Below are 57671 nucleotides of genomic sequence, written 5' to 3' on the forward strand. Positions count from 1 at the left end.
CCGCGCTGCTCGAAATCATACCGCTTAAAATATTTGCAGTTTTTCGTATATTTCCGCATAAGAATATAATGGGATTTGCAATAAAGTCCGCCAAAAAAAGAACGATGATTATAGATGCATAGAAAAACACGGCCGAAATTGAAAACACAAAGACCTTTGCCTGAAAATAAGGGCGGTCTAGAATTTCTTTAAGATATGTAACAACTGAAAAGCCTACAAGTCTCTGGCCCTCCTTTCTGGTGAAGGTTACAGGATAGATATAAAGGCAGGTTCCCTTCTCGTCCTTGTAAATAGGTGTGCTTACCGTAGCTTCATTTTTGAAGTGTTTTATATAAAGGGCTGCATCCTCAGGACTTATGCTTTTTTCTTCTTCCGGAATTAGCCTTACCTGCCCTGCGGCTGTGGTATAAGAAAATACATCAAAAAAGGGCAGCTCTGTAGACTCATCGATTTCTTCAAGAAAAATATGCTGTTTATTGCTTGTGGTTATTATATCGACCCTTTGAAAAGGGAAGGGCGAAGACAGATTGGTCTTTCGTATTCCTTCGAGGAAGGCGCTGATTTTAGCATGAAGCCCATCCGAAAAGCTGTATATGGCCGCAACCTGTTCGGCTTGATTTTTTCCTGTTGTGTTGACATTTTGGGTTAGAAGCATATTATAGTTTCTTAAATCCGTGTAAATAAAGGTTGAAAGAATCACCAATATGGTAAAAAGAATAACTATTGTAATTTTTATTTTTATATGAGACCTTTTTTTTCTGTTTTTAAAGCGGTTTATGTATTGTTTTAATAGCTTGTCTACAGAAAGCGCCTCTTCCTTTATGGGTTCGGAATTAGTTTTTAAGGACTTTTCTTTTTGTTTTTTTAATTTTTCGGCTATTCGCTTGTTTAAAAGCTCTTTTTTCTCTTCCTCTTCTTTTAGCAGGCGCTTATACTCCATATATGATCCATTTTGTCTTTTTATGGAAATTATGCCGTGTGCTATCAAGAAGGCATGAAAGACAAGGGCCGTAAAAAAGGCAAAATATGTAAGAGAACTTAGAGAATAAAACCACCTGGGGGTGTTTGCAAATAAATTCATGCCGGAAACCGAGGCTGCAAGATAAAGGCTTATAGGCACTAAGGCCGAAAAATAAACAACCTTTGAGGATATTTTTATTTGAAAAATAGATATAAAGATTACTATAAATGCTATAGGCAATAAAAACAGCAAGAGACTGCTTACATAAAAAGAGTTTAAACCTCTTTGTACAAAGTCCGAAAACAAAACCGTCATAGGGTAAAGATTTACCGCCTTTTGAGAGGTATTAAACAAGTCCATTTTAGTCATACTAAAAGGCAAAATCATAAGTTCTGCAAGAATTATAAGAGATGCTATTTTTACCGTATTAGGATGAATATAAATCTTTTTTATCCATCTAAGGATATTATCTAAAGCCTTTATCATAGATAATAGTTTACATACTAAAAGGTTTTTGTCAATAGAATGGTTTAGGGGAAGAAAACCCCTTTTTCGGAGAAAGGTGTTTTACCTCGAAACTTCGTTGGTTGTACCCTCCCCTATGCCCGGTGAAAAATGTACATCCTTGTACATTTTTCACCTTAGAGTTTGCATCAAGCGCAAACTCTCGAAGTGCAAACAACGGACATCCTGTCCGCTCGCGCTGCTTAGGGCTCTGCCCTAAGGACCCGGTTTTTTACAAAGTTTTAGGACGGCTCTTTAGTTGAGATTAAAAGCAAGGGATACTTTAAAAAGCTGATAATCTATGATATAATACAATAGGTGAGGGAAACGGTTATGAGTACTTCAAACAGAAAATACAAAGATTCGATTTTTGTAGACCTTTTTGCAGAAGATGAAAAAGCAAAAGAAAATTTTTTATCTCTTTATAACGCCTTGCATGGTACTTCACTTAAAGATACGGAACAGCTGAAAAATGTCAGGCTTGATCAGGTTTTATATATGTCATTTTATAATGATGTGTCTTACCTTGTAGATAATAAAATCATAGTCCTTGCAGAGCATCAGTCTACTATCAATCCTAATATGCCTTTGCGCTGCCTTGAATATGTAAGCCGCCTTTATGAAACCCTCTTTGAATCAAAAGAAAAATACAGCCGTAAACTCCTATATATTCCAACACCTGAATTCTATGTATTTTATAATGGAGAAGAAGATTATCCTTCCGATAAAACACTGAAACTATCTGATGCTTTTATCGAAAAAGCAACAGAGCCTAATCTTGAGTTGACCGTTAAGGTAATAAACATAAACCGGAACAATAGACATCCTGTATTGGAAAACTGTAAAACGATGAAAGAATACAGTATATTTGTAGAAACGGTAAGGAAATGGAAAGAGATAAATCCGAAAAACGGTTTTGAAAAGGCTGTTGAAGAATGTATACAAAACAATATTTTGCGTGAATATTTAAAACGCAAGACCAAGGAGGTATTAAACATGTTATTAGCTGAATATGATTATGAAACCGATATAGCCGTACAACGCGCCGAAGAAAGAGAAATAGCCTTTGCTGAGGGTATTGAGCGAGGTATCGAACAAGGCATTGAGCGCGGATTTGCAGACGGTTCTTACCAAAAAGCCCTTGAAACGGCAAAAAACTTAACAGAAATGGGTTTTGCCATAGAAGCTATCGCAAAAGCTACAGGTTTAAATATTGAAGAAGTAGAAGCCCTATAAGAATCAGCCTTTTTGAAAATAGGCGGAGCAGATTCAAGGAAGCTAGTAAAAATAAAGCGGAGGCGTATCGGGTATACGTCGAGCTCATTTTACGTAGCGACACAGGAGATGCCCGTTTATTTTCAAAAGAGGGGGTAATAAATATGTTAGTAGCAGAATATGATTATGATACGGATATAGCAGTACAAAGAGAAGAAGCAAGCAGAATCGCCTTTGCTGAAGGAACCGGCCTTTCTATCGAAGAAATCGAAAAGTTATAATTTAAGGGGAAGGGAAAAACCTACGGCTTATTTAACAAAATGTTAATTCTTTTTTTTAAATTTTACTCTTAGATTCAAATAACCTCTACAATAATTATGAAAGGAAAAAAAATTTTCTTCTTTCAAATAATTTATGAGAGGTAAAAGTGGAAAAACTTTTTAACATTACCCTCCGCAACGACTATGCTTTTAAGAGAGTGTTCGGAGTGGACGAAAACAAGGATATCCTGCAAGATTTATTGGAGTGCATTTTAGACATTCCGCCTGAGACCATCGCCGGCTTGGAACTCTTGGATAAGGAGTTTCATAAGGAGCTTTTAAGTGAAAAGTTAGGTATCTTGGATATAAAACTAAGATTAAAAGACGGAACTTTTATTGATATTGAGATTCAAAACAGATGGCATTTTGATTTTCCTGAAAGAACCTTGTATTATTGGTCTAAGATGTACAATGAAGGTGTAAAACAAGGTCAAGACTATACAAAACTTCCAAAGTGTATTACAATAAACTTGATAGGGAAAGGCTTTAATAAAAATAAGCGTCTGCACAATCGATATTTTATTCTTGAACAAGAGACAAAAGAGCCTTTAGTTTCAAAACTTGAGATTCATATACTGAACCTTGAAAAGGCCAGACTATTAAAAGAATCTCAATGTAAAGATAATAAAACGAAGCGCTTATTAAACTGGCTGAAATTTATCGAAACCGATGACAGGGAGGTAAGAAAAATGTTGGCAGAAACTTCTAAAGTAATGGCAAAAGCAAATGATAAAATTATAGTAATGGAAATGAGCCCGAAAGAAAAATGGCTATACGACTCCCGCATGAAATATGAAAACGACAGGGCATCATGTATAAGTGAAGGCTATCAGCAGGGGCTTGAAGAAGGTTCTTACCAAACAAAGCTTGAAACGGCCTCGATATTTAAAAAGCTCGGTATAGATATTGAAAAAATAGCTGAAGGAACCGGCCTTTCTATCGAAGAAATCGAAAAGTTATAATTTAAGAGGAAGGGGAAAACCCCCGTTCGCCGAGCTTCCGTTATGTTTATACAAATTATTTAAAAAACAGCCGCAAAATAAAAAAAATCGTAAAAAACCGAAAAAATTTATAGAAAAACATGAAAATTTCATAAAAAAATCATAATTTTTTTGTATTTTGTGTAACTTTTTTGTCTTTTTGCTTGACACTAAAAATTGACTATGGTATAATCGACTCAAACAAATAACAAGGAGGAATTTTTTATGAAAAAAATTCTGTCAATTTTGATGATTTTGGTACTCGTGGGCGGAGTTGCTTTTGCCCAGGTAGAGCCTGAAGTAAGAGGTAGTGCTACTTTAAGCTGGGGTATTGATTTTGGTGCCGGTTCTGAAACCGATTATACTAAAGGCGGTGCTGACAATCATGCCGTTGCTACCCATGGTTTTTATAACACTCACAATTTCCAGGTTAGGCTTCCTTTCTTCAAGCGACAAGATTTTGCAGGTGGAAGTGCTAGCAAAGAAGCTGATGTTTATGCAGATGTTTCTTTTAAAGCTACTCCGGTAGCAACGGGCTGGACAGAAAGTGGAAAAGCAGTGTCTGTAAAGGCTATTTTACATTTCTATGGTGCCTATATGACCGTTTATGGCAAGCCCGATTTCAAAGCCAATAAAGCATTAGGCTGGGACCCGATAAATGCTGACGATGGTGATCAAGGTAAGGGCTGGTTCAATCCTGCTTTTACCGGCTGGGGAACAAAGATTGGTTATAAAAAAGCCGATCTTATGGGACTTGATGTAGGTCTTAAACTCGGATCAAACGGAAGCTGGCACCAGAAAGCTTCGGATGGAAAAGACGGAAAACGCAGAGAAAAAGACAGTAAATATGCTTTCGGTTTGGATTTTGCAATGCAGCCTGTTGAAAAGTACCTCGGTGTAGAAGCAACTATAAACGCCACTCTCGGAAAGTTTTTTGATAAAACTCCCTTGGAAGGTCCCGGTGACTATGGTTACAATGCCGGTAATTCTCCTGATAACATAGGCGGAAAAGATAAAAAATCCGGTATGGTAAACTTCGGTGTTGCATTTAAATCGGAACCCATCGAGGAGATGACTGTAAAACTAGGCTTTGACGGCGTTACAGGTGTAACTTATACGGACAATAAAGGTAAACTTCAAGAAACACTTGGTTGGGATGCAGGTTTAAGCGTAGGTTATAAATGGGTAGATGTCGCACTGTATCTTTGCGGAACAGGTACTACATATCAAGGTTATGATGCTGCCGATAATGATCCTACAAAATGGAAGAATTATGGTGCCAATATGGCCGCGCACCTCGGATTTGTTTCCGATGAAGAAGCAAAGAAAGGTACCGGTTTTGTTGACGGTTTAGCTTTCCATGTTACTGTTAATGCCTATGACCTTTTGGCAAAGCGAAATACTGAGGATATCAATGAAACTATCAGAAAAGCTTATATTGCCTTGCTTCCTAAATACGATGACATAAAAAAAGCATATGATACAGCATTCGCTGCTTGGCTGTCTGCTAACCCTGGTGGCACTGAAGGTGGCTTTATAGCAACCAATCCTCCGGAATATGTTCAGCTTCAACTGGCAAATAAAGCAAAACAATTAATAAGGACAAAGTACGCTTCCATTCCTATTGGTCTTAATTTAGGTGTTTCCTATAAGCGCAACCTTACTGACTCAATGTGGGTACAGCCTTATGCTGAGTTCTATGCAGAAACCAATCATTTTGAACAGCATCCCGATACTTATGCCAGTGATCCTGACAAGATGATTGATAAGCTATATTTAGGTATGGCTTATAAACTCGGTGTAAAATTCCAACCCATAGAAAAAGTTTTAGTTACAGCTGCTTGGAACCAAGGTGAGGTTAATGCTGATACATATGAAGGCGGTTTCACAAATCAATACATGATTAAGACTCCTTTAAATCATAAGATGCACAACGGTACCTTTGTATTAAGCCTCAAGCTTATCTACTAATCTATACGTAGTGTAATTTTAAAACCCGCCGCAAGGCGGGTTTTTTTGTGTCCTAAAATAATTATCCAAACATTGAATAATCACCTCTTTTTATGTTATAATCCTTTTAAGGAGGCTTAATATGGATTTTGATTTTTCACGAAAGATACCGATAGGCGTACAAAGTTTTGAGGTGATGCGCAACGATAAATTTCTCTATGTCGATAAAACACCCTTTTTGTTTAAACTTGCACACTCCAACCGCGTATACTTTTTAAGCCGTCCCCGCCGATTTGGAAAAAGCCTTTTTCTCTCGACTCTTAAAAACTACTTTTTAGGCCAAAAAGAGCTTTTTAAGGGCTTGTACCTCGAAAAAGCCGAAGAAAAGCGAGCCGAAATCGAAAAAAACGAAGCATGGGTGGAATATCCTGTTTTCTACTTGGATTTTAATGTGGGCCGATATGACTTGGATGGTGCTCTTGCAGAAAGTTTAGATTATTTTTTAAGAAAGCAAGAAAAAATCTACGGGCTAAAAAATGAAGGTGTTTCTTTCGGAAAACGTTTTCAGTCACTCATAGAAACTGCTTACAATAAAACCGGCAAGCAGGTGGTTATTCTAGTTGACGAATATGATAAGCCCCTTTTACAGACCATGGGTGTAAACGAAGCTTTAAATGAAGAGTACCGAAACACCCTCAAAGCCTTTTATTCTGTAATAAAAACTTGCGACCAATATATCCGCTTTGCTTTTTTAACGGGAGTAACGAAGTTCAGTAAAGTAAGTATCTTCAGTGATTTAAATAATCTGCAAGATATAAGTATGCTGAATGACTATGCCGAAATATGCGGCTTGACTCAAGGAGAGGTAGAAAAAACCTTTAAGCCTGAAATAGAAAAGTTAGCAAAGAACACCAAAAATAGTTATGATAAAATGCTTGAAGAACTAAAAAAGCGTTATGACGGCTATAAATTCAGTGTTTTAGGAGAATCGGTCTATAACCCCTTTAGCATATTAAATACTCTTAATTCAGGTGAATTAAAAAACTACTGGTTTTCCACAGGCACACCAACTTTTTTGGTAAACTATCTAAAAGATGCTCATTACAATATTCCCGACTTAGACGGGAAAGTAGAGCTTGATGAGTCCATGCTGAATGAATATAGGGCCGATACAAAAAATCCCATACCTATACTTTTTCAATCGGGTTATCTGACGATAAAAGAATACATAGAAGAAGTTAATATGTATAGGTTGGGCTTTCCGAATGATGAAGTGCGGTACGGCTTTTTAAAGAATCTATTCCCGTCATATTCTTCGCTTAGACCTGATGAAACAGGCGTTTCGATATGGAAGTTTGTAGAAGATATCAGGGCCGGAAATGTGGATGATTTTATGGAAAGGATGCAGGCGATAATAGTCGGGGTTCCTTATGATAACCTTCCAAAAGATAAACTTAAATTGAGGGAGCAAAACTACCAGACAGCCGTGTATTTAATCTTTAAGTTGATGGGGCAATTTGTGCAAACTGAAATACACTGTGCAAAAGGCAGAGCTGACTGTATAGTGCATACTAAAGATTCAATATACATCTTTGAGTTTAAGTTGATGAGTGCAGGCACAGCCGCTGATGCAATAGCCCAGATAAAAGAGAAGGGTTATGCTTCTCAATTTAAGGCAGAGGGCAAAAAGATAATTCTGATAGGTTCGAGCTTTGATGAAGAGGAGCGGACTATCGGGGAATGGAAGACGGAAGAGGTTTAGGAGGCTTAAAATGGATTTTGATTTTTCGAGAAAGATACCCATTGGTGTACAAAGTTTTGAAAAGATGAGGAATGATAAATATTTATATGTAGATAAAACTAAATATGTGTATAATCTAGTGTGTACTTCCTCTCCATACTTTTTAAGCCGTCCCCGCCGCTTCGGAAAAAGTCTTTTTCTTTCAACGCTCAAAGCCTACTTTTTAGGGCAAAAAGAACTTTTTAAGGGCTTGTACCTCGAAAAAGCCGAAGAAAAACGAGCCGAAATCGAAAAAAACGAAGCATGGGTTGAATACCCTGTTTTGTATATGGATTTTAATATAGGCAGATATGATGAGCCTCATTCTTTAAAAAGTCATTTGAACATTATACTAAGCCAATTTGAAGAAATCTATGGAGCCAATAAACAAGAAGAAGAACCGGCTCAACGCTTTGCAGGTATAGTACAGCGTGCTTATGAAAAAACCGGCAAGCAGGTAGTTATTCTAGTTGATGAATATGATAAGCCCCTTTTGCAGACGATGGGCGTAAACGAAGCCTTAAACGAAGAATTCCGCAATACCCTTAAAGCCTTTTATTCTGTAACTAAAACCTGCGACCAATATATCCGCTTTGCTTTTTTAACAGGTGTAACAAAATTCAGTAAGGTAAGTATATTCAGCGATTTAAATAATTTAAAAGATATAAGTATGCTGAATGACTATGCCGAAATATGCGGCTTGACTCAAGGAGAGATAGAAAAAACCTTTAAGCCTGAAATAGAAAAGTTAGCAAAGAACACCAAAAATAGTTATGATAAAATGCTTGAAGAACTAAAAAAGCGTTATGACGGCTATAAATTCAGTGTTTTAGGAGAATCGGTCTATAATCCCTTCAGCATATTAAGTACTCTTGACTCCGGTGAATTAAAAAATTATTGGTTTTCCACAGGCACACCGACCTTCTTGGTAAATTATCTAAAAGATGCCTATTACAATATTCCCGATTTAGACGGAAAGGTAGAGCTTGATGAGTCCATGCTGAATGAATATAGGGCCGATACAAAAAATCCCATACCTATACTTTTTCAATCGGGTTATCTGACGATAAAAGAATACATAGAAGAAGTTAATATGTATAGGTTGGGCTTTCCGAATGATGAAGTGCGGTACGGCTTTTTAAAGAATCTATTCCCGTCATATTCTTCGCTTAGACCTGATGAAACAGGCGTTTCGATATGGAAGTTTGTAGAAGATATCAGGGCCGGAAATGTGGATGATTTTATGGAAAGGATGCAGGCGATAATAGTCGGGGTTCCTTATGATAACCTTCCAAAAGATAAACTTAAATTGAGGGAGCAAAACTATCAGACTGCCGTTTACCTAATCTTTAAGTTGATGGGGCAATTCGTGCAAACTGAAATTCATTGTGCAAAAGGCAGAGCCGATTGTATAGTGCATACTAAAGATTCCATATACATCTTTGAGTTTAAGTTGATGAGTGCAGGCACGGCAGAAGATGCAATAGCCCAGATAAAAGAGAAGGGTTATGCCGCTCAATTTAAGGCAGAGAGCAAAAGAATAATTCTGATAGGTTCGAGCTTTGATGAAGAAGAAAGAACTATCGGCGACTGGAAGACGGAAGAGGTTTAGGAGGCTTAAAATGGATTTTGATTTTTCGAGAAAAATACCCATCGGGGTACAAAGTTTTGAGGTAATGCGTAACGATAAATTTCTCTACGTTGATAAAACACCTTTTTTGTTTAAACTTGCACACTCCAACCGTGTATACTTTTTGAGCCGTCCGCGCCGCTTCGGTAAAAGCCTCTTTCTCTCAACCTTGAGGTCTTACTTTTTAGGCCAAAAAGAATTATTTACAGGCCTGTACATCGAAAAGGCCGAAGAAAAAAGAGCCGAAATTGAAAAGACCGATGCTTGGATAGAATATCCTGTACTTTATTTGGACTTTAATACAAAATATTATAAGAATGAAGAAGCTCTTCTAACTATTATAAATTTACACTTAGATGACTGGGAAAAACTTTATAGTATCACAAAAACATCCGGAAGTATTGAAGATAGATTTAAATCTATAGTTACAACCTTATATGAAAAAACGGGCCGCCAAGTCGTCATCCTCGTGGACGAATACGACAAGCCCCTTTTACAAACCATGGGCATAAACGAAGCCTTAAACGAAGAATACCGCAATACCCTCAAAGCCTTTTATTCCGTAATAAAAACCTGCGACCAGTACATACGCTTTGCCTTTTTGACGGGTGTAACAAAATTCAGCAAAATAAGCATTTTCAGCGATTTAAACAATTTGCAGGATATAAGTATGCTGAATGACTATGCCGAAATATGCGGATTAACTCAAAGCGAAATAGAAAACACCTTTAAACCCGAAATAGAAAGATTAGCAAATAACACTAAAAACTCTTATGACAAAATGCTTGAAGAATTAAAAAAGCGCTATGACGGTTATAAGTTCAGTGTTTTAGGAGAGTCGGTTTATAATCCTTTCAGCATATTAAATACTCTTAATTCCGGTCAATTAAAGGATTACTGGTTCTCAACAGGTACACCTACCTTTTTGGTAAACTACCTAAAAGATGCTTATTACAATATACCCAAGCTGGACGGAAAAGTTGAGCTTGATGAGTCAGGTATAGAGCTATATAGGGCAGATGCAAAAAATCCCCTACCCATACTTTTTCAATCGGGATATTTAACGATAAAAGAATACATAGAAGAATCTAACCTTTACCGCTTAGGCTTTCCTAATGATGAGGTGAGGTTCGGCTTTTTAAAAAATCTTTTACCTGCCTACTCCTCTCTTGGGCCTGACGAAACAGGTGTTTCGGTATGGGAGTTTGTAGAGGATGTAAGGGCAGGGAATGTAGACGGGTTTATGGAGCGGATGCAGGCTATAATAGCAGGCGTTCCTTACGATAACTTGCCTAAAGATAAGCTCAAACTAAGGGAGCAAAACTATCAGACGGCAGTCTACCTAATCTTTAAGCTTATGGGACAATTTGTACAGACTGAAATCCACTGTGCAAAGGGCATGGCTGACTGCATTGTGCATACCAGAGACACAATCTACATCTTTGAGTTTAAGCTGATGAGTGTAGGCACCGCCGAAGATGCGATCGCACAAATAAAAGAGAAGGGCTATGCCGCACAATTTAAGGGAGAGGGTAAAAAGATTATCCTGATAGGTTCAAGCTTTGATGAAGAAGAAAGAACTATCGGGGAATGGAAGACGGAAAGCTTATAATAACAAAAAAACCGCCCTAAGAATCTTGAACTTAGGACGGCTTTTTTATCGGTTTAAAGTAAAAAACTTATTTTGTCTTTAAATAATCGTTGATTGCAGCGGCGGCTTTTCGGCCTTCACCCATTGCGAGGATTACGGTAGCGGCACCGAGAACGATATCGCCTCCGGCCCAAACGCCTTCAATCGATGTTTTTTGGTTTTCATCGACAACGATATTGCCTTTTTTGGTAACTTCCAACCCATGACTTGTTTGAGCCATTAGGGGGTTGGAATCGTTTCCGAGAGCAACGATTACGGCATCTACCTTTATTTGGTGCTCTGTGCCGGGTTTTGCCACAGGCTTTCTTCTTCCGGACTCATCGGGTTCGCCCAACTCATAGTCTAAAACTTCGATTGCACAAACCTTTCCTTCTTCATCGCCGATGATTTTTGTGGGGTTTTGAAGGAAGCAGAACTCTACGCCTTCTTCCTCGGCGTGGGCTACTTCTTCGATTCGGGCAGGCATTTCGGCACGGGTTCGGCGGTAAATACAGTAAACTTTTTTACAGCCAAGACGGTAGCCCATTCTTGCAGCATCCATAGCAACATTTCCGCCGCCGATTACGGCTAAGGTCTCAGCCTGATAAAGAGGAGTATCGGAATGAGTTGCATCATAGGCCTTCATAAGGTTGGCACGCGTCAAATACTCGTTTGCACTAAAAACACCGATGAGGTTTTCGCCTTCAATTCCCATAAACTTAGGCAAGCCCGCACCTGTTCCGATAAAGGCGGCATCATATCCGTCTTCTTTTAAAAGCTGCTCAAGGGTTTCGGTTCTTCCTACCAAGAAGTTTGTTTTAAACTCAACTCCCATTTTTTCGAGGTTTTCAACTTCCTTTGCAACGATTTCTTTCGGCAAGCGGAATTCGGGAATGCCGTAAACCATAACGCCTCCTGTTTTGTGGAAGGCTTCAAAGACTGTTACTGTGTGACCTTCTCGGCGTACATCGGCTGCAACGGTAAGACCTGCAGGGCCTGAGCCGATAATGGCAACCTTTTTTCCCGTTTCGGGAGCAACCTCGGGCACGGTAATCTTATTATTGTTTCTTTCCCAGTCGGCAACAAAGCGCTCAAGACGGCCGATTGCTACAGCCTGTTCAGGGGACTTGAGCATCTTGCCTATTGTACAAAAGGCTTGGCACTGCTTTTCTTGGGGACAAACGCGTCCGCATATTGCAGGAAGGAGGTTTGTTGTCTTTATAATATCGACGGCTTTTTTATAATCGCCTTTTTGAATTTCAGAAATAAATTCCGGAATAGGAACACCTACGGGGCAGCCTTTAACGCAGGGCTTGTTTTTGCAGTTTAAGCATCTTTCCGCCTCAATGCGGGCCTGTTCATCGGTGTAGCCCATGGCAACCTCATTCATTAACGAGGCTCTTTCATGAGGATCGAGGGCCGGCATTTCCTGAATAGGAATCTGAGTTCTTTCTTTGGGGCTTAGAGTCTTATCTTTTAAGTCTGCCCAGAGTTTTTTAGCTTGTTCTGAAAGCTTCTCATGTGTTATGTGTTTATGACATGTTTGATTTGTATTTTCCATATTTGTTCCGCTCCTTAATTAAAAATACCGGACTTGCACTTATGCCTATCCTGATCTTCGCGTCCGCGGAAGGCCTTCATTCTCATCATCATATTATCGAAGTCGACCTTGTGGGCATCGAATTCGGGTCCGTCAACACATACGAACTTGATTTGATTGTCTACGGTTACACGGCAGCCGCCGCACATTCCTGTTCCGTCAATCATGATTGTGTTAAGCGAAACCGTTGTTTTTATTCCGAAGGGACGGGTGGTTTCGGCACAGAATTTCATCATTATGGGCGGTCCGATAGCAAAAACCTCATCGGGAGGAGTTTGACTTTCACAGATTTCTTTTAAGGGAGCTGTTACCAAAGCCTTTCTTCCATAGGACCCATCATCGGTTGTAATGATGAGCTCATCAGCTATAGCTTTCATTTCATCTTCAAAAACAATTAGATCCTTGTTTCTCGCTCCGATGATAACTATGAGTTTGTTTCCTGCTTCTTTAAAAGCTTTTGCAATCGGATACATAGGTGCAACACCTATACCGCCGCAAACGCAGGCTACCGTTCCGCACTTAGTGATGTGCGAGGGGCGTCCAAGAGGGCCTAGGATAGCAGCAATAGAATCGCCTACGTTTTTATCGCAAAGTTTGATGGTTGTAGCTCCTACAGCCTGAATAACGAGGGCAATCCAGCCTTCTTCGGCATTTGCATCGGCAATGGTGAGGGGGACTCTTTCTCCGAAATTGGTATCTATTTGAACGATTACAAACTGTCCCGGATGTCTGTTTTTTGCAATTTCCGGTGCTTCAACGCGCAAATAAAAAACCTCAGGCGAATATTGCCGTTTCTCAAGTATTTTGTGCATAATCATACTCCTTAAGGTTTATAATCTATAAAAAAATAATGATTTAAGATGTTAGACAAGTCTTCAAATCAATGATAACCTTAACGGGTAATTATATCAAAATTCAAAAAATCTTGCAACAGGCAAAAATTAAAAACTGGACAAGGGGCTTTTTTTGTGATATTATCTTTACTAAAGGGATACTTATGAAAAAATCTAAGATATTATGTTTGTTTATGTTTTTTGTTGTTTTAGGAGTACTGACGGCCGAAAAATCCTCTAAAAAATTATACGTGAATATAAAAGAAACCTGGATAAAATCGGATGCAGGTTTTTTTGCTAAAAATGTTGTACGGGTTAGGTATGGGGATCAGGTATATCTTTTAGAAGAAAAAGGAAAATGGATGAGAGTTTCTCCGGTTTCAAATCCGAACCTTGTAGGCTGGCTGCCTAAGGCAAATCTTACAAAGAAAAAAATAGTCGGCTCTTTTGATAAAAGAACTTCGGCAGAAGCAAAGGAGTTGGCTCTTGCAGGAAAGGGCTTAACTGAAGGCTCCGGCTCGGAGTTTTTGTCTTCGGGTAAAAAAAATTATGCAGCGGTTGACAGTGTTGAAGGCATAAAGGTGAATCCAAAGGATTTACAGTTTTTTATCAAAGAAGGCTTATTGAAGGATGGTGAATAATGAAAAAGAAATTAGGCTTATGTTTGGTTATAATTTTGATACCGGTAATTGTTCTATCTTGTGCCCTATTGGAAAGTTTTGATGATCCTCTTGCCTTTACAAAAAATGTTGTTGATGCTGCCGCTCCTATTGTTGAAGCCTCAAAGCCTATTCAAAATGAGGAAGAATATTATATAGGCAGGGAAGTAGCTGCCATTATTTTAAGCAATTATAGACTTTACCGTAATAAGCAGCTGGAAAACTATTTGAACTTGATTTGTATGACTTTGGTACTAAATTCTGATGTGCCTGAATCTTATAACGGCTATCATGTTGCGATATTGGATACGGATGAAATAAACGCCTTCGCAACACCCGGAGGACATGTGCTGGTGACAAAAGGTCTGTTGGCTTGTACGGATTCCGAGGATGCCCTTGCAGGTGTTATAGCTCATGAACTTGGTCACATTCAGTTAAAGCATGGTATAGGAGCCATTAAAACAAATAGACTTACCGGGGCAGCTATAGAAAGCACGGGGACAATGCTTCTTGGAGAAAAAAATAAAGAAGCTATTAAATTCTTAGAAGATGCATCAAAAGAAATCGTAACGACCTTGATAAATTCCGGTTATTCTAAAACTCAAGAATACGATGCAGACCGTTTTGCCGTCAGGCTAATGGCAAAAGCAGGATATGATCCCAATGCCATGACCGAAATGCTTAAAATTATGGGCGAGAAACAAAAGAACGATCATCGAGGTTTCGGCAAAACTCACCCTTCAGCCGATTCGCGTATAAAATATGTAGAAATGGAAGCAAAAAAACTTGCCGGCAACTATAACCGTTCCGCGAGACTCAAGCGCTATAAAAGAAACAAACTAAAATAGGGAAAAAGTCTATGAAGAAAATACGAAGGCTGTTTTTTATTTCCGTTCCGATTTTTGTCATATTGATGCTTTTTACCTATTTAGGAATTTTTAGCCGGGCAGAACACTTTTTTTATGATGATAGAATGAACAAGACTGCTTCTTATTTTTCTTCTTCCGATGAGATTGTTTTGGTTTTGGTAGATCAAAAAAGTTTAAACTATGCCGCATCCGAACGAGGCTGGAAGTGGCCGTGGCCTCGTGAAGCTTATGCCGAGATAACGGATTTTTTTTCAAGCGGAGGAGCGAAGTCTGTAGCTTTCGATATGCTCTTTACTGAGCCTTCTTCCTATGGGGAAGCCGATGATAAAAAATTTGCAGACTCTTCAAGAGAAAGCGGCATAGTTATTCAAACCGTTTTTTTTGATAGGATCCAAGGTAACACTCAACACTGGCCTGATAGTGCTCCTAAGCCTGAACCGATAGACGAGGCTTTCTTAAGTAAAAAGATATTAGACCCTGCTAAGGAATTACCCGGTATTTTTCCTATAGACAAAATTGCTTCATCCGCCAAACGTATAGGAAATGTAAACAGCCTTCCCGATTCCGACGGAACTATTAGACGGGCCCGCCTATTCTATTCATGGAAAGATTATAAAATTCCTACCTTGGGAATTGCTTCTTATTTTTTAGGCGGGAATGAAGATGAGGGCCTTCCTGCAGAGCTTAATCTCCGCTTTACAAAAAGTATTGATGATTATTTGCCTTATAGTGCAGGCGATATTTTAAAGGCTCAAGCCGACATAAGGGCAGGCAGGGAAAGCGAGCTCCATCCTGAAGATTTTGAAGACATGTATGTGTTTTTCGGACTTTATGCTCCGGGTCTTTTCGATATTTGTCAGACTCCCGTTTCCGCTTCTTATCCCGGGGTCGGCATTCACATAACTCTTTTAGATAATATTCTTTCGGGTAATAGGATTGTAAAAACCGGCTTTTTGATTAATGCCTTGATTATTTTAATTTGTATTATTCTTTCAGGTTTGCCTGAAATTTTTTCTGAAAAGATAAAATCAAGGGCTGTGTCTTTAACGGTGAATGCTGCAAGTTTTGTGTGCTTAGTTATTTTTTATATTTTTATTTCTTATCTTTTATTCCGTTTCGGGATTTCCGTTCCTACAGCCTCTGTGCTTGCCGGAATGGTTTTGTCCTTTGTAAGCTCTCTTGCAGTTAGTTATATCGTTGAAGGCAAACAGAGGCGTTACTTAAAAAATGCCTTTAAGCAATATCTAAGTCCTGCCGTTATCGAACAGCTGATTGCCGATCCGTCTCAATTAAAATTAGGCGGTGAACGTAAAGAAATATCCATCTTTTTTTCGGACTTGCAAGGTTTTACTTCAATCTCGGAAAGTTTAAGTCCTGAGGCCCTTACCGAACTTTTGAACGATTATCTTTCGGACATGAGTAAAATTATTTTGGACTCGGGCGGAACAATCGACAAGTATGAAGGCGATGCTATTATCGCTTTTTGGAATGCACCTGCAAGGGTGGAGCATCATGCCCGTTCTGCCTTAGAAGCGGCTTGGGCTTGTCAAAAAAAACTTGAAGAAAGGCGTGCCGAGTTTGAAAAGAGGGCTGAAGGAAGGCCCTTTAAAATGCGCATAGGGCTTAATACGGGCTTTGCCATTGTGGGCAACATGGGCTCGGTAAGCCGCTTCGATTATACGATGTTGGGGGACTCAGTAAACTTGGCAGCCCGCTTGGAAGGCTTAAACAAGCAATTCGGTACTTACACAATGTGTGCGGAGGCAGCAAAAAAACAGGCCGAAGAAAGCGGCGCAGGTTTAAAATTTAGAGAGCTTGCCCGTGCGGCAGTTGTGGGAAAATCCGAACCCGTAGTCGTTTATGAAATCATGGACGAAAAAACTTATAACGAAAAAAAAGCCTTGCTTGATTCTTTTGACAAAGGATTAAAAGAATTCTATGCCGGAAACTTTAAAGAAGCCTTAAATATTTTTGCTCAAAATGAAGAATCCGATCCTCCTTCAAAACACTATGCAGAAAAATGTAAACTCCTTATTTCACAAAAGCCTGAAGGCGAGTGGCGGGGTATTTGGAAAGCCGATACTAAATAAATTTTTAAATAACAAAATTTTAAACATGGAGGCATTTTATGCAAAACAACAAATTAAAACTAATCTTTATCTTAATATTAACGGCTTTTTTATTTTCGTGTTCTAAAGAAGTTAAAGAACCTGCGGAAGAAAAAAAGTCTGTAGAGACAAAAGTTGAATCATCTGCAAAAATAGAGCTGAAACAAAACAAATTCTTATTAAAGCCTGAGTATAATACACATGTAAAGAGTCCTGAACAACTCAAAGAAGAAGAAAAATACAAAAAAAGTAAAGCATACGAAGAAAAACTTGATCAGATTGAGAGAGAGCTTTATAGAAAAGAGGATGCTATTATAGTGCAATTTCCTGTAGATGCAACTGATGCAGACCTTGAACAGAAGAAAGCGAGAACAAGAGAATATGATGATGAAAAAAAAGTCTATAATTATGTGATTTTTGAAGAAGCAATAAAAGAAGATGATGTTTATTACTGCAAACAGAAGGTAAAAACTCAAAACGGCGGAATGCTGGATTATAATTTACAAATTAAAAAGCCGAGGTTCAGAAAGTACTATGCTGTTTTAGGAATTGAACTTATGAGTTCTATCAATATAGGTAATATAGATGAAAAAATAATAGAGGAACAAGTACATGAAGAAATATACGATTTAAAAACTGATGAAAAAAAAGACGTAATGATAAAACTATTTGAAGATTACGAAAACACACAATATCCCTTATATAGAAAAGTTATAAATTTATCTACAGAAGCGGTGGGATATAAACAGTATGATATGCGAATACTAGACTATGTAAAGGGGAACTTTACAAACTCAGGGTATGATGAATATTTTATTATGTTTTATGAAGATGACCCGGATCCGGAAATGGGTGATCAATATATAGAAAGAGCGAGATGTTTTTTAGTTTCTGAAGGCAAGATAATTAAAGACTATTACATAACTTTTCCTGGCGGTGCTTTTTTTTGGGGTGATTACACACATCTTGATCTTAAAAAATTTGATAATTTCGGTTTTCAATTTTCACAAGGAAGGATTGCCGATTTTAATCAAAACGGAATAAATGAAATATATCTTTCTGCTTTATTTAATATAGAACCAGGTAATGTATTAGTTGTGGAATTTAATGGAAATGAATTTATAACTAATTATATATCTATTGATACCTACGATATAGGGTCTATTGATTGGAATAAAAAAATGATAACAGTGAATGCTAAATCGAGAGCTGTTAAGGGTTTTAACGGATGGCAAGAAGAAATAGACACCTTTGTTTGGAATGAAGAATTAAAAGAATATATTCTTTTTAAAAGGATATATGAATATAAAAGATACTAATGAAAAATTTATTTGTATATTATTATAATTTGAATTTACTAACCGGAGGACAAAATTGAAAACAAACAAATTAATCTTTATACTAATTTTCGAACTTTTTTTATTCTCATGCAATCGAGAAAACATAGTTGAAACAAAAACTGAGTTGCCCAAGTCTGAAAAAATGCCTGAGCAAATTATCAAAGAAGAAAAGGAAAACAAAATTAAAATTCATCAAGAAAAAATTGATGAACTTATAGAAGAAATATATAATAAAAGCGAATTAATTTGGCCTCACAATACTGATAATATATTTTCTACTAGGAAATCTGATGATAATTTTTTTGATAAAAATGGAATTATTAATATAACATTCGATGAGAAAAAAAAAGAGGGAGAGATATATTATAAGAAAAACGGTAAAAAAACACTTGAATATAAAATAACTTATAAAGAAAATCAAACAGATAATGCTTATTATGTTTCAGAAATTGAACTTATAAGTCAAGTTAATATCGGTAAGATAGATAAAGAAATAATAGAAAAGCAAGTCAATGGAACACTAACAAACCTTTACGGTTATAGAGGTATAGCTGATTATTTTGTAGAATATGAGGCTGAAAATCATCCCTTAGAAAATGATGATTTGTGGTCTACCATCTTATTTTGTGCGGAAGGTAACTTTACGGATTCCGGCAGCGATGAGTATTTGGTTCTATTCCATATCGAAGACGGCGATGCTTCGACTTTTAGCACTTATATAAACAAAGTAAAAATATTTATAGTGCCTAAGCATAAGATAGTTAAAGAATATATTTTACCTGTTAAAGATATTTATTTTTCTCCTGACTTTGAAGTAGAGAATTTCGGGTTTGATATTGGCTTACATTATCCCCGCTCTTGCTGCCGAATTGCCGACTTTAATCAAAACGGAATAAACGAAATATATTTTTTCTGTGAGTATGGCTATTATGATGAGAATAATAAATATAGAGATCATAATTTTTTATTATTTGTGGAATTTCATAAAGATGGGTTTAAAACTAATTATGTTTGCCCGGATAGTTATAATCTGAGTTCTGTAGATTGGGAACAAAAAAGAATATATATGAAATCAAATAATTATGAAAATGAAAATACAGATTCAGATAAATTTGATTCGGTATTTTCTTGGGATGAAGATTTACAAAAATACGTACTTTTGAAAAAAACATATAAATTGTGGAGGAGACCATGACGCAAAACAACAAATTAAAACTAATCTTTATCTTAATATTAACGGCTTTTTTATTTTCGTGTTCTAAAGAAGTTAAAAAACCTGATGAAGAAAAAAGCGTAGCTGAAAGTAAACCGGTAGAAAATAAAATTGAAGAACAGAAATCAGAACCTCCTACACCTGAAAAGACAGCTGAACAACTTGAAGCGGAAGAAAAATACAAAAAAAGTAAAGAATATGAAGAAAAACTTAAGCAGCTTGGAGCCGAACTGGATAAGAAAGAAGACATCCTAAGATATAAATGTCCGGTATTTATGAGTATTGATAATCTGGCACAGAAAAAGGCTCCGGCTCTTTATAGTCATGTAGATAATTTTGACTTTATTCATTTTTATGAGGTAAAAAAAGATGGGGATTTTTGCTATTGTAAATATAAAGCTCCTACTCAAAACGGCGGAATTCTCGATTATCAGGTTACCTATAAGTGGTACAACCTTAAACAGATTTATCTTCCCCTTTCTTATGATCTTTTAAGTGAGAACAACATGGGAAAAATAAGTGAAGAGTTTATAGAAAACCAAACGCACGGTTCTTTATATAGTATGGAAAACGATGAAAAAAAACATGAAATGATAAAACTATTTGAAGATTACGAAAACACACAATATCCTTTATTTAGAAAGGTTGTCCATACCGATTGGGACACGGGAGTCAAAACTAAGGGATATAAACAGTATGATATGAGAATACTCGACTATGTAAAGGGAAACTTTACAAACTCAGGGTATGATGAATATTTTGTTATGTTTTATGAAGATGACCCGGATCCGGAAATGGGTGATCAATATATAAAAAGGGTGAGATGTTTTTTAGTTTCTGAAGGCAAGATAATCAATGATTATTATATTAGTAATTCAGGCGGTCGTTTTTACCCTGCGCTTACGCATGACAAACTTCCTGAAGTGAAAGATTTCGGGTATAAATTTTCACAAGGGTGGATAGCCGACCTTAATCAAAACGGAATAAATGAAATATATCTTGCCGCTTTATTTAATATAGAGGGCGGTGAAGTATTAATGATTGAATTTTCTGACAAGTCTTTTGTTACCGGTTATGTATATGATGCTAGGTATGATATTGAAAATGCTATAGTATTTATTGATTGGTATAAAAAAATGATAACAGCTGAATCAAGTGAATGGATAGATGATTATCAATGGAGCGATACTTTAAAAGAATTTATTTTATTAAAAAGAAAATATAGGAGGGATTAAGAAATGAAAAAAATTATTAAATTGATGGATGAAGATTTATTACTGGTAAGAGGCGGAACGGATAAGAAAAAATATAATTCTGTGGGTGAAATTATAAGAAGAACTAATTTGAAATATGCACAGGATGTTGTGCGTGAAGCGGCAATTTATCGTCCTCATGCAAAAGGAAACTTTGACTATGAAGGTGCAGCAGAAGATGTAACTTGGTGTAACCAATCAAGTTATGACGTAATGGAAGCTACCGGTGTCCATATGGAAGCTTTTTATGGAGAACCGGATGGGTATCAAGGAACAAAAGGACAAAGAGGAGCAGGATATTGGGTTAATGCAAATACAGCCTGTAAAAATGGTGAAAATTATATTGCTAACCATGCAAAAGAACAAGCCGATGCCAGAATGAAAGAAATAGGCTTTAAACCTATCACAATAGATGAAGAATTTAAAAAAACGCATACAGCAGATGAACTATATCTTGCAGAACAAAATAATCACACATATAAATGTAGATAATGTTCTTTTAGGAAGAATAACAGCCGGTGATTATATTGAACAGAAAAAAGCGGAAATAGCAGCACAAGAAAAAGCAAGAGCTGAAGCCGAGGCAAAACGAATAGCAGAAGAAAAAGCTGAAAGGGAAAGGCTTGAAAAAGAAAGACTTAAACAAGAGGAAGAAAATCGTAAGAGAGAAGATAAAATCACTAATCCTTCTCCCGGCCCTGCCCCTGATACTGATCCTAACAATCCTGATGGAAATACTGATGAACCTATAGATAATGATAGAGATGATAATGAGGATAATAATGAAGAAACAATAACTACTCCGCCTGACAACTCCGGCGGAGGAAATGGAACACCGCCTAAAGATGGTGACAGCGAAAGTCCTGCTCCTCCTTCCGAAGAAAATCCTTCTCCCGAAAACGGCGGAGGCGGAGGAGATAGCGGCGGTAATGAACCTGAACCTCCAAGCCCGCCCGGAGGCGGAGGCAGCGGAACAATTTATACGCCTTGGAGTACCGATACAGGCAATGAGTATTATTTGGATACTTTGTACGGCACAAAACCTTTTAGTGCACAAGAATCTGGTGCATTTAATTCTACAATCATAAGTAACGAATTATCCGCCTTACAGCCTGTAACAAGTTTAAATGTTGCGGGGTTCCCTGGAAACGATACTGCAATAAAACACTTGACTGCTATTACACACAAATGTTAAAATCTTAAATATGGAGGTTATAATGCAAAACAACAAATTAAAACTAATCTTTATCTTAATATTGGCTGCTTTTATATTTTCGTGTTCTAAAGAAGTTAAAGAACCTGCGGAAGAACAGAAGCCTGTCGAAGCAAAAGTTGAAACATCTACAAAAACAGAGTCTCAGTCTAAAGAAACTCAGGCAAAAGAAGAAAAAGCGGAAACAAAAGAGGTGATCCCCGAAACACCCGGTAAAAAGGCCGAAAAAGAGGGGCTTAAATATCTTTCCGATGAAAAGCACTATATGGCAAAGGGAAGTTTATTGTTTTATAACTTAAATATAAACGATACCTATGAACAGGCATTAGCCAAATTAAAAGATTTTGGAGTTAACGGTTTATATTCTACAGCAATGATGCCTAAAAGCTTACAAGAGATGGGCTGTAAGGCTTACATTCCTGATAATAAAACTTTAGAAGAAGATGCAAGTAATGATTTTTATATAATTTTTAAAGACGGTAAAATAATAAGATTTATCAAATTTTTTGCTTACAATCTGGGTTTTTATAAATTTTATCGGCCTGATGTAAAGAATATCTACCCTGAAATATGGGAGTTAGAAGTATCAAGCGGGAAGGGCTATACGTATTTTGAAACACCGGATCATTATACAGAGGAAAATAACGTTATTTATCGAAATGAGATATACTATCCGACAGAGGCGACAACCATTATAATGACCAGAGACGGGTATAAAACTTATTTTGAAGAAGCCGATCGACGGTCCGACGATATTTTGGAACTTGGCGATTTATATTTTTATGATCTTCACATAAAAGATGATATGGAAACAATAAAAACAAAACTTTTCAACAATTACATTATTTATAAAGGGGCGGGTTTTTCACCAGTGTCTGATTTGTATTATTCTGTTTATAAGGATAACCCGGATGGTTTTGAAAGTAGGGATGAAGAAGTTAGCGTTTGGTGGTATAAAGATAAAATTATACATCTAAGGGTACCGCCTTCCGATGAAGATACATACATATTAATGCATCATTTTCAAAGAAAGTACAAAGTTTTTGAAGGGCCCGGATATACAGGTACATGTTATGGCACTAGAATGGGTAGATATAAATATAATGTTTGGGTAAGGAAGGGTAAGGATTTTATGTTTACAATGGAAGATGAAACAGCATATATAGAAAATAAATTATGGAGGTTGAAGTATAAAAAATAAAAGAATTTATTTTCATCCAAAAGACTTGACGGCTATTACACATAGATGTTAAAATCTTGGATATGGAGGTAATAGTGAAAAAAGATAAATTACAGCTTATCGCTATCTTAATATTGACGGCTTTTTTATTTTCGTGTTCTAAAGAGGTTAAAGAACCTGCGGAAGAAAAAATTTTAGCTGAAAGTAAACCGGTAGAAAATAAAATTGAAGCAGTAAAGCCTGACCCTCCTGCACCTCAAAAGACAGCTGAACAACTTGAAGCTGAAGAAAAATACAAAAAAAGTAAAGCATACGAAGAAAAACTTAAACAGCTTCGAGATAAAGTTGGTATAAAACCTGATTTTATGTACATATACGATCCTTATATGGTAAAAGATATTGATCTTATAAATAATAAATTGATAATTCCTGCAAGTTATGAAAATGTACATTATATTGATGTTGAAAATATAGAATATGACGGAAAAATTTATCGCTGTATGCAAAAAATAGAAATTAAGCCGGGAGTTTTTTTACTGTATAAAATGACCTTGGAATATAATCCTCATGCAGATGTATATGTTGTTTTAGAAAACGAACTTATAAGCTCCATTAACATAGGTAAGATTAACAAAACAACGATAGAAAATCAAGTAAAAGGCGAAATCGTTACATTAAAAGATGATAAGGATAACACAAAATTAATTGAATTATTTGAAGATTACGAAAAAGAAAACTACTCTATGTTTTTTTCTGCTACGGATAAATTAAAAGTTCTTGATTATATAAAAGGAGATTTTACCAATTCAGGTTATGATGAATATGTTGTTTTCTTTAGTGATGGAAAAACAACGAAAGATTATATTAGCAGACTTCATTGCTTTATAGTTGAAAATGATAAAATTATAAATGAATATCCGATTGTACTGTACCCTGATGAGTATTTGGACAATAGAGAAATATTTAATTATACAGATGAAATTAAGTATAAATTTAGTTTTTCAACAGGCTTTATTGCAGATTTAAATCAAAATGATAAGAATGAGCTGTATTTTCAAACAGTATTTGTAGGCGGCACGGACTTTTATAGAGCAGAGTTTGAAGATGATTTTTTTAATATTAACCGAGTTTGTCTGCACAATTATAATTTTAAAAAACTTAATTGGCATATAAAAACAATTGTGATGGATATTCATGAAGAATATATTTACAGTCAGACAGGCTCCGGCAGTTATTCTCGCGGATATGCAGAATACCGGTGGAATGAAGATTTAAACGATTTTATTTTAAAGTATAAAAAAGTAACCGAAAAATACGGCTGGGAAAAACCTAAGGAGTAAGAGTAATGAATACAAGCAAAAAAATTATTAGATTAACTGATGAAGCTCTATTAATGGTAAGAGGTGGTTTTGATTCTGATATTTCTGATGAAACTGATAAAAAAAATATTGATGAAAATCCTTTAAAAGGAAATAACCGGAGAGTTTATGAAATTACGGAAAATAATATTAATGCGGCAATATATCAACGAGGTGCAAGGTCTAATTATGATTATAATGGATTAAATGAGAATTCAACAAGTTGTAATCAGCATAGTTTTGATGTAGGACATTCCACAGGCTTTCATATGGATGGGTTTTATGGTAATCAATCCCTGCAGAAAAAAGGCAGGATGCGCGGTTATGATGTAAATGCAACAGCTGCATATGATAATATAGTTAGCTATGTTAAAGAATATCCAAAGAAATATCTTGAAATGCATATTAATAATGATATACCTATGGATATAGGTAATGATTTTTCAAGAACTGAACATGGCAGCAGATTAGATAAAGGAGCAGAATATGCAGATAAATGCAAGGCATTGCTCAAATTTGGAGAAGATGTTTGTCCGATAAAAATAATAGAAGATGGTGAACAAGCCCAAAGACTTGTAAATGAAAAGGAATTTACTGTCTTTGCATTATGGAGAAATCCTGAGGCAAAAAAGGGGCTGAGTAGTCATATTGCAGTTGTTGTTGAAGATAAAAATCCATATGATCCTGCCAAAGGACCTCTTATGGGTAATGTTGGATGGAATAATGGCATTATATACCAAAATGAAAGAGCCTTTGGTAAAACATATAAATATAAATATGAAAAGACAGCAGATGGAAAGCCAAAATCAATAGATAAAAAAATTATATATGTCTATGATGTAACACAAACAGGAAAACCAGATACGCAAGCAGATGGATTTTGTGGTATTGCACATGATTTTGCAACAGGAAAACAATCCATTTCGATACATGACCCTAATTATGATGAAAATGATTATATGAATTATAAAAAAAGAAAAGTAGAAGAGGATAAATATCTTGGAAAGCTAAAAGAAGAAATATCTGAAGAGTATTTAAAACAACACCCTGGATTATATAATTCTGAATCAAAAAATTTTAATTTTGATAATCCTTTTTTTACTTATGAACTTACAAAATACGCTTTAGGGAAGACGGCTTTTTCTGTCTTAATTGACACAAGAGCTGATGATCTAAGAAAAGTATTAAGAAATAATAACATGACTTTATTATCGGCAATAAAAAAAGGAGATAAAAATGTAGATAATGTTCTTTTAGGAAGAATAACAGCCGGTGATTATATTGAACAGAAAAAAGCGGAAATAGCAGCACAAGAAAAAGCAAGAGCTGAAGCCGAAGCAAAACGGATAGCCGAGGTAAAACGGATAGCACAAGCAAAAGCAAAGGCCGAAGCTGAGGTAAAACGAATAGCAGAAGAAAAAGCGGCAAGAGAAAAAGCTAAAAGGGAAAGGCTTGAAAAAGAAAGACTTAAGCAAGAGGAAGAAAATCGTAAGAGAGAAGATAAAATCGCTAATCCTTCTCCCGGCCCTGCCCCTGATACTGATCCTAACGATACCGATAATGATACAAATGATAATGATAGAGATGATAAAAAAGATAAAGACCCTGAACCATGGATAAATAAACCGGATACCACAAAGAAGGAGAATGATAAAAATACCGGCGGAGGAAACAAGACTCCTCCCAAATCCGGTAACGATGAAAATCCCCCTCCTCCTAAAAATAACCCGCCTCCCAAAAAAGGCGGAGGAGATAGCGGCATCAGCAAACCTAAACCGCCAAGCCCGCCCGGAGGCGGAGGAGGAAGTAAACCTAAACCGCCAAAATCACCCGGAGGCGGCAGCGGAGTAATTTATACGCCTTCAAGTACCGATACGGGCAATGAATATTATTTGGATACTTTGTACGGCGCAAAACCTTTTAGTGCACAAGAATCGAGTGCATTTAATTCTACAATTATAAGTAACGAATTGTCCGCCTTACAGCCTGTAAGTAGTTTAAATGTTGCAGGGCTTCCTGTAAACGATGTTGCAATAAGAAAAGAGCCGTTTGGGGTGTAGGGAATTTAAATCTAAAACACTTGACAATTTCTATATATAGATGTTAAAATCTTAAGGTATGGAGGTTATAGTGAAAAAAGACAAATTAAAACTTATTTTTATCTTAATATTAGCGGTTCTTTTATTCTCGTGTTCTAAAGAGGCTAAAGAACAGAAGCCTGTTGAAGCAAAAGTTGAAACATCTACAAAAACAGAGTCTCAGTCTAAAGAAACTCAGGCAAAAGAAGAAAAAACGGAAAAAGAAAAAGAGGTTGTAGCCGAAGATTCTAATAAAGAGGCCGAAAAAGAGGGGCTTAGATATCTTTCCGATGAAAAGCACTATATGGCAAAGGGAAGTTTATTATTTTATAACTTAAATATAAATGACACCTATGAACAGGCATTAGCCAAATTAAAAGAGTTCGGAGTTAACGGTTTATATCCTACAGCAATGATGCCTAAAAGCTTACAAGAGATGGGCTGTAAGGCTTACATTCCTGATTATAAAACCTTAGGGAAAGACTCAAGTAATGATTTTTATATAATCTTTAAAGATGACAAAATAATAAGATTTATCAAGTTTTTTGCTTACGATCTGGGATTTTATAAATTTTATCTTCCCGATTCAAAAAGAGTTGCCTTTGATGCACTCGATTTAAAAAAGTCAAGCGGGAAAGGCTATACATATTATGAAACGCCGGATTATGATTCATACACAAAGGAAAATAATGTTATTTATCGAAGCGAGGTATACTATCCGACAGAGGCGACAACCATTATAATGACCAGAGACGGGTATAAAACTTATTTTGAAGAAGCCGATCGAAAATCCGATGATATATTGGAACTTGGAGATTTATATTTTTATGGACTCCACATAAAAGATGATATGGAAACGGTAAAAACAAAACTTGACAGCCATGGTATCATTTATAAAAAGGTATTTTTTGAACCAAAGTCATATCTGTTTGATGAAGTTTTGGATGCCGAGTTCAAGTATAGACTAGACGGTGTTGAAAGTACGGATGAAAAGATTACTGTCTGGAACTATAATGGCAAAGTTATATATTTAAGGGTTTATCCTACTGATGAAGATACATATATATTAATGCATTGTTTTCAAAGAAAATATAAAGTTTTTGAAGGTTTTGGATCTCCTACATGGTATGGTACTAAAATGGGTAGATATAAATATAATTTTCGGTTACTAAGTGGAAGCGGTTTTATGTTTGAAATGTCAGATGAAAGTGTATATTATTATTATTAATTATGGAGGGAAAGTATGAAAAAGAAGGGCTTATACAGAAAGCTTAGTATGTCTGAACTTAAAAATATTTTTGGCGGAGAAATGCTTGATGATCAGGGCCGAAAGATTGTACGCAAAAATCTTGATGGAGTTTATTCGATAAAAGGAGGAATTGTTGTTGAGGTAGGTTATGCTAAAGATAGCAATAAAGACGGCTATGGAAATTATATTCTTGTAAAAGATCAAAAAAACGGAGTACTTGTAAGATATGCTCACTTGGATAAAATAAATGTAAAGAAAGGACAGATGGTGAATAAGGAAGACGAAATAGGCATAATGGGCAGCTCCGGCACAAAAAGCAAACATTTGCATGTTTCGGTATATAAAGATAGTAATAGAGATGATCCTATGGAATATGCAGCTTCAGATCTTACAATGGATAAGGGTAGACAGGTCGATCCTTTAGGATACATAAGGGATAAAGGCGTATGGCCCACAAATACACGAATCTCAGGCGGTTTTAATGAACCTTATGATTTTAGTCTTATAAATAGTTGGTACACCCATGAAGGTGTTGATTTTTCAGGGCGTACTAATCCAAAAGCTTATAATAGACTTATTACCGATTATCAATGCGGTCTTAAAGGAGACGGTCATTATAATTTTTATGAAGATCATAAAGATAATTATGAATTATATATTCGTACAAGAGACCATCAAAATAAAACTATGAATATTTTAAGAGAAAAATGGATAAATCTTGGCGGTAAAGAAAATCTAACAGAAACACTTGACGGTGTTAATAAAGAAATAAAAGCTATTGAGGATAATATAACTAAAAGTAAAAATAAATTATCTGAAATTGAAGATAGTATAACAAAAACAGAAGATATCCTTTTTCCGTCTTTTTTCAAAAAAAAGATTTTGACGAATTTGCAAGAAGAATTAAATAAAGCAAAAAAAGAGTTGGATGATTTAGAAGATTTACTTAGATCAGAAAGAAAAGAAAAAGAAGATTTTAAAACGCTTGCAGGTCAAATGGAGAGAGCCGGATCGGTTGAGTTTGCAAAAAAAATAGATAAGTTAAATGATGCAAAAGCTTATAGAGATAAGTTGAAACATGAATTTGAAAAAATAGCAAAAGAAAATGAAGAAATGCAAAAGAATCCTGCATATTCAAATGATGATAAAGCAAAGTATGCAGACTATGTAAGTAAAAAAAGGGAAGCATTAGAAAAAGCAGAAGCTAATATAAGCATTGTTGAAAGTAATTTAACAAAGTATATAATCGGAAAAAAAGAACAGGAATTATTAGTAATTTCCGACCCGCAAAAGCCTGATTTAGCAGGGCCGACAAATACTGAAACCGGGCAAACTAATCAAACTACTACTACTAATACCGGTAGTAATAATTCCGATTCTTCTTCTGAAAAAAATACAGATCCTGAGCCATGGGCAAGTAATACAGATTCCACTAAGAAGAATGATAAAAAAGATGACGACGGAAACAGGTCTACTCAACCAGCTCCTACTACTAATACCGGTAGTAATAATTCCGATTCTTCTTCTAAAAAAGATAAAGACCCTGAACCATGGATAAATAAACCGGATACCACAAAGAAGGAGAATGATAAAAATACCGGCGGAGGAAACAAGACTCCTCCCAAATCCGGTAACGATGAAAATCCCTCTCCTCCTAAAAATAACCCGCCTCCCAAAAAAGGCGGGGGAGATAGCGGCATCAGCAAACCTAAACCGCCAAGCCCGCCCGGAGGCGGAGGAGGAAGTAAACCTAAACCGCCAAAATCACCCGGAGGCGGCAGCGGAGTAATTTATACGCCTTCAAGCATGGATACAGGCAATGAATATTATTTGGATACTTTGTACGGCACAAAACCTTTTAGTGCACAAGAATCGAGTGCATTTAATTCTACAATTATAAGTAACGAATTGTCCGCCTTACAGCCTGTAAGTAGTTTAAATGTTGCAGGGCTTCCTGTAAACGATGTTGCAATAAGAAAAGAGCCGTTTGGGGTGTAGGGAGCTGTGTTTATTAAAAAATCCAATTTAACCGTGGTCTTGCAGCATGACAGTCAAGACTGCGGGCCTGCTTGCCTTGCTTCCGTTTGCAAATATTACGGGAAAAGAATCCCTATTTCTTATATACGCAAAATAGCAGGTACCGATAAAGGCGGTACATCAGGATACGGAATTGTCCGCGGTGCAGAAGAATTAGGGTTTTCATGTCAGGGAGCTTTAAGTCCCGAAAAAGAATTTTCCGAGGACATTGTGTTCCCTGTAATTGCTCATTTAAAAAGAAATGATTCAGAGCATTATGTTGTAATTTTTAAAATTAAAAAAGATAACGTAATTATAGGAGACCCTGCTTCAGGGCTTTTGAAAATACCTATAAGTGAATTTAAAAAAGAGTGGACCGGTGTCTTTTTTGTTTTAACTCCTCAAGAAAAATTTAAATTAAATAAAGATTCAGGCAGTATTTTAACCCGTTTTTTTTATCTTTTAAAGCCCCATAAAAAAATAGTAGGCGAAGTTCTTACGGCAAGTATACTCTTAAGTTTTTTAGGTATAATCGTTGCTTTTTATTTTCGGTTTTTGGTTGATGAAGTTTTATATTCAGGTACAAAAATAACGCTTAACTTGGTTTCTTTAGGATACCTTGTTGTAATTATTTTTCAAACGCTGTTAAATATTTCGCGTAATCAACTTATGCTTCATATGAGCAGTAAGATGGAAGCGGCCTTAAGTTTTGAGTACTTTGATCATGTTCTTCATCTTCCGATGGATTTTTTTACTACACGCAAAACAGGAGAGGTGCTTTCCCGTATTCATGATGTAAATACTATAAGACAGGTTCTATCTTCTACAGGAATGAATATTATTTTGGACTCCCTAATGCTTGCTGTAGGCGGAGCTTTTTTATGTGCCTCAGGCGGTATACTCATGCTGATTGCCATTATTCCGGTTATTATTTCTGCCGTTGTAATATGTTTTTTTGTAAGTCCCTATAGGCGAATGATAAAAGAAAAAGCCGTAATAGATGCCGAAAAATATTCGGGTATGGTAGAGTCCATAAACGGAATAGGAACGGTGAAAGCTCTTTCAAGTGAAGACCTTGCATTTGAGCGGACAGAAGTAAAAATGGTAGACTCCGTAAATAAGGGAATTGAAATAGGTACTCTTGCAAATATAGAAAATGCCGTGCAAATGGCTCTTTCTCAGCTTGGAACTTTAGGTGTTTATTGGGTAGGCAGTTTTAAAATATTAAACGGAACAATGAGCCTCGGACAATTGATAGCTTTTTCTATTTTGTCGGGATATTTTTTAGGCCCATTAGGGCGTTTATTAACCTTACAGCCTACATTACAGGAAGCCTTTGTTGCAGCCAACCGTCTTTCCGAAATACTTGATATGCCTATCGAAAAAACAACCTACTCGGGAAAAACTAAAATAGAAAATATAGAAGGTTCTATCGAAATTAAAAACTTATGTTTTGCATACGGTTTACATGGCAACACACTAGAAAATATTAATTTAAATATCAAGCCCGGAATGAAAATTGCTTTTGTAGGAGCCTCCGGTTCAGGCAAAACAACGCTTGTAAAACTGCTTATGAAATTTTATAATTTTCAAAGCGGGGAAATTCTTATTGACGGTTTAAATATAAAAGACTTGGAAACCGAATCATACCGTAAACTTATAGGTTATGTGCCGCAAGAAGTTCTGTTATTTTCAGGTTCTATTCGAGAAAATATTTTATGGGGAAACGGATTTTTACCTGAAAAAGCTTTATACTATGCCGCAAAAGCTTCCCGCTCCGATGCTTTTATAAACAAGCTGCCCGATCGTTACGAAACAATTATAGGAGAGCGGGGCGCAACTCTTTCAGGCGGAGAACGGCAGCGTATAGCCTTGGCCCGCATTTTACTTAGAGAACCTAAAATATTGATACTTGATGAGGCAACTGCAAGTTTAGATGCTATTACCGAAAAAGCTATAATGAGTACAATCGAAGAAATAATTGAAAATAAAACAACAATTATTGTTGCTCACAGACTTTCGACAATTATAAATTGCGATAAAATTTTTGTATTTGATGGAGGTAAAATAAAAGAAGAAGGAACACACAAAGAGCTTATTTTAAAAAACGGAATATATACCGATCTTTGGAATGCTCAAAATACGGATATCTAACTTTTATTTTTGACTATGAAACCAATACGTCTTATACATCTTAAAGATTTACGTTATAAACATGAAATATTTTTACAAAAACCGCCGGCCGTTTTAACTGTTTTTATTTATATAATCGGCAGTCTAATGTTGTTTGCTTTTTTATATTGCACATTCGGAAAAATGGAAGAAGTAGTATATGCAAAAGGTCAGGTACGGCCCGTACAAAATATATCATTGGTAAAAAATATAGTTGCAGGTGAGATTGTACAAATAAATTATGTGCCGGGACAAAAGATAGAAAAAGGCTCGCAGCTTTTAAAAATTGATGCAGGTATTTATTCGGCAAGAAAAGAAGCTCTCCAAACCTACTATGATGAAGTGAATAAAAAAATTGAAGGAGTTAAAAATTTAATTAAAAGTTATAATGCCGGTAAGAATTTAATTTCTAAAAAAGATAGTTTAACCTATGCACGCTTTATGGTTTACAAAAATGAAAAAGAGATTTTAACAAAGCGTTATAACATGGTAAAAAAATTATGGCTTGAAGCACTTGAACTGCCCGCAACAGCAGTTCAACCTGCACGCTTAAGAGAATTAAAGTATCAATCGGATATAGCTGAATTGGATTTGACTACCTACAAAAATAAATTTATCAATTCTCTTCTTTCGGAATTGGATGCACTTTTAATAGAAAAGGAAAGAGTATATAGTCAACTAAAAGATGCTGATCTTTCTTTAAAAAATACTTGCATTATATCGCCCATATCGGGTTATGTGCAAGAAATATCTTCTTTAAATAAAGGAGATTATATTAATGCCGGACAGTCGATTCTTAACATTGTTCCTGATGCAACGGATAATTATAAAATTGAAATTCGTGTACCTGCAAAAGATGCAGGTAAAATAACCGAAAACATGAAAATAAAATACCGGTTTACTGCATTCCCCTATCATGAATTCGGCGGGCTTACAGGCGAGGTTATCAATATAGAGCCCGATTCATTTATAGATCGTGACGGTTCGGTTTATTTTGCCGTTACAGGTAATCTCGATAAAAATATATTAGTTGATAAAGAAAAAAAAGAATATCGTGTAAAACCCGGTTTAGAAATTGATGCACGTATTATTTTAAAAGAACAAAGTATTTTATGGCATTTTTTAAAAACAATGGATCTTGTATGGTAAAAAAAATTTTTTTTATATTTATATGTTGTATGGTATCTTCATTATATGCAATTGAATATGAAGACTTTATTGACATAGTTTTAACAAACAGTAATGAATATCAAAAGGCTCTTAGTAAATATAATATAAAAAAAATAGCAGCACAAAAAACACAATATAGATGGATTCCTAAACTATCATTAGATTTAAACTATATTGGAAATATGGAAGTTAAAAGCCGTGATCAAATACATGCTTTTACAACAGGTCTTAATTTAAAACAAACCTTGCCGATGGGAATGGGGTTAAATTTTAATATCAATAATACTTTTGCCTTAGCTAAAATACAAGGGGCAAAAAATGAATACAGCTCTTCTGCTAAGAGTCAATTTTTAATGCCGCTTTACTTTTTTGCTCCCGGTATTTTAAAACCTTATTCCGAATATGAGATTTATTTAGGCAAAGATAGTATTAATTTTGCCGATTTGGAATTAAAACGGATAAAACAAAAAATAATAGCAGAGGCCGTATATATTGCTGTTTCTTATTGGCTACAAAAAAAGACTCTTGAAATTGAAGAAGAAAAACTGCAAATAGATTTACAACTAGGTTTAAATGATGAAGCTTTATGGAAGCAAGGAAAACTTTCTACACTTGAACTTTCAGAAAAGAATACAAGAAGATATAATAATCAATTAAATCTTTTAAATTCAAAAAGAAGATACCTTCAAATGCTTCATAGTTTAAATTTAACGGGAGTGAGCGATGATACGATACCGGAGAAAATTGAACCTTGGATAAAAAAACTTGAAAACTACATTTCTTATGAGTATATAAATGAAGAAATAGAATTAGAGCTTAAACAAAAACAGTTAAAAATAAATCAATATTATACATTGAAAGAACAGCTTAATAGGCTGCCGTCATTTATATTTTCATTTACGGTTGATCCTGCTTCCAAATCAAAGGGAGGCGTTAAATTTAATGATACTATTCAAAATTACTGGAAGGCAGATAAAAACTGGCTTTTTAATTTTGCCATTGGAATAAATATTCCGCTGTCTCCCCTTGATGAAGCCTATGATATAGATAAGACAGCCAAAGAATTACTTAATTTAAATAAGTTAGAAATAGAAGCTCTTAATATCAATCATCAAAATAAAAAAGAAGTTCATGAAATAAATTTAAACATCTTAAATAAAATATGCATTTTAGCAGAAAAAAACAAACAAGATATACAAAATCGCTTGACCTCTTCGGAAGTTTTACTAAAACAAGGATATATAACCGAGATTGATTTTAAAATTCAAAATCTTGATTATCGGCTTTCGCAATTAAACAGTCTAAAAGCCAGACTTGATTACATAATTGAAGTCTTAAATTATTAAATTTTTTTATTTTCCTCGCCCCCTTTTATTATTTTAAAAATAGGTTTATACTAAACAAAGGGCTTCTTGTTTTAAAAAAATGAGTTTTTGCTCTGTGCCTCTTTTTAAAAACATGGAGCCTAAAGGAGAAGAGTATGCAATCATTAAAAGGAACAAAGACCGAACAAAATATTCTTTCGGCCTTTATCGGCGAGTCTCAGGCTCGTAACAAGTACACATTTTGGGCAAGTGCAGCCGAAAAAGAAGGTTTTGTGCAAATTGCAAGAATCTTTATCGAAACTGCGGAGCAGGAAAGGGAACATGCAAAGCGCCTCTTTAATTTTTTAGAAGGCGGAGATGTTACCGTTTCTGCAACGGCCCCTGCGGGCGTGGTCGGCACAACCTTGGAAAACTTAAAGCAGGCAGCGGCCGGTGAAAACCACGAATGGCAGCACATGTATCCTGAGTTTGCTAAGACGGCAAGGGAAGAAGGCTTCCCCCTAATCGCTGCCGTTATGGACAGCATCGCTGTTGCCGAAAAGTACCATGCAGAAAGGTATGAGGCCTTTATCAAAAGGATCGAGGAGAATTCCATGTGGGTACAAGAAAGTCCGACAACATGGAAGTGCTTAAACTGCGGCTTTATCGTAGTCAGCAAAAGTGCTCCCGAAAAATGCCCTGCCTGTGCTTATCCCAAAGCTTACTTTGCCCGCTTGGAAGAAAGTTTTTAAACTCGGCTTTTAAAGCCGACTTAAGTTAAGCTTGAATCAAACGGTAAGCTTATCGTGCCAAAGGGGGCTTTTCAATTTTTTGATAAGCCCCTCTTTAATAAGCTCTTCGCTTAAACGCTTTACATCCCCTGCTTCCCAAAATTCCTTCTTTGAAGAAAAAAAATCGATCGCTTCATTTTGAGTAAAAATTCTTTTGTTTGCTTTTATGAACCTTACAAAAAGCCTTTCGTCTTCGGGATATTGAACTGCTGTCTTATTGCAAATATCGCAGCCCGAACAGGCGATTACCTCTTCATCGGGGTTTGTCGCCTCTGCCCTTGTTTCGCCGAGGGCCTTTAATAGAACTGATCTTCGGCATTTTCCGCTTTCGGCAAAGTCTTTAAGAACCCCGGCCCTAAGGCGCTGTTTTTCGGGCAAGAGCTCTATCCGCTTTTTATCGGCAGGAGACCATAAAAGAACAGCCTCGGCTATGCTCCCGTCACGCCCGCCTCTTCCGGCTTCTTGAATATAGGCTTCCGCAGTAGGAGAAGGATCCATGTGGATTACGGTTTTAACATCCTTCTTGTCGACTCCCATCCCCCAAGCACAAGTACATATTAGTATGCCGCTTTTATGTGCATGGAACCATTTTTCGGTTTCGGCTTTTTCTTCTCTTTCGAGGCCTGCATGATAAAACCTTATATTTTCGTCGTTTAAGTGCAGACGCAAAAAAGAAGCCGTCTGCTCGGTTCCTTTCCGGCTTGAGCAAAAAATAACCATGGGCCTTTTTCTTTTTTTTACTTCCTCAAGAAGGGCAGGATTTTTTACCCTGCAATGCCTTACAAAATAAATTATATTTGTTCTGTCCGATTCGCCTCGAACCAAATGAGCCCTTCCTTCAAAAAGAATCTCGGCAATGCGCTGTAAGACAGGCGGGCTCGCCGTTGCGGTAAAGGCTGAAACGGCGTAGGGGTGAAGCTTTTTGATTATGTTTGTAAGTTCAAGATAGGCCGGCCTAAAACTGTCTCCCCATTCGGTAACGCAGTGGGCCTCGTCTATCGCCAAGTGAACCACATTGCAGGCTGCAATCCTGTCGATTAGATTCCCGGCTGAAAGAACCTCGGGGTTTGCAATTATGAGCTTTGCAGGAGGCTTTCCGTCGCTTCCTTCCATGCGGGCAAGCTGTGCTTCTCTTTCTTCTTTAGTTTGACCGCCCTTAAAGATAACAGGCTCAAGTCCTCCCTCCGCCATGCGCCTAAACTGGTCGCTCATAAGGGCTAAAAGAGGATAGATGATTACGGTAGGCCCGTCCAACAAGAGGGCCGGAACTTGAAAGCACAAAGACTTTCCTGCTCCTGTCGGTAGGAGAATAATTTGCCTTCCTCTCATAATTCCGTCCTCATCATAGAGCTCAGTAAGTTTTTCTTCTTCGGTATTTGCGGTAATCTTTTGGAGCAATCTTGTTTTTGCATCCTTGTCCGAATCCGAAACTTCCCCGTTTTTCTTTTCAATCTCAATTTGTTCCGCTTCAATGCGGGCTTCGGCTGCATGAACCGCATCCAAGATATTGGCTATTGCAAGCCTCTGCCAAGGATATAGCGACGGAATCCCGAAAACGTTTTTTGCACAAACCGCAACGGCATCCTCGGTTTTTTCCAAACTGTATTCGGGATTGTCGGTCTCGCATACAAAGGGGCAATAAAGATCGTCAGGCGTATCGTCCCAGCGGTAAAGCTCTTCCATTGCTTTTAAATTTTGATTTTCCATTTTCACCTCTCAATATTATTGTACGAGATAGATGAAAGAAATAGTAATTTTTTAAAAAGAAATTATAAATAATATTTTGTGCCTCTACCGCTGCCTTCTTTATAACAAACGCAAACGCAACGTGTTTTTTTGCGTTTCATTTGCGTTTGCAAAATGAGTTTTAAAATCAGCTCTGATTACAACAGAAAATTACAGGATTCAAGGGTTTTAAAATTTGAACCTGCTGCGAGCTTTATAAGATAGAATAAAAAATCTTTTAGTTCGGCGTAGGCTTGTTCCGAGAGGTTTAATCCTCTCGATATTTTTGGGATAAGATTTTGAACTGCGAAGAGGTATAAAAGGCTTTCGCCTGAAAGGGGAAATGCCGGCTCGTGTTTATCGAGGCAGACCTCGCAAACGCAAGAATCTTCATGCGGAACGAAAAAGAAGTTTTTTACGCTGTAAGAAAAATCTTCCGCATTTGTGGTGAGAGCATCGGTTTTCGATTCTGCACCCGAAGTCCTTACTCCGCAGCGGCAGCAATGTTCCATATCCGGGGCAAGACCCGATAAAGAAATGACCCTCCACAAAAAACGGAGCAAGGCTTTTCGGCATTCGTTTTCGGAAGAAACTGCAAGCCCCGTCAAAAAGGAATTTATGATTTGCCAGTCGATGTTTCCTTTAAGCTTGACGGCTAATTCGGCTGCAAAGGCTGCACACCAAATGCGGGTCAGGTTATCGCTGAGGCCTATGCGGTAGTCGCTTACCTTAAAGTCGCTTATCTTGTTTGAATTTTTTATTGGGTTTGAATAAATCCAAACTTCTCCGGTGTGGTAGGGAATTACCATGCTTCGCAGTTTGCTTTTAGGCCCTCCGAAGACGGCCGCATCTATCAGCTTGCAGGAGTGTTCCGTATCGGGTAAGAGGAGGAGGGCATTTCTATGCCCTTCTCCGAATGTCTTTAATGAAAGAACAAGGGCTTCAGAGACCCAAGAGCGGTTTGCCATTTTTACTTGCCTGTTTGATTATCTTGAGGGGAATTTGTATTACCGGCTTGAGATTGAGAAGCGGTCTCTCCGGTTTTGCTTTCAGTAGGGCTCAACTGCAATAGGTCCTTAGCCCTTCGGCTTAAAGCACCGTTTTTTTCATCTTCGGCAATCAAGGAAACAAGGGGTATAAGCTCTGCGTATCTATTCCTTTTAAACATGTCGAGCCCTATACTCTTAAAAATCGGATCCTTATGATTTAGATAGGCTTCGGCTATCGGAGCTGTTCCCTTATTTTCAACTGTTGAAATAACCTTTCCCAGCTCTGCGGAAAATTTATTTTTTCGTTTTTCAGAAATAGCTTTTAGTGCAGCCGTCTTTACATCCTCGTAAATTATATCAAAGTTATTTTTTAAAAGGCTTTCGGCAATTTTTAAGCGGAGAGATAAGCCTGTCTTTTCTTCGTTAAAAGAATCGACAAGCCACTCGTTTGCTTCCGCATTGTTAAAATGAGAGAGGGCTTCTATAGCGGCTAAGCGGACTGTATTTTCAGGATCTTTTTTTGCACGATATAAGATAAACGGAACGGCATCCTCCGCTTTTTCTTCCTTTGCAGATTGAATTGCTTGAAGCCTTACCTTATAGTAAGAATCTTTAAAGGCTTGAATCATGATGTTTTTAGCCTTAGCATCCTTAAAGCCTGCAATACCCTTTATCGCAGCAGTTCTTAAAATCGGATCCTTATCTTCAAAAATTTCGGATAAAATAGGAATAGCTCTTTCATCGCCTATCTTTCCTAGGGCAGAAACGGCTGTACCTCTTATAATGGCATTTTCATCGGTGTCTTCAGCGACCCGGATTAAAAAATCCCGGATTTCTGGTGTGTGAAGTTCTTCCAATGCAAACATTATATTTTGTTTTATTATTAAAGATTTTTTTTCGTCATCGGAGGCCTCGGAGTCAAAAAGCTCCGTAAGAAAAACTGCGTCTTCCGGTTTGCCTATCTTTCCGATTGCAGAAATACAAAGATCTCTGTACTCGCTTTCTTCATCTTTTAAGATTTTACGCAAGGAATCTATTCCTTCATATATCGCAAGTTCTCTGATATAGGAAATTGCTGAGCGGACGGTTTCTTGGGGGTTATCGTCTTTATTTTCTAAAACCATGAGAGCATCGGCCTTTAAGCAATCATTCTTTTTTTCGGCAAAGTAAGCAAATAAGGCATCCCTGATGGCAGGAATCTTGGTCTCGGCAAATATTTTTTGCAAGTCGGCATCGAAGCGGTCATCTTCATCGGCTTTCAGCCTCTTTATAAGTTCTAAGATATCGTCACCGATACCGTATAGAATCGTATCTCTTTTTTCTTCAAATTCCGAAACTTCTTTTTTCTTTTTTTCGTCAGTTTCAGCTGCTTTATTTTCTGAAGGAGGCTGAGATGCTTCTTGGGCGGCAAGCTGAAGCGTTAAGTTTAAAACAAGTAAAAAACTGAGTACGCTGAGTTTTAAAAAAAAGTTTAATTCTTTTTTTATATTTTTCATAAATTATCCTCCGTGATACGGGTCCTGTTTTAGCCTTGCAAAATATTACCGGGTTTAAGCCTTACAAAACACTAACGGTTTTCGTATTTCTTTAAAAAGTTTTTATAGTAATCGTTAAAAGAATTGTTTTGAATGGCCTCTCTTATGTCCTGTATCATACTATATAAAAAAGCTAAGTTGTGATAAGTTGCAAGCATTGAGTATAAAATTTCTTTTGTTCTAAATAAATGCCGCAAATAGGCCCTTGTATATTGTCGGCAAACCTTGCACTTGCATTGAGAATCGATCGGGTTAAAGTCAAACTCGTATTCTTTTCGCTTAATTGAAATGGCTCCTTCATGGGTAAAGAGGTTTCCGTTCCGGGCATTGCGTGAAGGCAGTACGCAGTCAAAAATATCGACTCCGTTTTTTACCGCCTCAAGGATGTAATCCGGCGTTCCGATTCCCATTACATAGAGGGGCTTATTTTTAGGGATGTGCTTTGCGGTAAAGCTCAAATATTCTTGGTAGAGGTCTTTGGGTTCTCCTATCGAAAGGCCGCCTATGGCAATGCCCCGCGGCTCATGTTTTAAAATGGCTTCGAGGCTTTGAAGCCTCAAGTCTTCAAAAAAACCGCCTTGTACTATAGGAAAGAGGGCTCCGTCATATTCATCGGGAGTATTGTGCCAGGCGGCAAAGGCCCTGTCGAGCCAGTTCATGGTTATTTTTAGGTCGGCAAGGGTTTGGGTTTTGCTTATCCCGAAAGAGGAGCAGATGTCCAGCTGCATCTGGATGTCGCTGTTAAAGCCTGTCTGCAATTCTACCGCAATTTCGGGACTTAAAAATTGACGGCTTCCGTCTATGTGGCTTTGGAATTTTACGCCCTCTTCGGTAATTTTTCGCAGCTGAGAGAGCGAAAAAACTTGAAAACCGCCGGAGTCGGTTAAAAAGTTTTTTTTCCAGCCTGAAAAACCGTGTAAGCCTCCGGCCGCCTTTATTACTTCGATTCCCGGGCGCAAAAAAAGATGGTATGTATTGGCTAAAATAATTTCAAAGCCGATTTCGTCTAAGTCGTCCTTTGTCATCGCCTTTACTGTAGCCGCCGTTCCCACAGGCATAAAAGCCGGAGTAAGCACCTTCCCGTGAGGCAGATCCAAAACTCCCGTCCTTGCAGGAGATGCCGCATCTTGATGTAAAAGCATAAAAATTTCTTTTTTTTCTTTCATTAATTATTCAATCCTTTAATCGATTGAGAGTTTATCATAAAGGCGGGAAAAAATCAATTGAAAGACTTAGGCTGCAGGAGAGTGAAGGTTAGGTATTTAACCGCAAGGGGCGCAAAGAGCGCGAAGGGATTTTTTAAAAGCAGCTCATCAATTCGGAATGTATTAAATATTTAAAAATACATGTCGGACAAATATTTTTGTATTAGACTTATTATCAATTATCTGTTCAAAAGTTGAAAATATATAAATGCAAAAAAGATTTGACATTCATTTAGAAATTATAGTATAATTCAAAGACATTTATATTTAAGGAAGCTCTTTTATGGATAAGCTATTGGAATTACAAAAGCTGGATGCAAAAAATGATGATTCAGTTGTTTTTGCTATCAGTTGGGGCTCATGCGGCCATCATAGTTGCAACAGTGGTCTGGATCCTGACGGCGACAAGTGATGCATGGCTTTATAGCTATACAGAATTTAGGGCATCTCTAAAAATCTTGTTGGATTTTTAGAGATGCCTGACGAGTTTTTCATAAGTCCTTATGTATCAATGACTTATGAAAAACATCGCAAATTAAATTTAAGGAAACCCTCTAAAAACTGATGTTTTTAGAGGCTCCCTTTAATATTTTGTATAGCTATTTCTTTGATTTCTGAAAAGAGAAACGAAAAATTTTTATAATAGTGTTCAATTTTCAGATGAATTGATTAGTCTTATTTTATTAAAAATAAGTGTTTTTTTAATAATGAGGTGTTTATCTAAATAAATGGTATGAAACATGTATCTTATTTTTCTCATTTCAAAAAACTGTACGGCTATGTATCCGGTGCAGGTAAAATTTTGCCGATAACGATAATATTACTGAGAATCGCTTTAGGTCTTATTCCTTTTGCATATATAAGTGTATATTCAAAATTTATTGATGGCATTGCCGGAAAAAATACTAATCTGATATCTATCATTCCTGTGTTTATTGTTGTTGCGTTGCTTAGTTATTTCAGTCAAAATTTTTTAAATAATTTTATTTCCCGGTTGTCGCTGAATTTGCAAATTAAACTTCGTTCTGTAAATATAGAAAAGATTTCACGATTAAAGTATGAACATATCGAAAATCCTGCTACGAACGATTTAATAAAAGAGGTAAAAGCCGGTGTACCTAGTATACTTGTTTTCGGTTTCAGTTTTTATCTTGTTTTCTTAGAATTGCTTTTAAAAATATTTTCAGTAGCCGTTTATCTTATGATGTTTTCCCCGATGATGGCTTTAGTTATGTTCATATTACTTATACCGGTTGTAATGGTATCGTTAAAAACAGGAAAAGATGATTATGAGGCTTTTGCTCAATTTCAAAAAATAAGCCGCCGTATGGATGACTATGAAAAAATTCTTACCGATAAGGAATATGCTGAAGAAAGAACGCTTTTTAATTATATACGGTATTTTGAACAAAGATGGATTACATCATACAATGAGGCGACGGATGTTTTCTTGTCAGTAAAAAGGAAAAGTTATGCAGGAATCAAACTTACTTCAGGACTCATTACCGTTTCATTTTTAGGTATGATGTTTTTTATGCTGCTCAATGTTATCAAGGGAACATTATCGATAGGTTCTTTTTCCGCAGTTTCAAATGAACTTTTAATAATGAGTTCTGCTATTTCATGGAACTTAACGCAATCAATTCATGAAATAGCCAAGACAAATGTTTTTCTTAAAACAATTTCTAATTTTGAAAATTTATCTGAAGAAATTCAAGAAACCGATTTTGAATTGAAAAATAGTGAAAAGAAAATATACACCGATTTCCCTGAAAATATTGATATAGAATTTAAGAATGTTTCTTTTACGTATCCTGAAACGGAAAAAGAGATTCTTAAAAACTTAAACTTTAAACTTGAAGGTGGGAAGTCTTACGCATTGGTGGGAGAAAATGGAGCGGGAAAGACAACAATAACGAAATTACTTTTAGGTCTTTATAAAAATTATTCCGGTGAAATTCTAATTAACGGTGTAAATATAAAAGACATACAAGATTTTAATAAGCTGTTTTCGGTTGCGTTTCAAGATTTTGCAAAATATGAAATAACTTTACGAGAGAATATTATTTTTGATAACACTTCAATGAATAGCTCTTCATCTGAAGATTCGTTTTTTGATAAAGAAATTTTGAATCAAATGAAAGAGCTTTCCTTTGATATTGCAAAGTTTGAAAAGGGCTTGGACACGGATTTAGGCTATCTTAGTAAAAATAATATAAACATGTCTATTGGTGAGTGGCAAAAAATTGCTTTATTACGAAGTTTATTTTCAACGGGCAGCTATTATATTTTAGATGAGCCGACCGCTTCTCTTGACCCTGATGCAGAGTCAAAAGTCTATAATAACTTTTTAAAATTTATTTCCGGAAAATCTTCTATACTCATTACACATAGACTTGGAGCTGCAAAACTTGCAGATGAAATATTAGTATTATCTAATGGTGCTGTTGTTCAAAAGGGCCGTCATGATGAACTTGAAAGAGTAGATGGTTTATATAAAGAAATGTACGAAGCGCAAAAAGGATGGTATGTATGAAAAAATCTTTTATAAAAATTTTATTTTATGAAATTGCAAGAATGATTAAAGCTAAAAAAGCTTTGTTTTTATTTTGCGTTACTTTGTGTGTTTTTGATGCCTTATTAGCTTTTGGATATATATTTTTTATTGGAAAACTTACAGAAAGTTTAACCCTGTTAAATTCATCAGCAGTAAAAAATACCGTTTTGTATGTTTTTGGCATTTTTTCTTTAATTATTTTGTTGCAAGAATTTTCAAATGCAATTTTAAATTATTATCTTGATAAGCAAAGAATGCTTGTTACAGGAAAACTGAAAATCGATTTTTTTAATAAAGCGGCTTCGTTTGATGTACTTGAATTTGAAAAGCCGGATTTTCTTGATTCCTTAGATAAAGCAAAAAACGGTTTAGATAGTTCAATTGACGGTCTTATTAATCTTGAACTTATTATTGCACAAAATGTTGTTTATGTTCTTCTGGTAGCATTTTATATGGCTTCGATAAATCCGCTTCTTTTAATTGTTGTTTTAGGAGCTTTTATCCCAACCATGTTTACTTATGTTTTTAAAAATAAATATAAAAGTGAAAGTGAAGATAAGTCGGCAATGTACAGAAGGCAAATGAATAAGTATGGATCGTGTATCACCGATAAAGTTTTTTTTAAGGAAAGTAGACATCTGGCACTTTTTAATTTTTTTATTGAGAAATTTAATTCGTCGGCAAAATTATTTAAAAGGTATAAAACGAAGGAAATAAAAAAATTAACTTGGATTGGGATTATAACGAATGCATCTCAATTTTTAGGATTCATAAGTATTTTTGTTGTTGTTTATTGTCTTTCAAAAGCTGGTTCAATAAAAGCGGGGACTATTGTTGCGGTTATTGCAAGTGTTAATTTATTGTTTTCGCATTTTAAGGAATTGTTTAATTATCATATTGCCGGTCTTGCAGATTCTTACACGGGAATGAATTTTTTTCATGCAGTTATGGCTAAAGAAACTTCTAATAAAAATAAAACCGAGAAAATGGAAATTAAAAAAATACGCCTTACTGATATTTCTTTTTCATATCCTAATAGCAAGAAAAAAGCCCTTAAATCGCTGAACCTTGAAATAAATGCAGGTGAAACTATTTGTATCGTAGGAAAAAACGGCAGCGGAAAGTCAACGCTTTCAAAAATATTGCTGGGGCTGTATCAACCCGCTTCAGGTGAGATTATAATAAATGAATCAAAAAACGCATCTGAAGAAGCTCATTTGCTGTTGCAAAAAAACAGCTCCGCAGTTTTTCAAAATTTTAATCGCTATAACCTGAGCTTGGAAGAAAATATTAATGTGGCAGATGTAACTAAATCGGTAAATAAAATTTCGCAAGCGGTAGAGCAACTTTCAGACACCTTACCTGATAAACAAAATGCAATGCTTTCAAGAGAATTTGGCGGAGTTGACTTGTCTATGGGACAATGGCAAAAACTTGCTATTGAAAGAGGTCTTTTCAAAGATGCAAGTATCATTATTTTTGATGAGCCTACTTCGGCAATAGATCCGCTGCTTGAAATGGATTTACTTAACAGCATGCTTGATGATAAAACTCATAGTATAAAAATTATTATAAGCCACAGAATCGGGATTGCAACTAGAGCCGATAAAATCCTTTTAATGGATAACGGCGAAATTATTGAAAGCGGCAAGCATGATGACTTAATGCTTAAAGATACAGAGTATAGCAAGTTATTTAAAACTCAGCAGCAATGGTATAAATAAGAGGTAAGTAGGATTTGAAATGAGAGATTTAGCAGAAATTAATCATTTAAATTATATATGGAAAAATAAATTATATTATGACATAAAAGCTTATCATAAATTGAATAAAAATGATTATTATTATTCAGTTCTTAGTGAGATAGTATGCACTAAACATCATTCTTCTATGGGAAAATTTCCATGGACATATATTGACTTTGGCGAAGAGAAAGATATATCAGGTTGGAAAATTCATATATCTGCAACGTTAGATAATCATATAGAGGTACTTAAAAAAGTATCAAAATTTGCTTTTGAAAATGAAATATCATTTAAATTTGCTTCTAATTTAAATAATTATGTGCATCTTAATTCAAAAAATATAAATAGAGCTAGTAGTGGTAAGTATATTGTCATGTATCCTAAACAAAAAGTTTTTGATGATATTATTGAAAAACTTTATTTTAAAAGAATATGATGGTCCATATATATTGTCAGATAAATGTTATAAAGATTCTAAAATCTTATTTTATCGATATGGTGAGATAAATCCTATTACCTTTCGAGATAATTATGGGACTCTAGCAACTAAAATCATTGATAACGAAAATAATTTAGTGATAGATGAGCGACTGCCCTATTATAAAGTACCTGATTGGGTTAGTGATAAAAAATATGACACTATTTCTAATAATAAAGATTCTGTTTTGTTAAAAAAATATCTTATAAAATCATGCCTGCATTTTTCTGCACAAGGAGGAGTATATAAGGGAGAGAGAAATGGTTTTGTTTATATAATAAAAGAAGCTAGAAAAAACAGCGGACTGGATAATAGTTATATTTCGGCTGTTCAACGGACATCATCTGAATACGAAATTCTTTTGGAATTAAAAGACAAGAAATGTACGCCGAATCCAATTGAAAAAATAGAAGAATTTGGAAATGTCTATCTTGTACAAGAATATGTTAAAGGAGTAACATTAAGGTCTTATCCACATTCAAAATCACCATATTTCAATCCAATAAAAAATGAAAAGCAAATGCAGGTTAATTTAATTAATTATTATAATGAAGTTTTAGAAATAGCGACCATTTTATTTGAGAATCTTGATAAAATTCATTCTATTGGTATAGTATTAAGAGATATCTCTCCTGGTAATATTATATTTGATGCCGATTCTCGAGAATTACGATTTATAGATTTAGAAACTGCATGTAAAATAGATTCTAATACTGAAACTGATTATTTTGTCGGTTTGTTTACGCCTGGGTTTAATTATTCAAGAAATGATCATAGTGTTTATGAAATTGAATTGTATAAAGTTGCTTTAGTTCTTATGTATTGTATAGCTCCTTATAACCCATTATATGAGTTATGTGAAGAAAAAATTTTAGAGTTTTTAAGTATTTGTTATGATAAAACTGACGTGCCTGTTGAGCTGTTAAATTTAATATATAAATTAATAAAATTTAAATATAAAAATACAAAAGATGTTTTAAAAGATTTAAAATGCAAAAATAAAATTGAAAATAAAGTTTTTACTAATAAAATAAAAAAAACAATTAATTATGATTTATTATATAAATCAATACTTAATAATATCCAATTGTTTATAGATGGTAAAAGTCCATTAGCATCAGATCCGCAATCTATAAATACAAATGAATACAGCTTTGGCTATGGCATGTTTGGTATGGTTTATTCTATAAATTATTATGAAAAACTGTTGAAATGTGAAGATTCAGAGCAGTATAATTTTATTGTTACAAAATTTATGGCTGATTTTTATAAGAGACCTACTTTATTTTCCAATGGATTATATATTGGATTGTCAGGTATTGCGTATGTATTGCTAAAGCTCGGATTTAGGAAAGAAGCCAAAATTGTTTTGGAAAGGGTAAATTTAGAAAGACCACATAATATTTATGATTTTGCTTATGGCCTTTCGGGTAACCTTATTGTTAATTTAATTTTTTATAAAGAAAGTGATGATATTTTGTATTTGAAATTTGCTGAAGAATATGCTAAAAAAATTATTACTTCTGCTATAAAAAAAGATGATATGCTTGTCTGGGAAGATTCAGAAGGCGATTGTTATTCTGGTTTTACAAGAGGTTGTTCAGGTATCGCTTATTCTTTATTATTGTTATATTTGCAAACAAAAGATAAAGAAACACTTTTATTAGCTGTTTCAGCTTTAGAAAGTGATTTGAGTCGTTTATTAGTTAATGAAAATGGTTTCTTGTCTATAAATAGCAGACCTATAGGGATGGAGCCTCCGGTGTATTCTCCATATATTCATAATGGCCTTGCAGGGATAGGATGTGTTTTGATTAGATTTTATAAAATCACTAAATTGCCAAAGTATTTAAATCTAATCTGTGAAATGATAGAAGCATCCAAAACTACTTTTATTTTATATCCTGGATATTTGAGAGGTTGTAGTGGTATAATTTCATTTTTGCAAGATTGTAAAATGATTCTTGGTATGGAAAACTTAAATTCGCATATTGATTATTTATTGGACTTATTGAATTTCCACTATGTTGAAATAGACAATCTGACTGGGTTTCCTGGTGATGAACTTTATAAAATTTCAAATGATTTGTTTACAGGTTCTTCAGGTATACTATTACAGTCTTTTCGTGAATGTGCAAAGTTACAAAATAATCCTTTTATACCTGGCGATGAATTGTTGTTTTGTGATGGGAGTTTGAACACAAATACTTAAAAAATGATTTTTATTTTACGAAACTTAACGCCATTTTGTAAAATATTTTTAAATTTAACACTACTGCTCAACAATTCTTTTTATTAGCTTGAAACACTAAAACAGACTTTTGTTTTCCACACCTTTTAAAAACTAAAAATTATTTTTTTATTTTAAACAAAACACGAGAATTACACAAAAGTGAGGACCGCTATAAAACACAAGGGTTTTCATTTGCAAAAAACCATTTAAATTTATCTGTGACGCTGTCAAATAAAATCTTTCCGTTCATGAAAAGAAAATTATTTTTACAAATCTCGTAAATATATATTTTATTTTTAATATGTTCCGCTCGAATGGTTGATATAACTATATTCATAACTATATCATACTATATTTTATTGTGTCAATACTATATTTAGTTAAAATATTATGAATGAGTGTGTTTTTAAGAGAACAACAGCGTCTTGTCATCAGCAGGCTTCGCAAGGAAAGGGAAAAGGCAGGTTTATCCCAGTTGGAATTGGCTTTGAGGGCAGATATTTCTCAAAATATGATCAACTATATTGAAACCGGCAAAAGAACGCCGAGCCTTGATACTCTTTTAAAAATTTGTCATGCTCTGAATATCAATCCTGCTGTTCTTTTTTCGGATACGGAAGAAGAAAAGGAAGAAGCAAAAAAACAGGTTCTTGATATGATACAAAGATGGATGTAGATGTAGGCAGCTCTCATTGAGTAATTCGGTTTCTATTTATAAGCATCTTTTCTGGCTTCTATATCAATAATAAATACAATAACTTTTTCTTCCTCTATTTTATAAAAAAGACGGAAATTTCCTAATCTAAAGCGGTATATGTCTTTATAAATGCCTTTTAATTTTTTTATGTTAGGCCCAAAATGCGGATTTTTTCTTAATAGCGGGTAAACATAATTTTTGATTTTTTGATATAAAAATTCATACTTTTTTGATTTTATTTTTTTCTCAAAAGTCGAGGTTTCTGCAATTTTATAGTTATCCAATTACTTTATACCTTCCGGCCGATATGTCCGATAAGCCTTTTTTTAAGTCTTTTTCAAATTCAAGTATTTCCTGCATTTCTTCGTCATCAATTACGGATTCATTGATGGTATAGTTTAATGCTGCATATTCCATATAATTTGAAATAGTGCGTTTTTGTCCTTCGGCTGCCTTTTTAAATATATCGTATATGGCATTATCTATTCGCATGGTAATTGTCTTTTGCATTTATTTTACTCCTCTTCAAATATATTCAATTTTATTCAATTTGTCAAGAGTCATTAGAAATAGAGGCCTAAAAATAATGTGTACTCAATCCCTTCCTACAAATTAAACAATTTTGTTTTGCCGTCCGGTGTTTGAATTGTTATGTCGATATTATTTTTCTGTTTGCTTTCATTTATTGGATTTTCCAAACCGGCTTCTTCTAAAAGTTTCGTCAACTCACTTTCCGGAATTTTAATTTTGGAAGGTATCTTTGTGCTTATTACTATAGTCTCACTGTCTTTTTTTTGTTTAGCCTCTTCAAAAACAAATTTAACGTTTTCCTTTTGAATAGCATCTAAAAGTTTAAGCCCCTCTTCGGGGGTGATTGCCTTGTCCCTAATCATGTTTAAAATTTCAAGTTTTTCGTTTTCCATAAAATCTCCTTGTAGTTAAAACCGAACCGGTTGTTACTGTTCTTCTAAATTTTATCTTCTTCGGATTGGCCCGTTAAAAATGAAACTGCGGAATCAACCGATAACTCTCCGGCCTTTATTCTTTTTAAAACTTCAGAAACATTAACGGACGGAAGGCGGCCATCGGATAAGCCCAGTGCTGCATTGATTTCTTCTATCTTATTCCGAACTGTCGGGTAAGAAATGCCTAATTCTTTTTCCATATCGCGTATGCTGCCTCTGTTTTTTAAAAACATCTTTACAAAATATTTTTGCTCCTTTGTAAGGCGGCAAAATTCGCATAGCTCAAACTCTCCCTTTAAGGAACTGTTGCATTTTGTGCAATGCAGCTCTGAAACGGTAAAAGCCTCCCCGCACACGGGGCAGTTTCCCATAACCTCTGCCATATATACTCCTATAAAAACTTTTTGCAAGGATTATTAAATCCTGAAAAAAGTTTTTTCAAGTAGTTTTGCTTTTGCAAAACTACATACAATAACACGAGTTTTGTGCTTTGCACAAAACTCGAAGATAAACAGAGAGGCTGAATTTCTGCCGAACTGTTTATCGTAATCCAATAAAAACTTTAATTCTATGATAATAAAAACTTCGTACTTTGTCAAGAGAATTTATTAAAATATCTATATTAAAATTAAAAAATACAATAATTTTAACTAAAAATATAAGAATTTTAAAATATTTTATTAAATATTTTAAAATTTGACTTAATATAATTCTTTTAATAGATGAGGGCACTTCCTCTCTCGATAAAGAAAATGCCCTAGAGATTGAAAAGAGGCTGATAGAAAATCCCGATCTAACAGTAATAATGATCAGCCATCATTTTGAACCCGAAATAAAAGAAAAACCGGATGGGGTTTATACGTTGTAAGCTTCATCCGTATAATACTTAGCCTGTAAGCTGTAAAGCTCCTTGTATTTGCCTTCTTGGTTTATAAGAGTTTCGTGGTTTCCGTCTTGGACAATGTGAGCATTGTCGAATACGATGGTCCTATCCGAAAATTTTGTAACCGCCATTCTGTGCGAAATATACAGGGAGCACTTATCTGCAAAAAAAGAATCGAACTGCTCGTAGATTTTGTTCTCGGCTTTTGGGTCGAGGGCAGCGGTCGGTTCGTCTAAAATGACTATCGGAGCGTTTTTGTATGCGGCTCTGGCTATTGCAATCTTTTGCCCTTCTCCGCCTGAAGGTGTAAAGCCTGCATCGTCAAAATCGCGGTAGACTAAGGTTTCCAAGCCCTTATCCAATTTATCGGTAACTTCTTTTAAGCCCGATGCCGAAACGATGTTTTCCAAACGCTTTTTGTCGGCTTCGGTTTTATCGTTCCCGAAGGTAATATTTTCTTTTATGCTGAAAGAAAAAAGTTTAAAGTCTTGGAAGACTGCTGCAAACCATGTTTGATAATGATTATAATCTATTTCTTTTATGTCGATACCGTTAATTAAAATTTTGCCTTCGGTAGGCTCATAAAGGCGCATTAAAAGTTTTACAAAGGTTGATTTACCTGCACCGTTTTCTCCGATGATTGCAATCCGTTCTTTGGAATTAAATTTAACGTTTACATTTTGTAAGGCAAACTTTTCGCTTGTGCCGTATTTGAAAGAAACATTTTGAAATTCGATGTCGAAGTTTTCGGATAGAATAGGTTTCTCTCCTTTTGCGTTTTCCATAGACGGCATATTCATATATTCTTTAAAAGCGGCAAAATAAGTATTGAACTGTGAAAGCTGAACGACGGTTTTTATAATTTCGGATAGTATCGAGGCGAAAGAATTTACGGCTGCAAGATACATTGTAAAATTTCCTACCGAAAGAGCGGAATCTAATGTTTGCCTAATTACAAAAAAATAACTTATGATTAATTGAACGGCAAAGGTAAAAGAATTAAAGGCTCCGCTTATAAAACGGGTATTGGCTACATTGTTATAAAATTTTCCGAGAACTTCAATTTGTTTATCATATTTTTCTAAAAACCACGGAGCTAAATTATAGGTGCGGATTTCTTTTCCGTATTGAAAATCTTCCATCTTTTCGGAATAGTAGCCGATGCGCCTTTCCTGCACGGATTGCTCCATGCGGTATTTTATTCCATGTTTATTTGTTTTTGCAAAGACCAAAGAGTTAAGAGCTGTAATTATGATGACTGCAAGTACAAGCCAAGGACTTAACATTGCAATAACGGAAACAAGGCCTGCGAAGGTGAGCACTTTACCGAATAAACCTATTGCTTCATCTAAAAGAGCTGCGAACCCATAACCTCCGGAATATGCATATTGGTCAGCCTTCTTTTTTAAGTTTAAAAATTCGGGAGTTTCAAGCCGTTCATAATCTACCTGCATTAATTTTTTTCCTATATCGGCTTGAAAACGCTGAAAGGATATGTTTTTTAAAATAATTGCAGAGCGGTTTAAAACGGCCGTTATAAGGCTTATCGAAAATAAGATTCCGGCGTATATGACAAGAAACTTAACCGCTTCTTCTTTATTTTGTGTTGTAAACAAAGCGTCTATAATAAATTTGGGCAACACTACCGTCATCACCGTTTTTACGGCATTTAAAATCTCTTTTAATAAAATAACAACCGGAAAACGCTTGTCATACCTCCAACACATAGCAAAATAATACAATGCTCCCTTAAACATAAATACCTCTCTTTTCTAAATAATAATATATTCAATATAATATTATATGTAGTATACCATAAGTAATATATACTGTCAAGAAAAAAGTACGCTTTTTAGAACAATAACTTAATTGAACAAGATATAATTTTGTGTTATACTCAATTTTCTTAAAAAAGAGTAATTTAATCCGCTGATACGGGAAAGAGGGTTTATTATGTGAAATTTCTTTACCAAGATAAAAGAAAAATTTTCGGGTATGAACAAAAACTATTCTGAAAATGTTTTAAATTCATATACCTCTAAATTGGTTCAAGTGCTGCAATCTATTGATAATCATATCGAGTATGAATTGGAACTTGCGAATAATGTAGGCTTAAAGCAGGATATATTGGATAAATATGATCCTATAAAATACATCATTGAACTTGATACTCAGATATTGAAGAAAATTAAAAATTCGGAAAAGACTTTTTACGGCTTTTATCAAAAAGCAATTTTTCCGGATTTAAGCGGATTTAAACATGTAAATGAAAAGATATACAGCGAACTCTTATATAGAATGTTCGAGATGCCGGCAAGGAACAAAAATATAGATGTAAATAAATTTATAAGAGAATTTTATGCCTATTGCAATAAGAATTCTTTTGCCTATACCGGTGAAGAAATTGTCGGCCGCTTAAAAAAATATCTGCAGCTGGCCGAACCCTATATAATAAAAACAAAATATGAGGAGGGCTCGCAAGAAGATTTTAGAAAAGATTCCGATAAACAAGAAAATAAGGACTTCTTTGCTGAAACAAAAGAAGACGCTTACGGCATTAAATTGATTATAGATCTGTTATTTCAATATGGTATAGAAGATATGAAATCATTAAATAAAATGCTAAAAAAAGCAGGCTTTTTTCATTTTTTTGTATGGATTATTATTCCTATTGTGATAATTGTTTTAGGTGGTATTGCTTGCTTGAATGATATTTTTTGTGCGATTCTTGTTGTTTGTGTAATAATTGCGGTAATCAATTTGAGCTTATTTATCTACAGGTCGGTAAAAATAAAATATCTTAAAAAATCCATCATAAAGATTGCAACTGCCGCAAAGATAGGCGAAAATTATATCTATTCTTCTTTAAAAGACCGTTACGGTAAAAAAATAAAAAAACTTTTAAAGTAGCGGGGGTATTCTATAAATTTTTCTCGTTCCATTGACAAAATATAAAAAGAAAGTGTATTATGGCTCGGTTTAAATTTAACTAAAAAGGAGAGAACCGTATGAAAAAACCTATTATCGGGATAACGGGCAGCTGCCTTTACGAGCCTTCTGCCGGATTGTTTGCCGGTTATGAAAGAATGTACACTAATACAGACTACGTCAATGCAGTGCTTGCTGCGGGCGGTGTTCCGCTAATGCTTCCTATCATCAATGACGAAGAAGCTGTCCGGCAGCAGATCGAAAATCTTTCAGGCATCATAATTATGGGCGGCTACGATGTTGAACCCCATTTTTTTAATGAAGAGCCTCTTTCTTGCCTTGGGGAAATTCTTCCCAAACGGGATATCTACGAACTGAAACTCATTAAAGCTGCTAAGGCTTTGAAAAAGCCTATTTTGGGAATATGCAGAGGAATGCAGATTTTAAACGTTGCTTTCGACGGCTCACTCTATCAGGACCTTTCACTCATAAAAAGAGACATTCAAATACAGCATGTACAAAAAGCCCGTCCGCAGGAGCGCACCCATTCCATCAAAACCGAAGCAAATTCGATTATGCAAAAAGTTTTCGGAAAAGAGGATATGGTTAATTCTTTCCATCATATGGCGGTAAAAGAGCTTGCAAAAGATTTTAAGGTTACGGCTCATGCCCCTGACGGTATAGTTGAAGCCATAGAATATACGGGAGACGGTTTTATGATGGGCGTTCAGTTTCATCCCGAAATGACGGCGGCCGTACATAAACCCTCATTGGACTTGTTTAAAGAATTTATAAATCACTGTTAATTAATCTCAACTATAGTTAAGCTGTCTATAATATTTCAATCTAAGGAGTTGAAAATGGAAAATAAAGGTAAATTAGGCCTTTTAAGTATTTGCCTTCTTGGGGTAAATGCTATTGTCGGAACCGGAATCTTTTTGCTTCCGGGAAAGGCCGCCAAATTGGTCGGCGTATCGAGTATCGGAATTATTTTATTCGATGCCGTTTTAGTTATTTTGATTGCGCTTTGTTTTGCTGAAGCAGGCGGCTTGTTTAAAAAGAACGGGGGCCCCTATGTTTATGCAAAAGAAGCTTTCGGTGAATTTGTCGGTTTTGAAGTAGGTTTTATGAAATGGGCAATAATGATTATCGCTTGGGCTGCAATGGCAGTCGGGTTTCCTACAGCTTTGGGAAGCGTATTTCCTGCTGCAGCAGAACCTCTTTGGAGAAGCGTTATAGCCGTAGCTATTCTTTTGTTTTTAGGATTAATGAATATTGCCGGAGTAAGAATTTCAAAGATTGTAAACAATGTTATTACAATAGGAAAATTAGTTCCCCTTATCTTCTTTATTCTTTTAGGTATCTTTTTTATTAAAGGCGATAATTTTCAGCCCATGCAGTCGGTAGGAGCCTTAACTACAACCTCTTTCGGGGCTGCCGCTCTTTTAATCTTTTATGCCTTTACAGGTTTTGAATCTATAGCTGTTGCCGCTGAAGATATGGACAATCCCGAAAAAAATGTTCCTCTTGCCATTGTTTTGGTAATCAGCGGTGTTTCGGTTTTTTATATACTTATTCAGGTTGTTGCCATAGGTATTTTAGGCGACAGCCTTACAGTAAGTGAGGCTCCCATTGCCGATGCAGCTGCCAAGTTTCTAGGTCCTGTTGCAAAGGCTGTTGTTACAACCGGAACCTTGGTTTCAATAGGCGGAATAAATGTTGCTTCTTCTTTCTTGGCTCCTCGAAGTGCCGTAGCCCTTGCCGATGACGGCTTCTTACCTAAATTCGTAACCAAAAGAAACAAAAAAGATGTTCCCTACATTGCGGTCATTTTAACAACCGTTTTAACAGCCTTGGTTTGCTTAACAGGCAGTTTTTCAAAACTTGCCGCTATTTCGGTTGTGTCACGCTTTGCACAATACATCCCGACCTGCCTTGCAATTTTGGTATTTAGAAAACGAGGTATGAAAGGCTCTTTTAGAATTCCGGGAGTTTATGTCGTTTCTCTTTTAGCCGTAGGAATAAGTCTTTGGCTTTTATATAACTCAAGCTTGGATAAAATAATCTTCGGTTTAGGAGGCCTTGTAGTCGGAGCCGTTTTCTATGTTATAATGAAACTTACACAGAAAAAAGCAAACTAAATTTTTCAGTTTAGAAAATATTTTTGTTTTAGTTTAAAACCGGTGTGATAATTAAGTAGTTAAAACTCTAATCGTCATGCCGGTTTTTTATTGACATCCGTATAAAATTTATTTTAAAATCTATAAAAACACGCTTATTATGTTGATAACAAAAGCTTTTTTGCCGATAATAAGTACAGATTATGTGTAAATTTAAACTAAATTTGCGAAAAAGCTCTGCCCTGAGCCTTGTTTTTTTTAATATTCTCTTAATTTCCGCTTTTTCTGAAGATGCGGTCTTAAATTTCGGCGGAAAATTGGGTTGGAATAATCTTGTCTATTCCCGTAATATAGAACAAAGAAACGGAAAATTCGGACTGCAATCTTTGGGTTTGACATCCGCTTCCCAACATATTACCGAAACTACGGATATGTACCTTAGCTTCGATTTTAAGGACACAATTGAAGAAACAGGAAATTATGCTGTTGCGAATTCCTCAATTATTTATCTTGGTGCCGAAAGGGCAAAAATTGGAGAAGGAGCGGCTCTTTTTCATTATAATTCCAATAATGAAAGTTTGACATTAAAACCATCAAAGACTTCTTTTTTTGCAGGAACTAAAATTTTAAAATCCTTTACAATAGAATTCTGGCTATGCCCTCAGACAACGGAAAGCGGAAGCACGATTTTACGTTGGTGGACCTCCTTGGTTGACGGACGAAAAACGATGTATCAAAATATAGCTGCAAGTATTTTTAACAATAAGCTTGAATGGTCTTTTTTAAATATTTGGCAGGACAAAAATAATAAGGGACTGGATGTTCGGCTTTCAGGAAGATCAAACATAATCCCTGAAACTTGGAGCCACCATCTTATTACATATGATGAAAATACAGGCCTTTTGGAATACAGGATGAACGGTAAGTCCGAAGCTATTGTTTATATGACCGACACGGGAAGAGAAAGCAAGCAGGTGCTTTATTCGGCATTGGGAGCATCCTCGGATGTACTGATCGGATTAAACTATTCCGGCTTACTTGATGAACTAAAGGTTACAAACTTTTTTTCTCAATTCGGAATGCCTTGGGAAATATCTTCCTTGTTTGAAAAGTATCCTCAAGACGGAGGCCGCATAGAAACCAATATAATCGACACCGGAGGAAATAAATCGCAGCCCCGCGTTTTAAAAGCCTTATGTGACATACCTGAACAAAGCGATGCGGAATTTTTTATCAGAGCAGCCGACAGTCCTTTTAATTGGAATGGAAGCTATCCTGAGTGGAAGAGTATCAAACCTAATGAGGAGATAAAAAATATTGCCGGCCGTTTTTTTCAAATTGCCTGCAATATTTATCCCGATGCGGAAGGTCTTAAATCTCCGCTTATTCATTCATTTTCTTTGGAGTATGAAAAAGATAACCTTCCTCTTCCTCCGTCAAAGGTGATTGCAAGAGCCGGGAACTCATCTGTTGAATTATCTTGGTCTCCTTCTATAGATACGGATGTAAAAGGATATCTGATTTATTTTGGAAATAAAAAGGGGGAATACTTCGGAGAAAATTCGCCCATTGATGTAGGAAATGTGACAAGCTATAAAATAGAAAATTTAAAAAACGGCAAAATATACTTTTTTGCGATAGCCGCTTATGATGAAGAGAACGGAGAGCATGCCGGGGATACATCAAAAGAGGCATGGGCTCGGCCTCTGCAAAGTAAAAAGGAAGGGAAAAATGTCGAGTAATTTGAACATAATAATTGAGCAGGCTAATTCAGCTATTTTATCTCGTGACTATGAATTTGCAGAAAAAATTTTATTAAATCAATTTAAAAAACAAAAAAATACACCTGACGAATATTATCAATTAAAAAGTCTTTTGGGAAAACTTTATGTCCGATCAGGCGACATGAAAAAAGGTTTGGATGTATACAAAGAATTAAATTCGCTCAATCCTAATAATTTGGATATTTTAAATAACATGGGGGTTATCTATCGCCGGCTTAATATGTTTAATGAATCTGTAGTTATATTGGAAAAGGCAAGGGCTATAGATACTAAAAACGAAACAACTCTTTATAACCTAGGCAATACATATAAACAAAACGGCGATTATAAACATGCAATACAATGCTTTACCGATGTGCTGGATATGAAGCCTGATGATGCTCTTGCATATAACCACTTAGCAAGCGTATACTTTTTGTGCAAAGATTATCCTAAAGCTCTTGAAACTTAT

General features: G+C 35.6%; 46 protein-coding genes (2 of these 46 running past the window's edge). 34 read left to right on the forward strand and 12 right to left on the reverse strand.

Features of this window, described 5'->3' with window-relative positions; translation table 11 throughout:
- Positions 1–1447 carry the 5' portion of an adenylate/guanylate cyclase domain-containing protein gene (locus E4O04_RS02075; RefSeq protein WP_253709520.1) on the reverse strand. The gene continues 944 nt to the left of window position 1, outside the view, so 1447 of the gene's 2391 nt are visible here — the first part of the coding sequence; it begins with the start codon at positions 1445–1447; its stop codon lies off the left edge, out of view.
- Positions 1448–1798: 351 nt separating this feature from the next.
- Between E4O04_RS02075 and E4O04_RS02080 the strand changes: the two genes are divergently transcribed.
- The 6 genes from E4O04_RS02080 (at position 1799) to E4O04_RS02105 (ending at position 10952) form a co-directional block, all read left to right on the forward strand.
- Positions 1799–2701, forward strand: a complete 903-nt coding sequence (locus E4O04_RS02080) for an Rpn family recombination-promoting nuclease/putative transposase (RefSeq protein ID WP_253709523.1) — start codon at positions 1799–1801, stop codon at positions 2699–2701.
- Positions 2702–3107: 406 nt separating this feature from the next.
- Positions 3108–3962, forward strand: coding sequence for an Rpn family recombination-promoting nuclease/putative transposase (locus tag E4O04_RS02085; RefSeq protein WP_253709526.1), 855 nt, complete (start codon positions 3108–3110; stop codon positions 3960–3962).
- 243 nt (positions 3963–4205) lie between these two features.
- The gene (locus E4O04_RS02090; protein WP_253709529.1) at positions 4206–5951 is read left to right on the forward strand and encodes a major outer sheath protein Msp; all 1746 of its coding nucleotides are present in this window, start codon (positions 4206–4208) and stop codon (positions 5949–5951) included.
- Between the two features lie 121 nt (positions 5952–6072).
- Complete coding sequence (locus tag E4O04_RS02095; RefSeq protein WP_253709532.1) at positions 6073–7692, forward strand: ATP-binding protein; 1620 nt, start codon at positions 6073–6075, stop codon at positions 7690–7692.
- A gap of 10 nt (positions 7693–7702) precedes the next feature.
- On the forward strand, positions 7703–9322 hold the full coding sequence (locus E4O04_RS02100; protein ID WP_253709534.1) for an ATP-binding protein: 1620 nt from the start codon (positions 7703–7705) through the stop codon (positions 9320–9322).
- 10 nt (positions 9323–9332) lie between these two features.
- Complete coding sequence (locus tag E4O04_RS02105; protein ID WP_253709537.1) at positions 9333–10952, forward strand: ATP-binding protein; 1620 nt, start codon at positions 9333–9335, stop codon at positions 10950–10952.
- A gap of 67 nt (positions 10953–11019) precedes the next feature.
- Here E4O04_RS02105 and gltA read toward each other — a convergent pair whose 3' ends face one another.
- Positions 11020–12531, reverse strand: a complete 1512-nt coding sequence (gltA, locus tag E4O04_RS02110; RefSeq protein ID WP_253709540.1) for an NADPH-dependent glutamate synthase — start codon at positions 12529–12531, stop codon at positions 11020–11022.
- Positions 12532–12545: 14 nt separating this feature from the next.
- Positions 12546–13382: a sulfide/dihydroorotate dehydrogenase-like FAD/NAD-binding protein gene (locus tag E4O04_RS02115; RefSeq protein ID WP_253685886.1), complete on the reverse strand. Its 837-nt coding sequence runs from the start codon at positions 13380–13382 to the stop codon at positions 12546–12548.
- 185 nt (positions 13383–13567) lie between these two features.
- On the opposite strand from E4O04_RS02115, the gene E4O04_RS02120 reads away from it, so the two are divergent.
- The 17 genes from E4O04_RS02120 to rbr all read left to right on the forward strand — a co-directional run bounded on the left by E4O04_RS02120 (position 13568) and on the right by rbr (position 35337).
- On the forward strand, positions 13568–14044 hold the full coding sequence (locus tag E4O04_RS02120; protein WP_253709542.1) for a hypothetical protein: 477 nt from the start codon (positions 13568–13570) through the stop codon (positions 14042–14044).
- On the forward strand, positions 14044–14910 hold the full coding sequence (locus E4O04_RS02125; protein ID WP_253709545.1) for a M48 family metalloprotease: 867 nt from the start codon (positions 14044–14046) through the stop codon (positions 14908–14910). The genes E4O04_RS02120 and E4O04_RS02125 overlap by 1 nt, the downstream gene beginning before the upstream one ends.
- An 11-nt stretch (positions 14911–14921) precedes the next feature.
- A complete protein-coding gene (locus E4O04_RS02130) occupies positions 14922–17021 on the forward strand; it encodes a CHASE2 domain-containing protein (protein WP_253709547.1) in 2100 nt (699 codons plus the stop codon).
- A 38-nt stretch (positions 17022–17059) separates the two neighbouring features.
- Positions 17060–18358 (forward strand): clustered-type lipoprotein, encoded by a 1299-nt coding sequence (locus E4O04_RS02135; RefSeq protein ID WP_253709549.1) that lies wholly within the window; start codon positions 17060–17062, stop codon positions 18356–18358.
- Between the two features lie 55 nt (positions 18359–18413).
- Positions 18414–19574, forward strand: a complete 1161-nt coding sequence (locus E4O04_RS02140; protein WP_253709552.1) for a hypothetical protein — start codon at positions 18414–18416, stop codon at positions 19572–19574.
- Positions 19571–20827, forward strand: a complete 1257-nt coding sequence (locus E4O04_RS02145) for a clustered-type lipoprotein (RefSeq protein WP_253709554.1) — start codon at positions 19571–19573, stop codon at positions 20825–20827. The genes E4O04_RS02140 and E4O04_RS02145 overlap by 4 nt, the downstream gene beginning before the upstream one ends.
- Positions 20828–20830: 3 nt before the next feature.
- Positions 20831–21337 carry a bacteriocin-type signal sequence gene (locus E4O04_RS02150; RefSeq protein ID WP_253709557.1) on the forward strand — a complete coding sequence of 169 codons (507 nt, stop codon included), beginning with the start codon at positions 20831–20833 and terminating at the stop codon, positions 21335–21337.
- Positions 21258–22040 (forward strand): hypothetical protein, encoded by a 783-nt coding sequence (locus tag E4O04_RS02155; RefSeq protein ID WP_253709560.1) that lies wholly within the window; start codon positions 21258–21260, stop codon positions 22038–22040. Before E4O04_RS02150 ends, E4O04_RS02155 begins: the two co-directional genes overlap by 80 nt.
- Positions 22041–22062: 22 nt before the next feature.
- The gene (locus tag E4O04_RS02160; RefSeq protein ID WP_253709562.1) at positions 22063–23259 is read left to right on the forward strand and encodes a hypothetical protein; all 1197 of its coding nucleotides are present in this window, start codon (positions 22063–22065) and stop codon (positions 23257–23259) included.
- A 74-nt stretch (positions 23260–23333) separates the two neighbouring features.
- A complete protein-coding gene (locus E4O04_RS02165) occupies positions 23334–24578 on the forward strand; it encodes a hypothetical protein (protein ID WP_253677816.1) in 1245 nt (414 codons plus the stop codon).
- Positions 24579–24583: 5 nt separating this feature from the next.
- Positions 24584–26656 (forward strand): hypothetical protein, encoded by a 2073-nt coding sequence (locus E4O04_RS02170; RefSeq protein ID WP_253709565.1) that lies wholly within the window; start codon positions 24584–24586, stop codon positions 26654–26656.
- 70 nt (positions 26657–26726) lie between these two features.
- Positions 26727–27902, forward strand: a complete 1176-nt coding sequence (locus E4O04_RS02175; protein WP_253709567.1) for a hypothetical protein — start codon at positions 26727–26729, stop codon at positions 27900–27902.
- Positions 27903–27917: 15 nt separating this feature from the next.
- Positions 27918–29921, forward strand: coding sequence for a M23 family metallopeptidase (locus E4O04_RS02180; RefSeq protein ID WP_253709570.1), 2004 nt, complete (start codon positions 27918–27920; stop codon positions 29919–29921).
- 6 nt (positions 29922–29927) lie between these two features.
- Positions 29928–32093: a peptidase domain-containing ABC transporter gene (locus E4O04_RS02185; RefSeq protein WP_253709573.1), complete on the forward strand. Its 2166-nt coding sequence runs from the start codon at positions 29928–29930 to the stop codon at positions 32091–32093.
- 15 nt (positions 32094–32108) lie between these two features.
- Complete coding sequence (locus E4O04_RS02190) at positions 32109–33260, forward strand: beta-barrel domain-containing protein (protein WP_253709575.1); 1152 nt, start codon at positions 32109–32111, stop codon at positions 33258–33260.
- Positions 33261–33289: 29 nt separating this feature from the next.
- A complete protein-coding gene (locus tag E4O04_RS02195; RefSeq protein ID WP_253677823.1) occupies positions 33290–34627 on the forward strand; it encodes a TolC family protein in 1338 nt (445 codons plus the stop codon).
- Positions 34628–34761: 134 nt separating this feature from the next.
- Positions 34762–35337 carry a rubrerythrin gene (rbr, locus tag E4O04_RS02200; protein WP_253677824.1) on the forward strand — a complete coding sequence of 192 codons (576 nt, stop codon included), beginning with the start codon at positions 34762–34764 and terminating at the stop codon, positions 35335–35337.
- A gap of 36 nt (positions 35338–35373) precedes the next feature.
- Here rbr and E4O04_RS02205 read toward each other — a convergent pair whose 3' ends face one another.
- The 4 genes from E4O04_RS02205 to tgt form a co-directional block, all read right to left on the reverse strand.
- Positions 35374–37083, reverse strand: coding sequence for a RecQ family ATP-dependent DNA helicase (locus E4O04_RS02205; RefSeq protein ID WP_253677825.1), 1710 nt, complete (start codon positions 37081–37083; stop codon positions 35374–35376).
- A gap of 176 nt (positions 37084–37259) precedes the next feature.
- Positions 37260–38069, reverse strand: coding sequence for a DNA repair protein RecO (locus tag E4O04_RS02210; protein WP_253709579.1), 810 nt, complete (start codon positions 38067–38069; stop codon positions 37260–37262).
- Positions 38070–38071: 2 nt separating this feature from the next.
- Entirely contained in the window at positions 38072–39586 is a 1515-nt protein-coding gene (locus tag E4O04_RS02215; protein WP_253709582.1) for a HEAT repeat domain-containing protein, read from the reverse strand.
- Between the two features lie 71 nt (positions 39587–39657).
- Positions 39658–40791: a tRNA guanosine(34) transglycosylase Tgt gene (tgt, locus tag E4O04_RS02220; protein ID WP_253709584.1), complete on the reverse strand. Its 1134-nt coding sequence runs from the start codon at positions 40789–40791 to the stop codon at positions 39658–39660.
- Positions 40792–41113: 322 nt separating this feature from the next.
- Between tgt and E4O04_RS14070 the strand changes: the two genes are divergently transcribed.
- From E4O04_RS14070 to E4O04_RS02245, 6 genes are all read left to right on the forward strand, one after another.
- A complete protein-coding gene (locus E4O04_RS14070; protein WP_256487864.1) occupies positions 41114–41242 on the forward strand; it encodes a hypothetical protein in 129 nt (42 codons plus the stop codon).
- Between the two features lie 321 nt (positions 41243–41563).
- On the forward strand, positions 41564–43366 hold the full coding sequence (locus E4O04_RS02225) for an ABC transporter ATP-binding protein (protein WP_253685843.1): 1803 nt from the start codon (positions 41564–41566) through the stop codon (positions 43364–43366).
- Complete coding sequence (locus tag E4O04_RS02230) at positions 43363–45111, forward strand: ATP-binding cassette domain-containing protein (protein ID WP_253685841.1); 1749 nt, start codon at positions 43363–43365, stop codon at positions 45109–45111. Before E4O04_RS02225 ends, E4O04_RS02230 begins: the two co-directional genes overlap by 4 nt.
- 19 nt (positions 45112–45130) lie before the next feature.
- Positions 45131–45568, forward strand: coding sequence for a class III lanthionine synthetase LanKC N-terminal domain-containing protein (locus tag E4O04_RS02235; RefSeq protein ID WP_253709587.1), 438 nt, complete (start codon positions 45131–45133; stop codon positions 45566–45568).
- Complete coding sequence (locus E4O04_RS02240) at positions 45540–47822, forward strand: protein kinase/lanthionine synthetase C family protein (RefSeq protein ID WP_253709590.1); 2283 nt, start codon at positions 45540–45542, stop codon at positions 47820–47822. The genes E4O04_RS02235 and E4O04_RS02240 overlap by 29 nt, the downstream gene beginning before the upstream one ends.
- Positions 47823–48237: 415 nt before the next feature.
- Positions 48238–48519 (forward strand): helix-turn-helix domain-containing protein, encoded by a 282-nt coding sequence (locus tag E4O04_RS02245; RefSeq protein WP_253709592.1) that lies wholly within the window; start codon positions 48238–48240, stop codon positions 48517–48519.
- A gap of 32 nt (positions 48520–48551) precedes the next feature.
- Here the strand turns inward: E4O04_RS02245 and E4O04_RS02250 are convergent, their stop codons facing one another.
- The 5 genes from E4O04_RS02250 to E4O04_RS02270 form a co-directional block, all read right to left on the reverse strand.
- Positions 48552–48824: a type II toxin-antitoxin system RelE family toxin gene (locus E4O04_RS02250; protein ID WP_253709595.1), complete on the reverse strand. Its 273-nt coding sequence runs from the start codon at positions 48822–48824 to the stop codon at positions 48552–48554.
- Complete coding sequence (locus E4O04_RS02255; RefSeq protein ID WP_253709598.1) at positions 48817–49050, reverse strand: CopG family transcriptional regulator; 234 nt, start codon at positions 49048–49050, stop codon at positions 48817–48819. Before E4O04_RS02255 ends, E4O04_RS02250 begins: the two co-directional genes overlap by 8 nt.
- A 95-nt stretch (positions 49051–49145) precedes the next feature.
- The gene (locus tag E4O04_RS02260; RefSeq protein WP_253709600.1) at positions 49146–49463 is read right to left on the reverse strand and encodes an SHOCT-like domain-containing protein; all 318 of its coding nucleotides are present in this window, start codon (positions 49461–49463) and stop codon (positions 49146–49148) included.
- 44 nt (positions 49464–49507) lie between these two features.
- Positions 49508–49888, reverse strand: a complete 381-nt coding sequence (locus E4O04_RS02265; RefSeq protein ID WP_253709603.1) for a DUF2089 domain-containing protein — start codon at positions 49886–49888, stop codon at positions 49508–49510.
- A 472-nt stretch (positions 49889–50360) separates the two neighbouring features.
- Complete coding sequence (locus tag E4O04_RS02270) at positions 50361–52145, reverse strand: ABC transporter ATP-binding protein (protein ID WP_253709606.1); 1785 nt, start codon at positions 52143–52145, stop codon at positions 50361–50363.
- Positions 52146–52383: 238 nt separating this feature from the next.
- On the opposite strand from E4O04_RS02270, the gene E4O04_RS02275 reads away from it, so the two are divergent.
- The 5 genes from E4O04_RS02275 to E4O04_RS02295 form a co-directional block, all read left to right on the forward strand.
- The gene (locus E4O04_RS02275; RefSeq protein WP_253709609.1) at positions 52384–53298 is read left to right on the forward strand and encodes a hypothetical protein; all 915 of its coding nucleotides are present in this window, start codon (positions 52384–52386) and stop codon (positions 53296–53298) included.
- Positions 53299–53396: 98 nt separating this feature from the next.
- A complete protein-coding gene (locus tag E4O04_RS02280; RefSeq protein WP_253709611.1) occupies positions 53397–54122 on the forward strand; it encodes a gamma-glutamyl-gamma-aminobutyrate hydrolase family protein in 726 nt (241 codons plus the stop codon).
- Between the two features lie 54 nt (positions 54123–54176).
- Positions 54177–55457 (forward strand): APC family permease, encoded by a 1281-nt coding sequence (locus E4O04_RS02285; RefSeq protein ID WP_253709613.1) that lies wholly within the window; start codon positions 54177–54179, stop codon positions 55455–55457.
- A gap of 182 nt (positions 55458–55639) precedes the next feature.
- The gene (locus E4O04_RS02290; RefSeq protein WP_253709616.1) at positions 55640–57178 is read left to right on the forward strand and encodes a fibronectin type III domain-containing protein; all 1539 of its coding nucleotides are present in this window, start codon (positions 55640–55642) and stop codon (positions 57176–57178) included.
- Positions 57168–57671, forward strand: partial view of a tetratricopeptide repeat protein gene (locus E4O04_RS02295; RefSeq protein ID WP_253709619.1) — the beginning only. The gene runs 2397 nt beyond the window's last position; only the first 504 of its 2901 coding nucleotides appear in the window; its start codon is at positions 57168–57170; the stop codon falls past the right edge of the window. The genes E4O04_RS02290 and E4O04_RS02295 overlap by 11 nt, the downstream gene beginning before the upstream one ends.

The sequence above is a fragment of the Treponema sp. OMZ 799 genome (genome assembly GCF_024181365.1).
GTDB lineage: Bacteria > Spirochaetota > Spirochaetia > Treponematales > Treponemataceae > Treponema_B.

Excerpts from the sequence above, each read along its gene's own strand:
- E4O04_RS02080 (WP_253709523.1), top strand. The coding sequence starts at position 1,799 with ATGAGTACTTCAAACAGAAAATACAAAGATTCGATTTTTGTAGACCTT.
- E4O04_RS02090 (WP_253709529.1), top strand. The coding sequence starts at position 4,206 with ATGAAAAAAATTCTGTCAATTTTGATGATTTTGGTACTCGTGGGCGGA.
- E4O04_RS02095 (WP_253709532.1), top strand. The coding sequence starts at position 6,073 with ATGGATTTTGATTTTTCACGAAAGATACCGATAGGCGTACAAAGTTTT.
- E4O04_RS02100 (WP_253709534.1), top strand. The coding sequence starts at position 7,703 with ATGGATTTTGATTTTTCGAGAAAGATACCCATTGGTGTACAAAGTTTT.
- E4O04_RS02105 (WP_253709537.1), top strand. The coding sequence starts at position 9,333 with ATGGATTTTGATTTTTCGAGAAAAATACCCATCGGGGTACAAAGTTTT.
- gltA (WP_253709540.1), bottom strand. The coding sequence starts at position 12,531 with ATGGAAAATACAAATCAAACATGTCATAAACACATAACACATGAGAAG.
- E4O04_RS02115 (WP_253685886.1), bottom strand. The coding sequence starts at position 13,382 with ATGCACAAAATACTTGAGAAACGGCAATATTCGCCTGAGGTTTTTTAT.
- E4O04_RS02120 (WP_253709542.1), top strand. The coding sequence starts at position 13,568 with ATGAAAAAATCTAAGATATTATGTTTGTTTATGTTTTTTGTTGTTTTA.
- E4O04_RS02125 (WP_253709545.1), top strand. The coding sequence starts at position 14,044 with ATGAAAAAGAAATTAGGCTTATGTTTGGTTATAATTTTGATACCGGTA.
- E4O04_RS02130 (WP_253709547.1), top strand. The coding sequence starts at position 14,922 with ATGAAGAAAATACGAAGGCTGTTTTTTATTTCCGTTCCGATTTTTGTC.
- E4O04_RS02135 (WP_253709549.1), top strand. The coding sequence starts at position 17,060 with ATGCAAAACAACAAATTAAAACTAATCTTTATCTTAATATTAACGGCT.
- E4O04_RS02145 (WP_253709554.1), top strand. The coding sequence starts at position 19,571 with ATGACGCAAAACAACAAATTAAAACTAATCTTTATCTTAATATTAACG.
- E4O04_RS02150 (WP_253709557.1), top strand. The coding sequence starts at position 20,831 with ATGAAAAAAATTATTAAATTGATGGATGAAGATTTATTACTGGTAAGA.
- E4O04_RS02155 (WP_253709560.1), top strand. The coding sequence starts at position 21,258 with ATGAAGAATTTAAAAAAACGCATACAGCAGATGAACTATATCTTGCAG.
- E4O04_RS02160 (WP_253709562.1), top strand. The coding sequence starts at position 22,063 with ATGCAAAACAACAAATTAAAACTAATCTTTATCTTAATATTGGCTGCT.
- E4O04_RS02170 (WP_253709565.1), top strand. The coding sequence starts at position 24,584 with ATGAATACAAGCAAAAAAATTATTAGATTAACTGATGAAGCTCTATTA.
- E4O04_RS02180 (WP_253709570.1), top strand. The coding sequence starts at position 27,918 with ATGAAAAAGAAGGGCTTATACAGAAAGCTTAGTATGTCTGAACTTAAA.
- E4O04_RS02190 (WP_253709575.1), top strand. The coding sequence starts at position 32,109 with ATGAAACCAATACGTCTTATACATCTTAAAGATTTACGTTATAAACAT.
- E4O04_RS02195 (WP_253677823.1), top strand. The coding sequence starts at position 33,290 with ATGGTATCTTCATTATATGCAATTGAATATGAAGACTTTATTGACATA.
- rbr (WP_253677824.1), top strand. The coding sequence starts at position 34,762 with ATGCAATCATTAAAAGGAACAAAGACCGAACAAAATATTCTTTCGGCC.
- E4O04_RS02205 (WP_253677825.1), bottom strand. The coding sequence starts at position 37,083 with ATGGAAAATCAAAATTTAAAAGCAATGGAAGAGCTTTACCGCTGGGAC.
- E4O04_RS02210 (WP_253709579.1), bottom strand. The coding sequence starts at position 38,069 with ATGGCAAACCGCTCTTGGGTCTCTGAAGCCCTTGTTCTTTCATTAAAG.
- E4O04_RS02215 (WP_253709582.1), bottom strand. The coding sequence starts at position 39,586 with ATGAAAAATATAAAAAAAGAATTAAACTTTTTTTTAAAACTCAGCGTA.
- tgt (WP_253709584.1), bottom strand. The coding sequence starts at position 40,791 with ATGAAAGAAAAAAAAGAAATTTTTATGCTTTTACATCAAGATGCGGCA.
- E4O04_RS14070 (WP_256487864.1), top strand. The coding sequence starts at position 41,114 with ATGGATAAGCTATTGGAATTACAAAAGCTGGATGCAAAAAATGATGAT.
- E4O04_RS02225 (WP_253685843.1), top strand. The coding sequence starts at position 41,564 with ATGAAACATGTATCTTATTTTTCTCATTTCAAAAAACTGTACGGCTAT.
- E4O04_RS02230 (WP_253685841.1), top strand. The coding sequence starts at position 43,363 with ATGAAAAAATCTTTTATAAAAATTTTATTTTATGAAATTGCAAGAATG.
- E4O04_RS02235 (WP_253709587.1), top strand. The coding sequence starts at position 45,131 with ATGAGAGATTTAGCAGAAATTAATCATTTAAATTATATATGGAAAAAT.
- E4O04_RS02245 (WP_253709592.1), top strand. The coding sequence starts at position 48,238 with ATGAGTGTGTTTTTAAGAGAACAACAGCGTCTTGTCATCAGCAGGCTT.
- E4O04_RS02255 (WP_253709598.1), bottom strand. The coding sequence starts at position 49,050 with ATGCAAAAGACAATTACCATGCGAATAGATAATGCCATATACGATATA.
- E4O04_RS02260 (WP_253709600.1), bottom strand. The coding sequence starts at position 49,463 with ATGGAAAACGAAAAACTTGAAATTTTAAACATGATTAGGGACAAGGCA.
- E4O04_RS02265 (WP_253709603.1), bottom strand. The coding sequence starts at position 49,888 with ATGGCAGAGGTTATGGGAAACTGCCCCGTGTGCGGGGAGGCTTTTACC.
- E4O04_RS02270 (WP_253709606.1), bottom strand. The coding sequence starts at position 52,145 with ATGTTTAAGGGAGCATTGTATTATTTTGCTATGTGTTGGAGGTATGAC.
- E4O04_RS02275 (WP_253709609.1), top strand. The coding sequence starts at position 52,384 with ATGAACAAAAACTATTCTGAAAATGTTTTAAATTCATATACCTCTAAA.
- E4O04_RS02280 (WP_253709611.1), top strand. The coding sequence starts at position 53,397 with ATGAAAAAACCTATTATCGGGATAACGGGCAGCTGCCTTTACGAGCCT.
- E4O04_RS02285 (WP_253709613.1), top strand. The coding sequence starts at position 54,177 with ATGGAAAATAAAGGTAAATTAGGCCTTTTAAGTATTTGCCTTCTTGGG.
- E4O04_RS02290 (WP_253709616.1), top strand. The coding sequence starts at position 55,640 with ATGTGTAAATTTAAACTAAATTTGCGAAAAAGCTCTGCCCTGAGCCTT.